44 protein-coding genes are annotated in these 47,696 nt (G+C 33.0%); 20 read left to right on the top strand and 24 right to left on the bottom strand.

The window, feature by feature from the left end; all coding sequences use genetic code 11:
* Positions 1–533: 533 nt before the first annotated feature.
* From rplI to rpsF, 3 genes are read right to left on the bottom strand one after another with little or no spacing between them, the layout of a single operon-like run.
* Positions 534–986: a 50S ribosomal protein L9 gene (gene rplI, locus NBRC110019_RS14255; protein WP_281755968.1), complete on the bottom strand. Its 453-nt coding sequence runs from the start codon at positions 984–986 to the stop codon at positions 534–536.
* Between the two features lie 16 nt (positions 987–1,002).
* Positions 1,003–1,302, bottom strand: a complete 300-nt coding sequence (gene rpsR / locus NBRC110019_RS14250; RefSeq protein WP_281755972.1) for a 30S ribosomal protein S18 — start codon at positions 1,300–1,302, stop codon at positions 1,003–1,005.
* A 2-nt stretch (positions 1,303–1,304) separates the two neighbouring features.
* Positions 1,305–1,643, bottom strand: a complete 339-nt coding sequence (rpsF, locus tag NBRC110019_RS14245) for a 30S ribosomal protein S6 (RefSeq protein ID WP_281755966.1) — start codon at positions 1,641–1,643, stop codon at positions 1,305–1,307.
* Between the two features lie 180 nt (positions 1,644–1,823).
* Between rpsF and NBRC110019_RS14240 the strand changes: the two genes are divergently transcribed.
* Complete coding sequence (locus NBRC110019_RS14240) at positions 1,824–2,528, top strand: LytR/AlgR family response regulator transcription factor (RefSeq protein WP_281755964.1); 705 nt, start codon at positions 1,824–1,826, stop codon at positions 2,526–2,528.
* On the opposite strand, the gene priA is transcribed toward NBRC110019_RS14240, so the two are convergent.
* From priA to nadC, 4 genes are read right to left on the bottom strand one after another with little or no spacing between them, the layout of a single operon-like run.
* Positions 2,525–4,981: a replication restart helicase PriA gene (priA, locus tag NBRC110019_RS14235; protein ID WP_281755962.1), complete on the bottom strand. Its 2,457-nt coding sequence runs from the start codon at positions 4,979–4,981 to the stop codon at positions 2,525–2,527. The genes NBRC110019_RS14240 and priA overlap by 4 nt on opposite strands.
* A gap of 16 nt (positions 4,982–4,997) precedes the next feature.
* On the bottom strand, positions 4,998–5,429 hold the full coding sequence (locus NBRC110019_RS14230; protein WP_281755959.1) for a DUF2147 domain-containing protein: 432 nt from the start codon (positions 5,427–5,429) through the stop codon (positions 4,998–5,000).
* A 3-nt stretch (positions 5,430–5,432) separates the two neighbouring features.
* Positions 5,433–6,365: a YihY/virulence factor BrkB family protein gene (locus NBRC110019_RS14225; RefSeq protein WP_281755957.1), complete on the bottom strand. Its 933-nt coding sequence runs from the start codon at positions 6,363–6,365 to the stop codon at positions 5,433–5,435.
* 2 nt (positions 6,366–6,367) lie between these two features.
* Positions 6,368–7,225: a carboxylating nicotinate-nucleotide diphosphorylase gene (gene nadC, locus NBRC110019_RS14220; protein ID WP_281755955.1), complete on the bottom strand. Its 858-nt coding sequence runs from the start codon at positions 7,223–7,225 to the stop codon at positions 6,368–6,370.
* Between the two features lie 86 nt (positions 7,226–7,311).
* On the opposite strand from nadC, the gene rlmH reads away from it, so the two are divergent.
* From rlmH to NBRC110019_RS14195, 5 genes are all read left to right on the top strand, one after another.
* Positions 7,312–7,785: a 23S rRNA (pseudouridine(1915)-N(3))-methyltransferase RlmH gene (rlmH, locus tag NBRC110019_RS14215; protein WP_281755954.1), complete on the top strand. Its 474-nt coding sequence runs from the start codon at positions 7,312–7,314 to the stop codon at positions 7,783–7,785.
* Between the two features lie 9 nt (positions 7,786–7,794).
* A complete protein-coding gene (locus NBRC110019_RS14210; RefSeq protein ID WP_281755951.1) occupies positions 7,795–8,373 on the top strand; it encodes a non-canonical purine NTP diphosphatase in 579 nt (192 codons plus the stop codon).
* 119 nt (positions 8,374–8,492) lie between these two features.
* Positions 8,493–10,262: a DEAD/DEAH box helicase gene (locus NBRC110019_RS14205; RefSeq protein WP_281755949.1), complete on the top strand. Its 1,770-nt coding sequence runs from the start codon at positions 8,493–8,495 to the stop codon at positions 10,260–10,262.
* 93 nt (positions 10,263–10,355) lie between these two features.
* On the top strand, positions 10,356–11,129 hold the full coding sequence (locus NBRC110019_RS14200) for a carboxypeptidase-like regulatory domain-containing protein (protein WP_281755947.1): 774 nt from the start codon (positions 10,356–10,358) through the stop codon (positions 11,127–11,129).
* 88 nt (positions 11,130–11,217) lie between these two features.
* On the top strand, positions 11,218–12,834 hold the full coding sequence (locus tag NBRC110019_RS14195; protein ID WP_281755945.1) for an alpha-amylase family glycosyl hydrolase: 1,617 nt from the start codon (positions 11,218–11,220) through the stop codon (positions 12,832–12,834).
* On the opposite strand, the gene NBRC110019_RS14190 is transcribed toward NBRC110019_RS14195, so the two are convergent.
* Positions 12,831–13,364 carry an SRPBCC family protein gene (locus tag NBRC110019_RS14190; RefSeq protein WP_281755943.1) on the bottom strand — a complete coding sequence of 178 codons (534 nt, stop codon included), beginning with the start codon at positions 13,362–13,364 and terminating at the stop codon, positions 12,831–12,833. The genes NBRC110019_RS14195 and NBRC110019_RS14190 overlap by 4 nt on opposite strands.
* Positions 13,365–13,523: 159 nt before the next feature.
* Between NBRC110019_RS14190 and NBRC110019_RS14185 the strand changes: the two genes are divergently transcribed.
* Positions 13,524–14,642, top strand: coding sequence for a tetratricopeptide repeat protein (locus tag NBRC110019_RS14185; protein WP_281755941.1), 1,119 nt, complete (start codon positions 13,524–13,526; stop codon positions 14,640–14,642).
* Between the two features lie 269 nt (positions 14,643–14,911).
* The gene (locus tag NBRC110019_RS14180) at positions 14,912–15,610 is read left to right on the top strand and encodes an SIR2 family NAD-dependent protein deacylase (RefSeq protein ID WP_373877004.1); all 699 of its coding nucleotides are present in this window, start codon (positions 14,912–14,914) and stop codon (positions 15,608–15,610) included.
* A gap of 34 nt (positions 15,611–15,644) precedes the next feature.
* Here NBRC110019_RS14180 and NBRC110019_RS14175 read toward each other — a convergent pair whose 3' ends face one another.
* Positions 15,645–16,880, bottom strand: coding sequence for a glycosyltransferase (locus NBRC110019_RS14175; RefSeq protein ID WP_281755936.1), 1,236 nt, complete (start codon positions 16,878–16,880; stop codon positions 15,645–15,647).
* 5 nt (positions 16,881–16,885) lie between these two features.
* Entirely contained in the window at positions 16,886–17,356 is a 471-nt protein-coding gene (locus NBRC110019_RS14170; RefSeq protein WP_281755934.1) for a heme-binding domain-containing protein, read from the bottom strand.
* Between the two features lie 108 nt (positions 17,357–17,464).
* Here NBRC110019_RS14170 and NBRC110019_RS14165 point away from each other — a divergent pair, with 108 nt between their 5' ends.
* Genes NBRC110019_RS14165 through purB form a run of 3 tightly spaced genes read left to right on the top strand, consistent with a single transcriptional unit; the run spans position 17,465 to position 19,964 of the window.
* On the top strand, positions 17,465–18,013 hold the full coding sequence (locus NBRC110019_RS14165; protein ID WP_281755932.1) for a HEAT-like fold family protein: 549 nt from the start codon (positions 17,465–17,467) through the stop codon (positions 18,011–18,013).
* Positions 18,010–18,573 carry an NUDIX domain-containing protein gene (locus NBRC110019_RS14160; protein WP_281755930.1) on the top strand — a complete coding sequence of 188 codons (564 nt, stop codon included), beginning with the start codon at positions 18,010–18,012 and terminating at the stop codon, positions 18,571–18,573. Before NBRC110019_RS14165 ends, NBRC110019_RS14160 begins: the two co-directional genes overlap by 4 nt.
* Before the next feature lie 56 nt (positions 18,574–18,629).
* Positions 18,630–19,964, top strand: a complete 1,335-nt coding sequence (purB, locus tag NBRC110019_RS14155) for an adenylosuccinate lyase (RefSeq protein WP_281755927.1) — start codon at positions 18,630–18,632, stop codon at positions 19,962–19,964.
* A 264-nt stretch (positions 19,965–20,228) separates the two neighbouring features.
* On the opposite strand, the gene NBRC110019_RS14150 is transcribed toward purB, so the two are convergent.
* Both NBRC110019_RS14150 and NBRC110019_RS14145 read right to left on the bottom strand, forming a co-directional pair.
* Complete coding sequence (locus NBRC110019_RS14150) at positions 20,229–21,986, bottom strand: TonB-dependent receptor (RefSeq protein WP_281755925.1); 1,758 nt, start codon at positions 21,984–21,986, stop codon at positions 20,229–20,231.
* A gap of 23 nt (positions 21,987–22,009) precedes the next feature.
* A complete protein-coding gene (locus NBRC110019_RS14145) occupies positions 22,010–25,057 on the bottom strand; it encodes a tetratricopeptide repeat protein (protein WP_281755923.1) in 3,048 nt (1,015 codons plus the stop codon).
* A 217-nt stretch (positions 25,058–25,274) separates the two neighbouring features.
* Here NBRC110019_RS14145 and NBRC110019_RS14140 point away from each other — a divergent pair, with 217 nt between their 5' ends.
* Genes NBRC110019_RS14140 through NBRC110019_RS14130 form a run of 3 tightly spaced genes read left to right on the top strand, consistent with a single transcriptional unit; the run spans position 25,275 to position 27,961 of the window.
* Entirely contained in the window at positions 25,275–25,958 is a 684-nt protein-coding gene (locus NBRC110019_RS14140) for a cell division ATP-binding protein FtsE (RefSeq protein ID WP_281755921.1), read from the top strand.
* 38 nt (positions 25,959–25,996) lie between these two features.
* Entirely contained in the window at positions 25,997–26,992 is a 996-nt protein-coding gene (locus NBRC110019_RS14135) for a glycosyltransferase family 2 protein (protein WP_281755919.1), read from the top strand.
* Between the two features lie 18 nt (positions 26,993–27,010).
* On the top strand, positions 27,011–27,961 hold the full coding sequence (locus NBRC110019_RS14130; RefSeq protein ID WP_281755917.1) for a glycosyltransferase family 2 protein: 951 nt from the start codon (positions 27,011–27,013) through the stop codon (positions 27,959–27,961).
* Here NBRC110019_RS14130 and NBRC110019_RS14125 read toward each other — a convergent pair.
* The gene (locus NBRC110019_RS14125) at positions 27,958–28,368 is read right to left on the bottom strand and encodes a sugar 3,4-ketoisomerase (RefSeq protein ID WP_281755915.1); all 411 of its coding nucleotides are present in this window, start codon (positions 28,366–28,368) and stop codon (positions 27,958–27,960) included. The two genes, NBRC110019_RS14130 and NBRC110019_RS14125, sit on opposite strands and share 4 nt — an antisense overlap.
* Complete coding sequence (locus tag NBRC110019_RS14120) at positions 28,369–29,451, bottom strand: glycosyltransferase (protein WP_281755913.1); 1,083 nt, start codon at positions 29,449–29,451, stop codon at positions 28,369–28,371.
* A 41-nt stretch (positions 29,452–29,492) separates the two neighbouring features.
* On the opposite strand from NBRC110019_RS14120, the gene NBRC110019_RS14115 reads away from it, so the two are divergent.
* Genes NBRC110019_RS14115 through NBRC110019_RS14105 form a run of 3 tightly spaced genes read left to right on the top strand, consistent with a single transcriptional unit; the run spans position 29,493 to position 32,827 of the window.
* Complete coding sequence (locus tag NBRC110019_RS14115) at positions 29,493–30,641, top strand: glycosyltransferase (RefSeq protein WP_281755911.1); 1,149 nt, start codon at positions 29,493–29,495, stop codon at positions 30,639–30,641.
* A gap of 5 nt (positions 30,642–30,646) precedes the next feature.
* Positions 30,647–31,579, top strand: coding sequence for a sulfotransferase domain-containing protein (locus tag NBRC110019_RS14110; RefSeq protein WP_281755909.1), 933 nt, complete (start codon positions 30,647–30,649; stop codon positions 31,577–31,579).
* Complete coding sequence (locus tag NBRC110019_RS14105) at positions 31,580–32,827, top strand: O-antigen translocase (RefSeq protein WP_281755907.1); 1,248 nt, start codon at positions 31,580–31,582, stop codon at positions 32,825–32,827. It begins immediately after the preceding gene.
* On the opposite strand, the gene NBRC110019_RS14100 is transcribed toward NBRC110019_RS14105, so the two are convergent.
* The 3 genes from NBRC110019_RS14100 to kynU form a co-directional block, all read right to left on the bottom strand.
* On the bottom strand, positions 32,824–33,924 hold the full coding sequence (locus tag NBRC110019_RS14100; protein WP_281755905.1) for a DegT/DnrJ/EryC1/StrS family aminotransferase: 1,101 nt from the start codon (positions 33,922–33,924) through the stop codon (positions 32,824–32,826). The genes NBRC110019_RS14105 and NBRC110019_RS14100 overlap by 4 nt on opposite strands.
* The gene (locus tag NBRC110019_RS14095; protein ID WP_281755904.1) at positions 33,921–34,877 is read right to left on the bottom strand and encodes a FemAB family protein; all 957 of its coding nucleotides are present in this window, start codon (positions 34,875–34,877) and stop codon (positions 33,921–33,923) included. Before NBRC110019_RS14095 ends, NBRC110019_RS14100 begins: the two co-directional genes overlap by 4 nt.
* A gap of 103 nt (positions 34,878–34,980) precedes the next feature.
* The gene (gene kynU / locus NBRC110019_RS14090) at positions 34,981–36,261 is read right to left on the bottom strand and encodes a kynureninase (protein WP_281755970.1); all 1,281 of its coding nucleotides are present in this window, start codon (positions 36,259–36,261) and stop codon (positions 34,981–34,983) included.
* A gap of 186 nt (positions 36,262–36,447) precedes the next feature.
* Here kynU and NBRC110019_RS14085 point away from each other — a divergent pair, with 186 nt between their 5' ends.
* Complete coding sequence (locus tag NBRC110019_RS14085; protein WP_281755903.1) at positions 36,448–37,089, top strand: O-methyltransferase; 642 nt, start codon at positions 36,448–36,450, stop codon at positions 37,087–37,089.
* A 6-nt stretch (positions 37,090–37,095) separates the two neighbouring features.
* Complete coding sequence (locus NBRC110019_RS14080; RefSeq protein WP_281755902.1) at positions 37,096–38,004, top strand: LB_356 family protein; 909 nt, start codon at positions 37,096–37,098, stop codon at positions 38,002–38,004.
* Here NBRC110019_RS14080 and NBRC110019_RS14075 read toward each other — a convergent pair whose 3' ends face one another.
* From NBRC110019_RS14075 to NBRC110019_RS14045, 7 genes are all read right to left on the bottom strand, one after another.
* On the bottom strand, positions 38,005–38,580 hold the full coding sequence (locus NBRC110019_RS14075) for a phosphatase PAP2 family protein (protein WP_281755901.1): 576 nt from the start codon (positions 38,578–38,580) through the stop codon (positions 38,005–38,007).
* Positions 38,580–38,864, bottom strand: coding sequence for a Sec-independent protein translocase subunit TatA/TatB (locus NBRC110019_RS14070; protein ID WP_281755899.1), 285 nt, complete (start codon positions 38,862–38,864; stop codon positions 38,580–38,582). Before NBRC110019_RS14070 ends, NBRC110019_RS14075 begins: the two co-directional genes overlap by 1 nt.
* Positions 38,865–39,013: 149 nt before the next feature.
* Positions 39,014–39,577, bottom strand: a complete 564-nt coding sequence (locus tag NBRC110019_RS14065) for a TlpA family protein disulfide reductase (protein WP_281755897.1) — start codon at positions 39,575–39,577, stop codon at positions 39,014–39,016.
* A gap of 5 nt (positions 39,578–39,582) precedes the next feature.
* The gene (gpmI, locus tag NBRC110019_RS14060) at positions 39,583–41,103 is read right to left on the bottom strand and encodes a 2,3-bisphosphoglycerate-independent phosphoglycerate mutase (RefSeq protein ID WP_281755895.1); all 1,521 of its coding nucleotides are present in this window, start codon (positions 41,101–41,103) and stop codon (positions 39,583–39,585) included.
* Between the two features lie 102 nt (positions 41,104–41,205).
* Complete coding sequence (locus NBRC110019_RS14055; protein WP_281755893.1) at positions 41,206–41,640, bottom strand: GNAT family N-acetyltransferase; 435 nt, start codon at positions 41,638–41,640, stop codon at positions 41,206–41,208.
* 427 nt (positions 41,641–42,067) lie between these two features.
* Positions 42,068–44,077: a sialate O-acetylesterase gene (locus tag NBRC110019_RS14050; RefSeq protein WP_281755891.1), complete on the bottom strand. Its 2,010-nt coding sequence runs from the start codon at positions 44,075–44,077 to the stop codon at positions 42,068–42,070.
* Positions 44,078–44,279: 202 nt separating this feature from the next.
* A complete protein-coding gene (locus NBRC110019_RS14045; protein WP_281755889.1) occupies positions 44,280–46,466 on the bottom strand; it encodes a glutamine synthetase III family protein in 2,187 nt (728 codons plus the stop codon).
* Between the two features lie 198 nt (positions 46,467–46,664).
* Here NBRC110019_RS14045 and NBRC110019_RS14040 point away from each other — a divergent pair, with 198 nt between their 5' ends.
* Positions 46,665–47,672: a glutamine synthetase beta-grasp domain-containing protein gene (locus NBRC110019_RS14040; RefSeq protein ID WP_281755888.1), complete on the top strand. Its 1,008-nt coding sequence runs from the start codon at positions 46,665–46,667 to the stop codon at positions 47,670–47,672.
* The last annotated feature ends 24 nt before the right edge of the window (positions 47,673–47,696 follow it).

Here is a 47,696-nt window from a genome sequence, read left to right as displayed (position 1 = left end):
TTTTACTCTTAAAAGATAAATTAACTACTCGCTAATCGAGATGAAATACTTCGTGGGCTTACCCCGAAAAGCATATTAAAAAAATAGAAAAGCCGTTAAGATATTATTACTTAACGGCTTTTTTATTTTACACTTAAATATAAGAAGCACTCTTATAACCTAAAACTCAAGCTATATAATTCAACTTCAAAACTTCTACATCAATTGCTCGTACTAGCATCATAAAGTCTAATAACAACTTTTTCCTTAATTCACTTAAAATATCCTCCCTCATTAGAGCAATATCTAAATTCCTAGTAGCTTAAAAACCTGCAATAAGATCACCAGTACCTCACACACCACTAACTAAACGCATCATTACTTTATTTCTTAATAGAATTGTAGAACTTGTTAACACCAAATACTTGAAGACATAAAATACAGCCATAACAATTAACACTGAAAAATCACTATAAATAACATAAGTGCTATCATATTTAACAAAAAAAGGCTTTCCTATCGGAAAGCCTTTAAAGTATATTTTTCTTCGTAAATTAATTTGCCTCAGCAACAACTTCGAAATTAAAATCTACTACAACATCTCTATGTAATCTTACTGCTGCAGTATATTTACCGGTTCTTTTAATAGTTCCACCAGCAACATTGATAAATTTCTTTTCAATGGTGTGACCTTCTTTAGCAAAAATATCAGCTAAATTAGCATTCGATATAGATCCAAAAAGTTTATCAGTTCCTCCTGTTTTAGCAGGAATCTTAACTTCTAAAGCTTTAAGTGCTTCAGCAACTTCTTTAGCTTCAGCAACAATCTTTTGCTCTTTAAATGCTCTTTGTTTTAAGTTTTCTGCTAAAACTTTTTTAGCTGACGGTGTAGCTAAAACAGCAAACCCTTGAGGAATTAAATAATTACGTCCGTAACCATTTTTAACTGTTACAACATCATCTTTAAAACCTAAATTCTGTACGTCTTGTTTTAATATAATTTCCATTTCGTCTGCTCCTTTATTATTTTAACAAATCACCAACATAAGGCATTAACGCTAAGTGACGAGCTCTTTTAACAGCAGTAGCCACTTTTCTTTGATACTTTAAAGAAGTACCTGTTAAACGACGAGGTAAAATTTTACCTTGCTCATTTACAAACTTCATTAAGAAATCAGGATCTTTATAATCTATGTATTTAATACCAGATTTTTTGAAACGACAATACTTTTTAGTTTTGTTAGTTTCTATGTTAAGAGGAGTTAAATATCTAATTTCTCCGTCTTTTTTCCCTTTCGCTTGTTGTTCTATAGATGACATAATTCTTAAGCTTTAGCGTTTAATTTAGTTCTTCTCTTTTCTGCCCATGCAACAGCATGTTTATCTAACTTCACAGTTAAATAACGCATAATGCGCTCGTCTCTTCTAAACTCTAATTCAAAATTATCAATTGCTTCTCCAGCAACTTTAAACTCAAATAAGTGATAAAAACCACTTTTTTTGTTTTGAATTGGATACGCTAATTTTTTAAGTCCCCAATCTTCTTTAGATACAAACTCTGCACCTTTCTCAATTAAGAAATCCTCAAACTTCTTAACTGTTTCCTTTATCTGTGTATCAGATAAAACGGGATTCAAAATGAAAACAGTTTCGTAATGATTCATAATATGTAAAATATAATTTATTTTTAAGATTGCAAAAGTAAGACATTATACTGAATTAGCAAATTAATATCCACTTTTAGTAAAAAAAAGCGTTAGCAGATACTTTTGATTGTTTTTGTAATCTTTTTTTAGTAAAATTGTTATTAAAATAAAAGCTAAACATCACCCGTAATTATATATATGAATCTAGATTGTATCATAGTTGATGATTCCGCTATTCAGCGTATCGCTATATCTAAATTAGTCTCGAGCCATCCCTCGCTAAATTTGTTAGCCGAATACTCTAATGCGATGGACGCTAAAAACGCTTTGAAGAATCAGAAAACTGACCTTATTTTTCTGGATATTGAAATGCCTATAATTAGTGGATTTGATTTATTAGAGTCTTTAAAAGAACCTCCTCAAATTATTTTAATTACAGGAAAGGCAGAGTATGCTCTGAAAGCTTTTGAATACGACGTAACAGACTATTTACACAAACCTGTTAAAAAAGAACGTTTTGATTTAGCTGTTAAAAAAGCTATTGCCCAATACGAACTCAAAAACAACAAAGGCTTTACAGATGACGATGAACACATATTTGTAAAAAGTAATCTAAAGAAAAGAAAAGTGTACCTCGGTACTATTAAATGGGTAGAAGCATTAGGTGATTATATAAAACTAGTTACAGACGAAGCAAACATTGTGGTACTATCTACAATGAAATCATTTGATGACGAATTACCTAAAGATCGTTTCTTGAGAATACACAAATCGTATATTGTAAATTTGGAAAGAGTTCAAAATTTTAATAGTAAGAATGTAGAAATAGAAGGCTCTCAGCTTCCATTAAGTAGAAATAAAAAAGTTGCTTTAACACAAGCTCTCGAAGACCTTCAAAATTAATAAGGATCTATATTCAAAATTACACGCACGCTTTTAAACTCGGCTATAGCTTCAAAACTAGTTTGTATCTTACCAATAACTCCTTTTGTTTTTTGCAAAGAATATTGGGGTGGTATTTTTAACAACACATGCTTCAGGTATTGATTTCTTATTCTGGAAACAGGTGGAAATTCAGGACCTAAAACATGTTGTTTGAAGCTATTTTTAAGTGACGTAGCAAACCAGTCTGACGCCTTGTTTACCTTGTTATAATCTTTATCCTTAAAAGTAATTTTAATGAGCTTATAAAATGGAGGATACTTAAACGTATAACGTTCATTCAACTGCTCTTTACTCATCCCCTCGTAATCATTTACAGTTACCTGCTGCAATATTTGATGATACGGATTATACGTTTGTATTAAAACCTTACCCCTCTTTTGAGTTCTACCTGCCCTACCCGATACTTGTTGCAATAACTGAAAACTTCTCTCATGTGATCTAAAATCAGGGAAATTAATTAAATTATCAGCATTCATAACTCCAACTAAGGTAATATTTCTAAAATCAAGACCTTTGGCTACCATTTGGGTGCCTACAAGAATATCTATTTCTTGCTGCTCAAAAGCTGTAATAATCTTTTCATAGGCATGCTTACCTCTAGTTGCATCTAAATCCATACGAGCAACGGCTGCTTTTGGAAACAACTCTTTAAGCTCCTCTTCTATTTGTTCGGTACCAAATCCTTTTGTATCTAACTCACTACTGCCACACGATAAACATTTTAACTGCATAGCCATATGATAACCACAATAATGACATCGTAACTGGTTCTTATATTGATGATAAGTTAAACTTACATCACAATTAGGACATTGTGGTGAATATCCGCATGTATTACATTCTAAAATAGGCGCATAACCTCTACGATTCTGAAATAATATAATTTGCTCCTTTTCTTCTAGAGTAGCCTCTATTTCCTTTATGAGTCGTTCAGAAAAATGCCCTTTCATTCTTCTTTTCCTATGCGCTTCTTTTATATCTACCAATTCCATATCTGGCATCAACACATCTCCAAACCTCCTGGTTAATGATACATACCCGAATTTTTGCTGAGTAGCATTATAATATGTTTCTAAACTTGGAGTTGCCGATCCTAACAACACTTTAGATTTATGCAATGATGCTAAAACTATAGCAGCATCTCTAGCCTGATACCTAGGTGCAGGATCATATTGCTTAAACGTTACCTCGTGCTCCTCATCTACCACAACCAACCCTAAATTATTAAAAGGTAAAAACATTGCAGAACGGGCTCCAATAACAATTTTAGCTTTTGGCTTATCATTCAACACATTATTCCAAACCTCTACACGTTCATTTACAGAATACTTAGAATGAAATACACTTACTTGCTCACCAAAATAACTTTGAAGCCTATAAATTAACTGCGTTGTTAGCGCTATTTCCGGCAATAAATAAAGTACTTGCTTACCACTAGCAATAACTTCTTCTATCAATTTTACGTATACTTCGGTTTTTCCTGAAGAAGTAACTCCATGTAAAAGCGTAACCATATGTTTATTGAAAGATTCCTTTATTTCGGATAATGCAGTTTCTTGATAAGAATTTAAAGTACTAGACTTCAAATCTTCAGTCCCTCCCTTATAAATAACCCTATCTTGCTGTAAATGAAATTCTTCTAAAATATTTTTGGAAACCAACGACTTCACAACGGCGGAACTAGCTCCTGATTTAGCAGTAAGTTCTGAAACCTTGACAGATTTCTTAGTTGCTGCACTTAATGTAAATAAAGCCAACACTACTTCTCGCTGTTTTGGCGCCCTTGAAAGACTACCTAGCAACTCATGCAACGCTTCCTCTGTAGTATATTGAGAATGCAGTTTCACAAATCTAACCAACTTAGGTTTATACTGTTCCTGAATCTCTTCTTTTAATGTTATGATTCCTTGCCCAAGCAACCTTTTAATGATTGGTAATATTGTTTTTTTGTCGGTTATAGAAATTATATCCTGTATAGTTAGTACCGACTGGTATTGAAGAGCCTCATAAACCAAAAAATCATCATCTTTTAACACATGCTCATCTACTTCTACCTCTCGATTTAAACATATGGTAGTTTCACTTTCTAACAACAATGCTGAAGGCACAGCTGCCCTATACACTTCTCCTATAGCACACATATAATACGATGCTATCCATTGCCATAATTGTAATTGAACTTCATTTACAATAGGCTCATCGTCTAGTATTTGATGTATCTCTTTAGCTTCATAATGTAATGGAGGATTTTGATGAACCTTATATGCTATGGCCGTATATATTTTTGATTTACCAAACGGAACCGCAATTCGCATTCCTTGTTTTATAAAATCTGCTTCTACTTTCGTAATGGTATACGTAAAAAATCGTTCAACAGGTATAGGTACTATTACATCTACAAAATAAGGCATTCACATAAAATTTACATCAGTTTAAACGATACCAGGTTTGTGTTCTATAAAAAAAGGCTAAATACCCTCTAACATATAACTTGTTAGTATCGTTTTTATCTAACCAAAGTTTACAACGATACAAACTTCCTGAATCCGGATTTAATATTTTACCTCCGGTATAAGAATCACCCTGCTTTTCCATATTCTCTATAACAACCATACCCTCTACCTTTTCCCCCTCTCTATAGTCATCACATTCACTACATATAGCATTTTGCTTTTCAGGATCTAGCAGCTCCACTATTCTACCGTAAACCTTATCATTCTTTTCATAAATCTTCACTACGCATCGCTCTTTACCATTCTTATCATCTACCATTTTCCAGGTACCAATAACCGTTTGAGCATAAGTACTACCAACCATTAATATGGCAAGCACTACAAATACCATATTTTTTAAAACCATAAATTACTGTTTGTTTTTCAGGCTTTTCAGCGAAGCATTCAGCTCATACCCTAGCAGTAAAAGATTAGAGTTTAACCAGATATACAGCATAAAAATTAATAACGCACCTATAGATCCGTACAACTCATTATAATTGTTAAAGTTTTCTATGTAAATACCAAATAAATATGTAGTAACAACAATTAAAATAGTTGTAAATAATGCCCCTGGCGAAAAAAACCTAGATTCTTTTCCGTCAACAGTACCAAAATAATACAAAATGGACATAGATAGATAGGTTATAACAATAAATAACAAAACTTTCACAATTGTCACACCAATCTCATCACTACTCACATAACCATAATCAGTAAGGTTTTGTACTACATAAGTTTCCAAATCAACTTCAAAATATATAAAGACAGCTACAAAACTTAAAAACAAAAACGACAACATTAACGCAACCATTACCGCCATTAAATATTGTCTAAAATAGTTTCGTTTTTCTTTTAAATGATATGAGTTTTCGAATCCTCCAAAAATAGCATTAATCCCATTGGCCATTAAAAATATAGATAGCACGAAAACCGAAGAAAGCAACCCTCCTCTTTTTCTATTTGCAATATCTTCAAAAACCGGATCGAAAAAATTAGCAGTTTTAGGTGGTAGTAAACTTTCTATGAACGCTAAAAAATTGTGCTGAAAATCTTCTACAGGCACATAAGGTATCAGGTTCATTAAAAAAAGTAAAAATGGAAAAATAGCAATAAAAAAACTATACGAAATAGCTGCTGCTCTATAAGAAAGTGCTCCCTTTGCAATGCCAAGAATATACATTTCAAGAACATCATATAATGATATTCCTTCTAACGCCTTTATTTTAACCTTTTTTAAAAGACTAACTATAGTTCTAAGAACAGGAATCTTTTGAAGTTTACTTTCTACAGCTTCAGACATGATTATATTGCTTTTAAGCTTAAATCCATATTATAAATTGAATGCGTTATGGCTCCTGAAGAAATAAAATCTACTCCACATTCTGCATATTGTCTAATTGTATCTTCATTAATATTACCAGAAGATTCGGTTAAGCATTTATCCCCAATAAGGCTAACTGCCGTTTTAGTATCTTCAAAAGTGAAATTATCTAATAAAATCCTATAGACTCCATCACTTTTTAAAATTTCTTCAACCTCTTGCAAATTACGTGCTTCTACAATAATTTTCAAATCTTTATGAATATCATCTAAGTAACTTTGCGTTTTAGCAATAGCCTCTGTAATTCCTCCTGCAAAATCAATATGATTATCTTTTAGCATTATCATATCGTATAACGCAAATCTATGATTTACACCTCCTCCTATTTTTACTGCCCATTTTTCAAGCGCTCTAATACCCGGAGTAGTTTTTCTGGTATCTAAAAGTTTTGTATTTGTACCATCCAATAAGTCTACAAAAAACTTCGTTTTGGTAGCAATGGCACTCATACGTTGCATTGCATTTAAAAGCAAACGCTCTGCTTTTAATATAGATTGAGATGAACCTGAAACATAAAACACAATATCACCACGACTCACTTTCTGTCCGTCATGTATAAAGGTTTCTGTTTCTAGTAAAGGATCTACATAACTCAACACCATTTTAGCAAACTCAACTCCAGCAATAATACCTTCGTCTTTTACTAATAATTTTGCTTTTCCGGAAGCACTAGAAGGAATACAAGCTAACGAACTATGATCGCCTTCTCCTACGTCTTCTCTCATGGCATTTGAAATAATTATGGATAACTCATCATGAAATTGAGTCTCTGAAATCATGCTTTTAGTATTTACAGCTAAAGTAAAAAAATTCTTGTTTATAAAAAGCCTAAAGACACTATTAAAAGCTTCCGTATATTTGCATTATGAATATTAAGATTTTAGCCATTGGAAAAACCGACAGTCGCGAGCTACAAGAGTTGATTGATATATACACCAAACGACTCAACTTTTATGTAAAATTTCAAATAGACATTATTCCAGACATTAAGAATAGTAAAAACCTTAGTGAAGCACAGCAGAAAGAAAAAGAAGGTGACGAAATTTTAAAACGACTTCAACCGACAGATTTACTGGTTTTACTCGACGAAAAAGGAAAAAACTTCACTTCAGTTCAATTTGCTGACTATTTACAAAAGAAAATGAATGCCGGAACCAAACAGTTAGTTTTTGTTATTGGTGGCCCCTACGGCTTTTCTGAACAAGTATACAAGCAAGCACAAGGGAAAATATCATTGTCTTTAATGACATTTTCACACCAAATGGTCAGACTTTTTATTACCGAACAAATTTACAGAGGCTTCACTATTTTACGTAATGAACCTTATCATCACCAATAATTTTTTGATATGAAAATAGTTTTTGCTACCCATAACGAAAACAAAGCAATTGAAATTAGAGCAATGCTCCCTGAAACTATTGAGATATTAACCCTCAATGACATTGGATGTACCGAAGAAATACCGGAAACCGAAGATACTATAGAAGGGAATGCAATTTTAAAAGCGAACTATGTAAAAAACAACTATGGCTATAATTGCTTTGCTGATGATACAGGTTTAGAGGTAGATGCCCTAAACGGTGCTCCGGGTGTATATTCAGCAAGGTATGCCAGTGAAGCAAAAGACGCTAATGCTAATATTAAAAAGCTTTTACAAGAAATGGCTACAGCCACCAATAGAAAAGCGAACTTTAAAACTGTTATTGCTTTAAATTTAGGCAACAGCACCCTAACTTTTGAAGGCATTGTAAACGGAGTTATTACCACAGAAAAACATGGTAACCAAGGTTTTGGTTACGACCCTGTGTTTTTACCAGATGGCTACAAAAACACTTTTGCAGAGATAAGTTTAGATAAAAAAAACAAAATTAGCCATAGAGCTTTAGCGGTTAAAAAGCTAATATCGTATTTAATAGATAATGCATAAATAACGAATACTGCATAAATATTTGATTATCAACAAGGTCTAAAATAAATTTATTTCTTCATAAATTATTCATTACCAATAATTAAATATACCTTTGCAGCCAATTTTTTAATACTTATATGAACAAATTTGAACAATTAGGACTGAACGAACAGCTATTAAATGCCATTACTGATATGGGCTTTGAAACTCCTTCGGAAGTACAGGAGAAAGCTATTCCGGTCCTTTTAGAGCAACATTCAGACATGGTTGCACTAGCACAGACGGGAACGGGGAAAACAGCTGCTTTCGGCTTTCCTTTAATTCAAAAAATAAACCAATTTAGTAAAACCACTCAAGGTCTTATTTTATCACCTACCAGAGAATTATGCTTGCAGATTGCTCAGGAATTAAAAAACTACTCAAAATACATTAACGAACTTAGAGTAGTTGCTATTTACGGGGGTGCAAGCATTACTGAACAAGCTAGAGAAGTACGTAAAGGAGCCCAAATAATTGTGGCTACACCAGGGAGAATGCAGGATATGATTAACCGTAATATGGTTGACATTTCTGAAATTAATGTATGTGTACTTGATGAGGCAGATGAAATGCTTAACATGGGATTCTATGAAGATATTTCTGCTATCTTATCACATACTCCTAAAACCAAAGCAACTTGGTTGTTTTCGGCTACCATGCCAAAAGAAGTAGCTACTATTGCTAAAAAGTTCATGAAAACGCCTCTTGAAATTACAGTAGGTACTAAAAATGCTTCTTCTAAAAACGTACGACATGAGTACTACATGGTAAGCGGAAGAGATCGTTATATTGCACTTAAAAGATTAGCAGATGCAAACCCTGATATTTTTTCAGTAATTTTCTGTCGTACCAAAAGAGACACTCAAAATGTTGCTGAGAAATTAATAGAAGATGGTTATAGCGCAGCAGCATTACACGGAGACTTAAGTCAGAACCAGAGAGATTTGGTTATGAAATCGTTCCGTACCAGACAAATACAAATGCTTGTTGCTACAGATGTTGCTGCACGAGGTATTGATGTAGATGATATAACACACGTAATTAACTACCAATTACCAGATGAAATTGAGACCTATACACACCGTAGTGGTCGTACTGGTAGAGCTGGTAAATCGGGGGTTTCTATGGTTATCATCACCCGTAGCGAAATACGTAAAATAAGTGGTATTGAGCGTATTATTAAAACAAAATTTGAAGCTAAAAAGATTCCAAACTCGGAAGAAATTTGTGAAATTCAATTATACCACTTAGCAAGTAAAATTAAGGATACAGAAATTAATCAAGAGGTAGAAAACTTCTTGCCGGCTATTCAAGACGTTTTAGAAGGTATAGACAGAGAAAACCTTATTAAGAAAATGGTTTCGGTAGAATTTAGTCGCTTTGCTAATTATTATAAAAGCGCAAAAGACTTAAATGCTCATTCTGGTAATGAAAGAAGAGACCGAAATAACAACCATGGTGATATGCCATCAGAAGGTGATGTAAGATACTTCATTAATGTTGGTGAAAAAGATGGATACGACTGGAAAACGCTTAAAGATTTCCTTAAAGAAACGATGAGCCTAGATAGAGATGATATCTTTAAAGTTGACGTTAAAGAAAGTTTCTCATTCTTCAACACAGAGGCTAGTCATACGGAGGCAATCCTTCAAATGTTTAGTGAATTTAAAATGGATGGAAGATTCATTAACGTTGAAATCTCTAAAAACATAGGAAGAAGAGAAGGTGGCGGAAACCGAAGAAGTGATGGTAGACGTGGTGGCGGAGATGGCCGAAGAAACGATAACAGACGCGGTGATGGTAGACGTAGTGAAGGAAGGGGAAATTTTGGAAATAAAAACAAAGGTCGTAGATCTAATAAAAGATAATAAGCTTATCTTGTTAAAGAATATTTAAAAAAAGGGTGTTACCCTTTTTTTTTTTGCAGCTTTTATTACTTTTATTACCTATTGATTTAACAAATGAAATATATCTTTTTAAGCATATTGCTAATGCTCTCATTAGCTTCTTATTCACAGACAGAAAAATCTGCTGATTCATTGGTTATTGGTAACGTGAAAAACGCTGAAGACGATTCTTCTATTGCCAATGTACATGTATTAAACTTAAACACTGTAAAAGGTACCTTAACTAATAGTAAAGGGCATTTTTCGATACGGGCTTCAGTAAATGATACTTTATTTTTCTCTTATTTAGGTTTTAAATCCATTAAGATTAAAGTAACCAATGACATGCTTAACATACCGGGCACCGTTATTGAGCTAACCGAATTAGCCTTTGCTTTAGAAGATGTTGTTGTACAGCCGTACAACTTAACAGGATACCTTGAAATAGATGCTAAAAATGCTCCTGTAAATGACAACCAAAGATATAGTATCTCAGGACTAGATTTAGGCTACGAAGGCGGTAAAAGTAACCGAGGGGCTGTAAGCAAGGTACTGGGTGCTATTTTTAATCCGGCCGATTTCTTATACAATATGTTTGGTAAAAGACCAAAACAAATGCGTAAGCTACGTCAGATGAAAGAAGACGAATCTATAAGAAGCATGCTCGCTACTAAGTTTAATAGAGAAACGCTTATTGTTTTATTACAGATAAATGAAAATGAACTGGAGGATATTTTAACACATTGTAATTATTCTAAAACATTTATTAAAACAGCTAACGACCTTCAGATACTAGATGCTATTAGCGGTTGTTATGAAGAATATAGAATTTTAAATAGCAAGAATTAATTTACCTTTATCCGATAATTTACTTATTTTTTATATAACTTTAAAATCTAGCTTCGGCTAGATTTTTTTTTAACTCATACCACAACCTATGGCTTTTGAAAACTCTAAAGAAAAAGTAAATACCGCTCCTTTCGTATGGGAATCTGCAAATGTATATTTCTTAATAACAGATAGATTTTGCAATGGAGAAACTGACAATGATGTGAATTTTGAAAGGAATGTGCCTACCGGAAATTTAAGAGGTTTTATGGGAGGTGACTTAAAGGGAATTACACGTAAAATAAGAGAAGGCTATTTTACAAATTTGGGTATTAATGCCATTTGGTTTACGCCTATTGTAGAACAAATTCATGGTTGTGTAGATGAAGGAGATGGCAACACGTATGGGTATCATGGATACTGGGCAAAAGATTGGAGCCAGATTGACCCTAATTTTGGAACACTGGACGACTTAAAAGAATTGGTAGCTGTAGCACATGATCATGGGATTAGACTTTTAATGGATATTGTGATAAACCATACCGGCCCCATTACAGAAAACGATCCTGTTTGGCCTGATGAATGGGTACGTACTGGGCGTGTTTGTAATTATAGCAACTACGAAAACACCACAGACTGCATGCTTGTTGCTAATTTACCTGACGTTAAAACTGAAAGCAACGAAGATGTTGAGCTACCTCAAACGTTAATAGACAAATGGACAACTGAAGGAAGATTGGAGCAAGAAGTTAAAGAACTTGATGATTTTTTTGAACGAACCAAGTATCCAAGGTCACCCAAGCATCATATTGTAAAATGGCTTACAGATTATGTTAGAGAATGTGGTATAGATGGATTTAGAGTGGATACGGTGAAACATGTTGAAGAAGATGTTTGGAGTATTCTAAGAACAGAAGCCGATTATGCTTTTGATCTTTGGAAAAAAGAGAATACTGAAAAGGCACTAGACGATACTAATTTCTTTATAGTTGGTGAAGTTTATGGCTATGGAGTAATGAATGGACAATGGTATGACTTTGGCGATAAAAAGGTAAACTACTTTGAACACGGTTTTAATGCCTTAATAAACTTTAATTTTAAGAATGATGCACGTGGTAGCTATGAAGACGTATTTAGTAAAACCAATTATCATTTACAAAATGAGCTGAAAGACTATAGCACCATGAATTATGCTACCTCGCATGACGATAGTGATCCGTTCGACAGAAACAGAGAACGACCTTTCAACGCTGCAACCAAATTACTTTTATCTCCTGGTATTTCGCAAATCTATTACGGAGATGAAACTGCAAGACCACTTTGGGTAGATGGTGTAAAAGGAGATGCTAACCTACGCTCTTTTATGAATTGGGGTGATATTACAGGCAACCCGTTAATTAAAAACTTATTTAGACATTATAGCAGATTAGGACAGTTTAGAATTAAACACCCTGCTGTAGGCGCCGGTGAACATAAAATGATTAGTAAATACCCGTATGTTTTTAGTAGACATTATGAAAAAGGAGCTTACTCAGATACCGTACTTATAGCTATTGATGTACCTGAAGGTGAAAAAACGCTCTATGTGGGTGATACTTTTAGAGATGACACGTTATTACTAGAATTTTACAGCCATATCCCAGTAGTTGTAAAAAATAAAAAAACACGCTTTAGAACACCTTTTTCGGTAGTTCTGTTAGCAAAAGAATCACCAGAAAATATTTAGTTTTCTGGTTTTTCTAAAATATCCTTTAGATTCTGCAACCCCTCTTCAAAGTCTTTACCTACAGCCTTATCCATATTCATAAATAGCATAAAAATGCTAAACGGAAACGGGTTTTTTCCTGCAAACCCCCAAGTTACCTTAGCCCCAATCGCTACTTCCTCTACTCGTAAGTAAGCATCAGACTCCGATTTCCAAGGCTTAAAAAAACGTAGTTTACTTTGCACAAAAGAGCCTTCTACAAAATTAGTAAGCTCTTGTTCACCAGCCCCAACATCTTTATTTCCTTCCCAGGCACTTATAAATCCAATTTCTCCATCAGTACCGGTAAAGGTTTTTTTCATGTTTGGATCTTTTTTATTCCAAGGCGACCATGAATCTTGGTTTTTTAAATATTTTAAAAAATTATAAACCTCAGCAGCAGGTCTTTCTACAATAACACTTCTACTTACATTATAGGTTTTTGGCGCTACAAACGCAAGAAACAAAACCAACGTCACCAATATTAATAGGATATAAATAAGGGTCATCATTTATTACAATTTTATGTAAACCTTTTAAATATAGTAAAGATTTAGAATTAGTACGCTATATTTTTTTAAATAATTAAATAATAATCCCTATTTTTAGAAAAATCAATTATATTATTAAGCTTACTAATTACTGGTAATTAACCAACAACTATTGTGTCTATGAAGCTAAACATGTTCACTTTACTTTTTTTTTGTTTTAGCACAATTTCAGGTTTGTTTGCTCAAGAAGAAAACACAAAGCAAAAAGATACGTTATCCTTATTTTTAAATTATGTTGAAAAATTAAGCAATGCTTTTGATGAAAACGATCAGGATTTTTTTATCAATAGCTTTAGCAAAAAAACTATTGATAGTATTATCCCTGATAATACTGACCAAAAATATGTAGACGTATACCGAAAAGCTGTTAAAACCGGTCTAAAAACCTTTGTAGCGAAGTTATACATGGATATGGGAAATGGTAGCTACTATGACTTTATAAATTATTCGAGAACCGAAGAAGAAAATTCTTATCACGCAATGTTTCGTTTGTATAATGAAGATACCGGCATTAACTATCACCAATATCGTATTTCCCTTAAAGACTCCACGTTTATTATCAATGATATTTTTACATTACTTGACGGTGATTTTTTAAGTGAATCTTTAAAAACCACCTTAAATAACTCTTATAAAAGAGATAGTGATAAAGATGCTGATTTGTATAAAAAATTTCTTGTTTTAAAAAATATGGGGCTTGATAGTAAAGCCTATAGTGTGGCTAAAAAAATTAAAGACACTACATTTCTAAATAAAATATTTTTGATTTTAAAAGCACAAGCAGCCTCAGAAGTAAGCACCAACGAGTATATTAAATGCTTAAAGGATATTCTTAAAAAATATCCCTCGGATCCTAGTCTTACACTACTTTCTATAGATTATTATTATTTAAGCAACGACTTTAACAATCTATTTAGAGCCCTAGAACATTTAGAACGCTATACAAATGATGATTTTATAAAATATATGGTAGGTAACTATGCTTATGAAATAGAAGACTTTCATTTAGCCCAAGAGTCCTACGAGTACATTGTTAAAAACTACCCCACGTTTTTATCTGCAGAATTAATGCTATTACACACTTACAATAAACTAAACAGCAACAAAGAAGCTATCAAGGTTTTAGACAACTTACTACAAAACGGCTATACTAAAAAACAATTAATAAATTTCGTAAAAACAGATATTAATGATTTTTACAAAACTAAAGATTTTAAAAGTTGGAAGCGACATCATTAATTAAATTGATGAAATTATTACGAGCCAGAATGAACTAGTATCAGTATTAAACTACTTCGTGGCAAGTACACGAAGCAGTTAATCTCAATTATTGAGTAAAAAAGAAACTATTGTAAAAGTGTTTAGGATGGTCATTTTATTATGCTAGCAACAACAAGCAATCTCATCATACTACTAAAACAGTAACTTTATGAAAAAAAGTTGCCAGAACATATGAAGAAAGCTTTTTTGCAATATATATGAGCACAACATTGGGGTGGATTAAAAAAATGAAAAAAATGAAAATTATTGTTTTAACAGGTGCTGGTATTAGTGCGGAAAGTGGATTAAAAACTTTTAGAGACGCCGATGGACTATGGGAAGGACATGACATTATGGAAGTCGCTTCTCCAGAAGGTTTTACTAAAAATCCTGCATTGGTACTTGATTTTTACAACCAAAGAAGAAGACAACTATTAGAAGTTACACCTAATGAAGCACATACTCAAATAGCCAAGTTAGAAACCAAAAACGAGGTGGTTATTATTACTCAAAACGTAGATGATTTACATGAGCGTGCAGGAAGCAGTAACGTATTACACCTACATGGTGAATTACTTAAAGTAAGAAGTACTCAAAATGAGTACAATATAAAATACTGGGATAAAGACATTGTACTTGGAGACACCTGTGAAGACGGACATCAATTACGCCCGCATATCGTATGGTTTGGGGAAGCTGTACCCATGTTTGAAAAGGCAGTTTTAGAAATTTCAAATGCCGATGCTGTTATTATTGTTGGCACCTCTATGCAAGTATATCCTGCTGCAGGCTTGGTGCATTATGCTCCTAAAAATACCCCTATTTATTTTGTAGACCCAAAACCAAATATAAGCCAATCATTTATAGATAACTTAACCATCTATGCTGAAAAAGCATCTACAGGCGTTAAAAAAGTAGTAGACGTTCTACTCGATAATCAAGATTAGACATTTTTAAATTTACTAGATACCTTAAAGCAACTTATTGCAAACTGTTCTTAGCCTCAATCCATTTACTCATGTACATTGTACTGCGCATAGTATGGTGGGCTAGCATACTTCCTGTAAAATTCTCTAATCGGTGAGCTGAAAGTTCTTTTCCTAATGTTTCTATACTACTTAAAAACTCGTCTGCGAATAGATGGTAATCAAATCTTTTTCGAAGTACTTCTTCACCATGTTGCACACTATCATTCCAAATACCTTCATTTAAATATAGAGATGTTGCCTTTTCTACAAATTTATTTACATCATCGGCTATAAAACCATTAGGCGGTAATGCTGCAAATATTCCTTCTGAAGCAATGCTTGTCATTACACAAGGAGTTCTATACTGCATCGCATCCATTAACTTTCCTTTTAATCCGGCTCCGAACCTTAAAGAAGCCAAACAAACTCTTGCGTTTTGCATTACCTCTCCAGCGTCTTCCGCAAAGCCTTTTATATAAAAACGCTCCGCTTTATTAGTTAACTGAGTAACCTTTTGACTTTCGTAAGATCCATAAATATATAAAGACGCATTGGGTACTTGTTTTCGTAAAAGCGGCCAAATATGTTTTTTTAAATACAATACAGCATCATAGTTGGGTTCATGTAGAAAGCTTCCAATAGTTACAAAATCTTTTCTATCAGAATACATTGGTAAAGCCTGCATTTGCTTTTTATCAACAAAAACTAAAAAAGGTAAGTAATACAATAACATCGCAGGAACTTTAAATGTGTCTTGCAAAAGCTCCATTTCATATTCTGAAATTATTAAGGTAATATCGCATCTATAAATAGAGGCTATTTCTCTTTTTGCTACGTCATTAAACAAATGTTTTTTAGAAAACACCTCATTTGTTTTCAGCGCCTCTCCCCTACCTTTCCGTAAACAATGTAGATCTTCGGTATCTAAAATCCGTATCGCACTAGGTACTATTTCAGCAACTCGCCAACCATATTGTTCTTCCATCATAAACCGATCAAAAACTACAATATCAGGTTGTAACTCCTTTATAAAGGCATCAAAACTGCTATTATTAAGTTCTACAGTAGTAGTTTTAATATGGAGCTCTTCAAGATTAACGGCATTTTCGGTTTTCACACAACTACTAACAAAAGTAATTGAAAAACCACCCTTTTGAAAAACCGACAATAATTGTAGCATCCTACTACCGGCAGCAGAACTTTTAGGTTCGGGCCATACACTACCTATTACAAGTACTTTTTTTTGCATTAATACTATTGAACCGGTTCATTATAAAGTTTGGTCATACTTAAACTTGTATCAATCCAATCTATTATTGTTTTAATCTCATCATTCGTCATAGCTGCCTCTTCATGCATGTTTATATAAGAAGTTAAAGGCATATGACGTTCTTCTACCTCTTCTCTTATTTCCTCTAAAATATGCTCTTTTTGACGTTGATTATAGGTGCCCCATCTTGAAAAATCTAAATGTTTTTTCCCATCATTTACATGATTTGCTAAAATATAGGATACAGGTGCCACACTACCATACCAAGGGTAATTGGTATTATTTGAATGACAATCATAGCAGGACGTTTTAAGTATAGTGGCTACCTCAGATGGAGGTGTATTCATCACTATAAAATCGGTTCTAGGTATTTCATTAGATGTATTTTTAGCTGGTTGAATAAATTGCATTACAATAAACACTACAACAATTCCAATTAGTATCTTTTTTCCCATGATTTCTGTTTTGATTGCTAAAATTATGAAAACCTTTCAAATTAAATCCTTAAGAAATAATTAAAAAAAGTGTTTAAGTTTACAAAAGCCCTTTGTAATTTTAGCCTAATGAATTTACAGGAACAATTAGAACAAGTTACAGCAGCAAGAGTAAGTAGATACAATAATGCATTGTATATTCTTAAGCACCCCGAGCTTTTTGAGGAGCTATCAATCCTATGTTTTTCATCCGATAAAAAAATGGCTACTAAAGCCAGCTGGGTTTTTGAATTTGTATGTAAAGAAAAAATAGCGCTTTTAGAGCCGTATTGCGATTATTATATTGAGCATTTGCCCAGGGTAACACACGATAGTATAAAACGTCCTTTAAGTCGTATTTTGTTGGTATTACTAGAGAAATTAAAAAAAGATAATAGCATTACAAAGTACTTAAATAAATCGCAAGAGCAACAAATAATAGAAATGAGTTTTGATTGGTTAATTGGAGATGAGAAAGTAGCTATTAAGTGCTATTGCATGCGTATTCTATTCTTACTTGGTAAAAACTACGATTGGGTACATCCCGAGCTTAAATTAATATTAGAACAAAATATTGCTGCACACAGCCCTGCATATAAGGCTGCAGCCAAAGACATACTTAAAAAAATGCACCTATGAGCTACAAAATTGTAAAAGAAGAAAATGTTTACAAAGACTATTTAAAAATTAGAAAAGCCAGTATAGAACGATCATCTTACAATAAAGATACAGTAACATTTACTAGAGAGACATTAGCTCATGGTGATGCTATAGCTATTTTAATTTATGAAAAAGACTCTAACTCTTTTCTTCTTACGAAACAATTTAGATACCCTACTTCCATTAACGGAGATTCTTGGATGACTGAAATACCGGCAGGCATGGTAGATAAAGGCGAAAAACCAGAAGATACTGCTAAAAGAGAAACCATGGAAGAATTAGGATATGAAATTAAAGAAGTAACCCAAATAGGTACTTATTACTCTTCTCCAGGAAGTTCTACCGAAAGAGTTTATATGTACTTTGCAGAGGTGACATCCAATGATAAAATTGCCACAGGAGGTGGCCTTGATACAGAACATGAAGATATTGAGCTTATAAAAGTTCCTGTTAGTGAAGCGAAAGAATTTATGAGAACCGTCAATGATTTTAAAACGATGATAGGCTTTCAGTGGTATTTCCTAAACAAAGAAGTATAATCCCTTTTATATTAGTATAGATAAAGTATCTTTGCACCTTTAAAAAACTAAACACCATGTCATTACAAGCTATTTCTCCTATAGATGGGCGTTATTACAGTAAAACCAAAGCCTTAAGTGCTTATTTTTCAGAAGAAGCTCTAATCAAGTACCGAGTACAGGTAGAAATTGAGTATTTCATTGCTTTATGTGAAATACCTTTACCGCAATTGGCTGATGTTCCTACCACATTATTCGACTCATTACGCAAAATATATCTAGATTTTTCTAGTGCAGACGCAGAAGCTGTTAAAGAGATAGAAAGTGTAACCAACCACGACGTTAAAGCGGTTGAATATTTTATTAAAAAAGAATTTGACAAATTAGGTCTTCAAGCCTATAAAGAATTTATACATTTTGGTTTAACATCTCAGGATATAAATAACACAGCTATTCCATTATCTGTAATGGAGGCTTTTGAAACAGTTTATATCCCAGAACTTAAAAGTGTTACCAATAAATTAGAAGAATTGGCTTCTGATTGGAAAGAAATTCCTATGCTCGCTAAAACCCATGGGCAACCAGCTTCCCCTACTCGTTTAGGAAAAGAAATTGAGGTTTTTATAAAGCGTATTGAAGAACAATATAACTTTTTGATGCAAATACCTTTTGCAGCAAAATTTGGTGGTGCTACGGGTAATTACAATGCGCATAAAGTAGCCTATCCTGCAATTGACTGGAAAGCCTTTGGTTCTGAATTTGTAGAAAAGAAATTAGGTTTATACCACTCATTCCCTACAACCCAAATAGAACATTATGATCATATTGCTGCTTTATTTGATGCCTTAAAAAGAATAAACACAATTCTCATTGACTTAGATAGAGATATCTGGACATATGTATCTATGGATTACTTTAAGCAAAAAATTAAAGCAGGAGAAGTTGGTTCTTCGGCTATGCCGCATAAAGTAAATCCGATTGATTTTGAAAACTCGGAAGGGAACTTAGGAATTGCAAATGCCATTTTTGAATTCTTAGCAGGTAAATTACCAATATCAAGATTGCAACGCGACTTAACAGATAGTACTGTTTTAAGAAATGTTGGTGTTCCATTTGGTCATACACTTATCGGCTTACAATCTACCTTAAAAGGTTTAAATAAATTACTACTAAACGAAGCTAAATTAGCTGAAGATTTAGAAAAAAATTGGGCAGTAGTAGCCGAAGCTATTCAAACCATTTTAAGACGTGAAGCGTATCCTAATCCATACGAAGCACTTAAAGGGTTAACTCGTACTAATGAAAAAATCACTCAAAAATCAATTGCTGATTTTATCGACACATTAGAGGTTAGCGATGCTATTAAGGCTGAATTAAAAGCTATTACCCCTTTAAACTACACAGGTATTTAAAATAAAGAATATTATACATAATAAAAATGGCTACCTAAACCAGTAGCCATTTTTTGTATCATTCCTAAAGATATGTATCTCCATTTTAGTACTTGATGCATTCTTTTAGTAAACTATTTCGACACAAGTCTCGGAGCATTTAAACTCAATTATTGAGTAAATAGTGTATACAAGAAAAAGTTACACTTTCTAAACATAAGATACATACATAAACAAAAAATGCCCTGTTAAAACCGGGCATTCTATAGTTAATCAATTTGTTTCTTAAAAATCGAACTTATAGCTAGCTCCAAGTACCACCTGGAATCCTTGTACTTTATAATTAGCCCAACGCTGATAATCGTTATTAGCTATATTATTAAGTTTTGCAAAAGCAGATAGCTTATCGGTAAACTTATACCCCAAATTAAAGTTGATATCAAAATAGCTATCAAGGGTTACTTCTTCAACTGTCAAATCTGTAGAAGAAACATACCTACTTAATAAATCTTTACGCTCACCTACAAAGTAAACAGAAGCACCACCAAACCATTTATCGCCTATAGTAAAATCTGAAAACAAGGTTCCTTTAATAGAAGGTAAATTGTACGCCTCATCTAAATTTTCTGGTGAATAATTAAAATATGCTGCATTTGCACCAATAGAAAACTTATTAGAAACCTCAACATTTACCTCTCCACTCACAGCTATGGTATTTAATTTATCATAGGTTACTCCAAAAGAGTTACCATACATATACCCTTCAATATCAGAAAAAGTTTCCATATTGGTATTAGAAGTAAAGAACGCATAGTCGTCTGTACTATTAAAAGATCCTTTTAAATCATAACTAACTGTTGGTAAAAACTTTCCTTTTAAACCAGCGTAAATATCAAACTGCTGACTAGAAGGAGTTATTAGCAATGTAGGAGAAACAAAAGGATTATCTGCAACAAAATCATGATATGTATTTTGTATTAGCTTACCCTCTGCACCTGCATATGCAGTTACAAACTCATCTAATATTCTATAGCTTGCTTTTACATTAGGATACACATAAAACTTGCTTTCGCTATTTTCAGTATCCATCATATAAGCTAAAGTAGCCCCTGCTTCAATAGCTATATCCTCATTAACCATTAAATTAATACTTGGGTTTATACCAAACTGCACATTTGCATATTTAAGCTCTTCTTCTGTTAAATAATTTCTATCATATTTCCCAGATAAATAATTGATAGACACATTTGTTGTAATAACTTCATCTCTAAACGGAAACACAAATGATGGTTTTAATACTACATTAGTTTCCCCTGACGATAAACCATCGCTAAAATTCCTTATAAGTACATCTCCACCTTTTACATACCCTTCATTAAACGCTACATTACCTCCCAACTCAAAATCAAGATAGGATTGTTTTTCATCAATCGCTGCTATTTGATCATCTGTAAATAATTCATTATTTATACCATACCAATTATATAGTTGATGCTGAGCAGCAAAATTAGCTCCCCAACTCATATACTTATCTCTTTTATAATAAACAGCATTTAACTTGGTATTAAAAAATTTATCATCAAGCTCTACATCATTAATACCACCTTGAGATGAATGATGATTAAACCCAATATCTAACGTTTCGTTTCTACTTAATGCTCTACTGGTATAAAAGTCAGCCAATACATTTATATAATTCCCTAAACCTAAAGAAGCGTATGAATTATATAGTTTCTCAGGTGTTGTTTTTTCTATACCACTAGCCTTCCCTTTTGCAGGTGTAAAAGTAGACGCCACCGGAACCGAGAAAATAGTATACTGAATAATTTTCTTCGCATTTGTAACCGAATCATCTAATGAAGGATTCCCCTTAATTTTAAATGCATCAGATACCGAAGGGTCATATGCTTGTACTACATGGACCGTTTGCGTACCTAAAACAGAATCTTTTTCTTTTTCCTGTACTTTATCCTTGTCTTGTGCCAGTACACTGGTAACAGACAAAATAGTTATTGCTATACTATATATAATGTGCTTTCGCATACGTTTAAATCTTATATTATTTTTTATTTACCTTGTTCTGTGTTAGTTGGCTGTTCTTTTACTTCTACTGAAGCATTTGTCTTAGCCTCCTCAGTTTTTATTTGAGATAATAACACTTGCGCTTCAGAAACTATATTCGGATACGCCTCATACTTTTCTATAACATGATTTAGCATGTAAGTAGCATTAAAAGAATCTTTCTCTGCATAATAATTCTTAGCTTCAACAATAAGAACTTTACCGGTAAACTCTTTATATCCACCATAGTTTTTAGCAAAATTTTTAAATGCCTCATGAGATGCTACATAATCTCCTTCTTTATTTTTAAAGTATACATCATAATAATTAGCTTCGGCGGCTAAAGCTCCCGTAGCAATTTTTTGTACATCTGCATACGCTTGTTTTGCTCTTGCTTCATCTCCTGTTTTCATCGCAGAGCGTGCAATCATTATCTTGGCATCACTTGTAATACGATCGTCAATCTTAGGATTAGCTAACACTTTTTCTGCATACGCAATTGTAGCCTCATAATCGTTTAGCTCGTAATATGCCTTCATTAAATTAGATTGTGCATAACTAACATTTTGTGGATAATCTGCCTCTGTTTCTAAACGTTTAAGTACCGGTATAGCAGCGTCATAATTTTTATTTTCAAGATAAATAGAAGACAATCTGCTTAGTGCTTGTTCCGTAAACTCATTTCGTTCCATTCCTATTACAGCTTCATAATGTGGTTTAGCTCCTACTTTATCGTCTTTACCATATAACAATTGTGCTAAATAAAAATGTGCATTCGTTACATGAAGTCCATTAGGGAATTTATTCAAATACTCTTCAAAGCCTTTAATTGCTTTTTCATTCTTATTTTGTACAAACTGAGTTTCGGCGTACTCATACGTAGCATTATCAAGATCAGCATTAGTTACCTGAATAAAATCATATTGTTGCACCCACGCTGCATAGGCGTCAATTTGTCCTTGTTCACTATATAATTGCTTAATAGTACCTGCAGCCTCTATAGACTCTTGCGTCTTAGGAAAATCTGAAACTACTTTTTTAAGTTTTATCATTGCCAACTCATTCTGATTAGAATTGTATAATGCCAATCCCTCTCTCAATAAAGCTTTAGGTGCGTATGAACTATTTTTATGTTCGGTTACTAGTTTATCATACGCCTTAATTCCTTTCTGATTTTTCCCTTGTTCTATATAAACTTTACCTAATTCAAAAAGGGCATCATCTGTATAAGCTGAATTTTTAAAAGTGGCAACAAATTTTTCAAGGTCTTCAATCTTGCGTTCACTTCTATCTACAAAACCATAACTAATTGCTTTCTGAAAAGCAGCATAATCAGCATCTACTCCGTTTAAGGTAATCGCTTTATTATAGGTTTCCATGGCAGGCCAGTACTTTCTGGTTACAAAGTAACTATCTCCCAATCTTAAATAGGCATCATTTAAATAATGATTATCTGAAGTACTATTTATAAATTTCTGATAGTAGTTTATCGCTTGATCATATTTCTTTTGCTTAAAATATGTATACGCTATATTGTAATCTATATTGGCGTTCTCTCTTAAACCAGCAGTATTATACGTTTCAAACCGTTTAAATCCTATAAGAGCATCTTCGTAATTACTTAACAAATAATTACACTCTGCTTTCCAATAGGTAGCACGGGCATTATATACCGCATTCTGAGGTTGTTTTAGCGATTTATCAAAGTAAGCCATTGCATTCTTATAATCTCCTTCATTAAAAATTTCAACTCCTCTATAAAACGCTACTTTTTGGTAGGTTTCCTTACTACTATAATTTCTATTTTTTTCTAATAACTGAAGTGCTGCATCATAATTTTTAGAGGTTATATAAGAATCTACCAATAAAGATTCTATTTCTTCTTTATGTCCGGCATCAGGGTATGTATCTAAATATGATAACAAAACTGCAGGAACACTCTCGTATGGATTCCCTACATCATAACTAAGTTTAGCATAGTTAAACATTGCATCTTGACGAATTTCATCATCAAACTCCATTTGATATGCATTTCTAAATGCATTTAAAGCCTGCAATTTTTTATCGGTACTTAAATAACATTGTGCTAAATGATAATAAGCATTTTGAGCAACTTTATTTTTACCATCAACAATTTTATTAAACTGCCCAATAGCACTTTCATAGTCTTGCTTCTGGTAATACGCATACCCTAACATATAATAATCGGTATTATTCCATTTACCCTTTTTTCCTTTATAAGCAGATAAATGTGGTATTGCCTCTTCATATCGCTTAAGATTAAACAAACTCTCGCCGGCTATCTTATGTAATTCAGAAACCTCTTCTCTGTCTCTTGTTTTTTCTAATTGCTCTAAGGCCTGTTTTAATGCCAATTCAAACTTACCAAGCTTAAAATTCATATCAGCTTTGTAATAAGCAAGTTTTTCATCTAATTGTTTACTACCTTCAATCTGGTTAAAAACATCCATTGCCTGATTGTAGTCATCTCCCTCATAGGCCATATAACCAATGTAATATTTTGCCTGAGAGCCATAGGTTTCAGAATCAGAAACTTTCTCAAAAAACCCTCTTGCTTTATCGTACCTTTTAGCAGTAAAAAATGCATATCCTGAATAGAAGTAGTAACGTTCTTTCTCTGCATAACTCAAATTAGAAACATCTACTTTTTCGTACCATTTTAACGCATAAGCATATTTTCCCTGTTCAAAATAATAATCTGCAACATCTTTATATGCCGAATTTCTTTTAGTAGACATCGGATATTGAGTTACAAAATCCTCCATAAGAGCATCTGCTCCCAATTGATTTAAGCGAACAGCACAATTAGCTATGTAATACGTACAATTGGCTTCTACCTCATTATTATCGGTAGTCTTTTTAACTTGTTGAAAAATACTTTGAGCGGCTTGGTATTGCTTGTTATTATACAAATACACCGCATCTCTATATTCCTTAAGGTCATTGACATACACAGCAGATTGTTGTGCATTAACAAAACAAGGCATTACAGAACCGCATAAAAGCAGAAAAATGACACAATATTTATTCATTTAAAATGTATTTTTGATAGGATTCGTACAAAGATAAATATATCCATATGCATAGAACGAAATAAAGTTGTAATAATTATGTTAATACTTCCCTAAAAAAAATTGATTTTTTAACATGATTTATACAATATGTCATAATTACTTACGTTCATCTTTTAATTAATTAACTAAGTTAGTACCTTTACAGAATATTATATCCATTACTCCAACCTTAAGCATGAGTGAATTGATTGTAGAACTCAACAATGTTTCCATTTTCCAAAAGGAAAGTCTTGTACTTTCTGATATTAATTTAGCAATTAATAAAGGCGAATTTGTCTATTTAATTGGTAAAACTGGAAGTGGAAAAAGTAGTTTCATGAAAACTTTATACGGTGACCTTCCCCTCACACAAGGTTCCGGCTCAATAGTTGGTTTCGATTTAAGAACCCTTAAGGAAAAAGAAATACCTTTTCTTAGAAGAAAGATTGGTATCGTTTTCCAGGATTTCAAACTGCTCCCCGATCGAACCATTCAAGATAACTTATTTTTCGTATTAAAAGCTACCGGTTGGAAAGACAAAAACGAAATTTCTAAACGTATTGATGAAGTTTTAGAAAAAGTAGATATGAAAACTAAAGGTTTTAAATTTCCACATCAAATTTCAGGTGGTGAACAACAAAGGGTGGCTATTGCAAGAGCTTTATTAAACGACCCTGAGTTAATACTTGCCGATGAACCAACAGGAAATTTAGATCCTCAAACAAGTGTAGAAGTTATGAAAGTTTTACGAGATATTAATGCCAATGGACAAAGCATACTTATGGCTACACATGATTATGCCTTATTACTTAAGTATCCGTCTAAAACCCTTAAATGTGACGGAAGCAAGGTTTTTGAAGTAGTTCAAAAAAGTGCATAATAACTCTAAAACTATCAGATTAACTAAATCAAAAAGCAATGATTTTAGCCAACCAACAGACTGTAATACAAAAAGGTGGAGCAAGAGAATCTAAAGTAATTCCTCTTAAAATAACAGAACCTTTTGTAAGCATTTCAATTTTAATACCTATATATAACCACAATGCATATGATTTAATTAAAACATTGCATCAATATCATTTAGATGAGCGCATTGATGTAGAAATTATATGCTGTGAGGATGGTTCTTCTATGTACCTTGATAAAAACAAACGAATAGAAGATATTCCTAATTGTATCTATTACAAATCTAAAAAGAATAAAGGACGTTCTCAGACCATAAACTACATGGCTCAAAAAGCCAGTAAAGATTACCTGCTTATTCTTGACTGTGATGTATTGCCAAAAAATGTAAGCTTTTTCCAGAGATACTTGAACTCCATTCAAGAAGGTAACGAAGTTATTTTTGGTGGCTGGGAGTATATGCCAACCATTACAAAAGACCAGAATCTTCGTTGGTTATTCGGTATTTATCGTGAAGCATTTACACTTGAACAACGTTTAAAAGATCCGTACGCTACTACGTTTACCTCAAATATTTTAATCAAGAAAAGCATTTTCAATTATATTCAATTTGAATCTTCTTTAACACAATATGGCTACGAAGATTACCTATTTATAAGAAACTTAAAACAAAAAGGAATTAAAATCCACCATATTTCAAACGAGATCTATCATTTAAACGAAGATTACTCTGTAGACTATTTAGATAAGACTAAAAGGGCTATGAAAAACTTAGTTTACTTGCATAAATCTGACTTTATGGATATTAAAGAGAGTAGATTGGGTAACGTGTATGCTAAACTAAGGCTTTTAAAAGTAAGTTTTTTAATGGACATTTTTCATTCCATGTTTAAAAATTCTATGGAAAAGAACCTTACTTCTAAGAAACCATCTCTATTTATTTTTGATATTTATAAAACAAGTTATTTTTGTTATCAGATGAATAAGTCTAACAAACTAAACAAAGGTTAGGCATAAAGTTGTTTTTTAATGCAGCAGCAGCCATTATTTTCCATTATTATCCCCCTATATAATAAAGAGAAATATATTCTTAAAACATTGCAATCTGTTTTGCAACAAGATTATACTAATTTTGAGATTGTTTTAGTTAATGACTGCTGTACAGACAACAGTTTGCAACAAGTTGCTACAGTTAACGACGATCGTATTGTACTAATACACCACCCCCATAACAAAGGACTTGCAGCGAGCAGAAATACAGGTATTACAAATGCTAAAGGTGCCATTATTTGCCTATTAGATGCAGATGATTTGTACGAACCTAATTTTCTTTCTACCATCTATAACTTACAAGCTTCATTTCCTGAAGCCGATTTTTACGGAACTGACTATTACGAACAGTATTCTTTTGGTAAATTACGAACCAATAAAACGGTTGATACTACTAAGGAAAACACCTCTTTTTTAGTTGAAGATTTTTTCAAATACAATTTAGGTCAACCTATAATTTGCCAAAGTAGTTTAACCTTTAAAAAATCTGTTTTAGATACTACTGAAGATTTATTTGATACCAATATAAATTATGCAGAAGATGTTGATTTTTATATAAAGGCCTTTTCTACATATAAATTAGCCTATTGCTTTAAACCATTAGCTACCTACCGAAACGATATCCCCAATCAAATGGTATATTCTAAAATAAGTGGTAAAAATTATCCTGATTTTAGTAGCTACGATAAGTATTCTAAAGACAACACTTCTCTGCAAAAATATCTAGACTTTCAACGGTATAGTTTTGCCTCTAACTTACGCCTTGAAGGAAACAAACATGAAGCTAATAAACTAATAGCACAAATTAACTTCAGTAACATAAATTCTAAACAACGCCTATTAGTAAGAAGCCCGTTATTTGTAGTAAAAATGATAAAAGCTACAAAACGCTTTTTAATGAAACAGAATATAAAAGTAAGTACGTATTAATAGGCCTTATAACTTTTAAAATCATGAAAGTCTCTAATATAATCTTCTTCTTTATATACATCAGAAGCCAATACCAAACATACAGATCCTGAAGAGAAATCTTCTAACTCTCTCCATATAGCATTAGGTATTAACAAGCCTTTATTAGGTTTATTAAGAGTTATCCTAATCTCATTTACCCCATCGTTTAAGAGCACATCAAAACTACCACTTAACGCTATTAGGCATTGATATAAATTTTTATGCGCATGCCCTCCTCTAACAGCTCCACTAGGCACATCATATAAATAATAAACCCTTTTTATATCATAAGGTAAGACGTCGTTTTCTATAACAGAAATATTCCCTCTATGATCAATTATTTTTGGTATATCTATAAACTTTAAATCGTCTATTGTTGTTTTCATTTATTGTAAAATTTCAAGCCACTTTTGTAGTACTACTTCTTTAGAAAAAGCACTTAAAGTTATATCTGTATTTGCTTTACATTTAAGGTATAAATTAGTGTCTTCTACCATTAAATCTATAGCATTCCTGAGTTCGTCAAAATCCTGATTTTGAACTAACAATCCGTTTTCTTTATCAATAATCATTTCCGAAGGTCCCGATACACAATCAAAAGAAACTACCGGAGTCCCTAATGATAAAGATTCCAGAATAACATTAGGAAACCCTTCTAACGCACTACTCAAGACTAAAAAACGAGCACGCTTTACATAACCTTCAATCTGTTCTTTACGTCCCAAAAGCAGCACCTTCTCTTTTAAGTTTAAGTCAGCTATTTGCTGCTGTAAGCTCTCGTAGTCTTCACCTTCTCCTAAAACCACCAAGGCAATTTCTTTTTCAGGTAATTTACTATCTGCATATATGTCAAGAAGCTTGTCAAATTGTTTTATGTTGTTTCGTAAGCTACCAACGGCTAGTATATACTCTTCAGGAACATCACTTGGTCTATCAAAGGTAGTATTTTGAGACTTTTTAAAAAAATTGGGGATATAAGAAACATTAGAAAAGCCCAAGGTTGTTTTTAAAGCACCTTCTATACTTTTAGATACAGCTACTACATTACTCTTACTATAGACTTTCTTAAAAAAGCTTCCTTTAGGTATATGCCAATCTACCTTAGCGCTATTAATACGGTAAATCATCACATAGTTTCTAAATATAAATTGATACAACAAAAACTCTCGTACCAAATTATTTCGCATCCTAAAGTCTATAATACAATCCGGCGTTTGTTTTTTAAGAATACTACTTAATCTAGCCCCCTTTGCTATATTGCGAATAACTTTATTACCCCCCCTTTTTTTTCCTAAATTAATGAGTGTTCCCTTATAATTATAATTAACCTCATCTAATAAAGAGATTATTATAACCTGAAAACCTAAGTTGTAAAATTCAATAGAAAGATTTGCAGCGGTTCTTTCTGCTCCACCTGTAGCCAAACAATCTACCAATAAACATATTCTATTATTTATATTTTGCTGCATTAGGCGAAACAATTATCTTCACACAAATATACAGTTATCTTATGAAGATTTTACTTCTTGGGGAGTATAGTGGTTTTTTTAATTCGTTAAAAGAAGGATTAACAACTATAGGTCATGATGTTATTTTAGCTGGTAGAAAAGATGGTTTTAAAAATTATTCGGTTGACATATCTTTTGAACCTGAATTTTCTTCCAAAGGTTTTCCATTTCTATTAAGAAAAGCTATCCACAAATTTACTAAAATAGACATGGGCGTTTGGGAGGTTTTTTATTTATTCAAAAAAGCATCTAATCGTCTTAAGAATTTTGATGTCGTTTTTTTAATTAACGAACAACCACTAACCAAACATTATTATACCGAGAAGCGTATATTAGACTTTATTTTTAAACATAATAAAAATGTGTTTCTTTCCGCCTGCGGAGATGATTATACGTATATAAACTATCTTTTAAAAAATGACCTATCACATCATGTATTAAGTGCATATCTTAAAAATCCGAAAGCGTTAAAAACTAATTACAGTCACTCTTTACTCTATACAACTAAGAACTCTAAAAAATTGCATGAATTTGTGATACAACATGTAAAAGGAATCATCCCCGGAGATTATGATTATGTAATGGCGTATGAGGGACTTCCTAAAGTTGAACTTTTAATTCCATTTCCTGTAAGATTACAATTGTTTGATTATACACCTCCAATAATAGATAACAAGATTATTATTTTTCATGGTATCAATAAATTGAATATTCACAAAAAAGGGAATAACTACTTTATAAAGGCATTAGAACTCATTGCTAAAAAGTATAAAGACAAGGTAGAAATTATAACTGCTGTAAGCTTACCCTATAACGAGTATATTACCAAATACAACAGTTGTCATATTTTATTAGATCAGGCGAATGCCTATGATCAAGGATACAATGCTTTAGAAGCCATGGCTAAGGGTAAAGTTGTTTTTACAGGAGCTTCTAAGCAATGGCAAGATCACTATAAATTACAAGAAGACACCATTGCTGTGCATGCTGTCCCAAATGAAGAACTAATGGCTAAAAAACTATCCTTTCTTATTGAGAACCCTGATAAAATTCTAGAGATATCAAAAAACGCACGTGCGTTTATTGAGCAAGAACATGACTGTGTTAAAGTCGCAGAGAAGTATATAAACACCTGGGAAAATAGTAATTAAGCAATATGAAAATAGAAAGAAATACAGACCTAAAGTATTTTGTACCAGATGTGTTTGTTCCAGGAGTTGCGAAATGTGGAACGTCTTCTTTACACGATTTACTAAACAAGCATCCCAATATTTGTATGTCAACCAGAAAAGAGCCACACTTTTGGACAGACACCAATTTCAATGCTTTTAAACAAGAGAATATTGATGCTTACAAGTCATATTTCGATAATAAGACAACAAAAATAAAAGGTGAATCATCTACCGGTAGCTTATTTTTCCCTGAATTATTTATCCCTAGAATTAAGAGCATTGCTAAAACTTCTCCTAAATTTATTATTATTCTAAGAAACCCAATTGACAGAAGTTATTCCCACTACTGGTGGTGTAAAGGTTCGGGTAGAGAACGTAGAAATTTTAGAAATGCTATTATTGAAGACAAAAACGCCTCTTTTGAAGCCTACCCAGATTGGCCGAAAAATTACTATCAGTTCAGCATCTACTCTCAATGGATTGATATCTTTATTAAAGAATTTGGTAAAGAAAACATCCTTTTTATAACTTTAGAATCTCTAAAAACAAATCCTTTAGAAACGATAAATTCTTGTTTTAAATTTTTAAATCTTGAACCTTTAGAAATAATTGAACCTGTAAATAACAATGAAACGGTTATAGTAAAACATTCTGGTATCTATAATATTTCTCGTAAAATTTCCAAGGGTGATTATAAATTCACCAAATTTGCTAAATATATGTTGCCGGTAGCTGTTATAAATAAAATACGATACTTATTAAATGAGAAAGTATTTAACCTATTAAAGACAGATAAAAAATACCAACCTATATCTCCTGAAGAAAAACAATGGCTAAAAAAATTATATCGTAACGAGGTGACTACATTAGAAAAGATGCTTAACAGAACTTTTACCGAATGGAAAGATTTTCATTAAATGAACTTTATTAAAACATCTTACATATCTGCTTTTACAAATGCCATTGTAATTTTGGTAAAACTTGTAGTAAATAAAGCTGCCGCTATTATTGGCCCGGCCAATTTTGCTATTTATGGTCAGTTTAAAGATTTTCTGGGGCTAATTACTACTATTAGTCAATTAGGGGTAGAAAACGGAATTATAAAATATACCTCACAATATCAGGATGATTTAGAATCATATAAAAAACTGCTTGGCACTGCCCTATTTTTGCATATTGCTGGTAGCATACTATCAGGATTAACCGTTTTAATTTTAAAAAACTATATCAATACACTACTATTTGAACATAAAGATTATAGTTATCTACTAGTTATCACAACATTATCTATTATTTTTTTAGCTCTTTACAATCTTGCACTTAACATCCTCAATGGGTTAAAACAAATTAAAGTTTACACTATTATCTCTTTAATTGCTACAGTAATTTCGGGAGGAGTTTCTATTTATATGGTTCGCCTATACGGACTAAACGGATTAGTTATAGGGATTGCTATAAACAACCTTATATTTTTTATATTAAGTCTTATAGCAATTAAAAAATATGGCCTTATAAGTATTTCATTAATACACTTAAAACCAGATAAAGCCATTATAAAAAAATTAGTTGGCTTTTCATCAATGTCACTTTCTGGAATTCTTTCTATGAGCCTATCCCTTTTGTTCTTAAGAACACTCATTATAAACGATATAGGTGATTTTGAAGCTGGTATATGGGATAGCCTTTGGCGAATGTCTACTATCTATTATACCTTTCTTATATCTTCCTTTAAATTCTACATTTTACCAACATTTACAACCCTTGAAGGTAGTGCCATTAGAAAAGAACTTTTTAAGGTTTGGAAAATTATCTTACCCACCATTTTAGCTGTGACAGTAAGTATTTATCTATTCAAAGGTTTTATTATAGTAACTCTTTTTTCAAAAGAATTTTTACTAATCAACTCTATTATTATTTACCAATTATTTGGGGATATTATTAGGATTCATGGCTGGGTGATAGGAAATATTTTAATTGCTAAAGCCAAAACAAAAATTTTTGTAACACTTCAAATTGTATGGGGACTAACTTTCTGTTTATCTACCTATATATGTATCAACCTATACGGATTAATAGGTGCAACCATGGGGTATTTTATAACATGCACCCTACATTTTATTTGGCTCAATTTATCTGAAAGAAAACTTATTTGGAAACGATTCTAAAATTTGTTCACAGCAGCAATAACAGCTCGTACCTCATCATTAGTCATTACAGGGCTTATAGGTAAGCTCAAAACCGTATCATGTAGTTTTTCAGCTATAGGTAAACTCAAGCTATTCAACTCTTTATAAGCCGCTTGTTTATGCGGTGCAATTGGATAGTGTATTAAGGTTTGAACTCCATGTGTTTCCAAATACTTTTGCAACGCATCTCGCTCTTTGCATTGAATCACAAACAAATGAAACACATGATCTAGTAAACCTGAATAATAGGGCAACGTAATTTTCGAATTTGATATTTCTTGTAAGTACGTTTTAGCTATTTCTTGTCTGCGTTTATTATCTGCATCTAACTTAGCCAACTTAATCGTTAAAAAAGCCGCTTGTATTTCATCTAAACGTACATTTAATCCTTTGTATTGATTGGTATATTTTGCAGATGTACCGTAATTTCTCAATTTAGCTATTATAGTAGCAAGCGCTGTATTATTAGTAGTTACCGCTCCCCCATCACCTAAAGCTCCAAGGTTCTTCGCCGGATAAAAACTAAACGCCGCAGCATCTCCTATACTTCCTGCTTTTTTACCATGATTATTTACAGCTCCATGCGCCTGTGCTGCATCTTCTATTAGCAATAGATTATAATCGTCTGCTAAATCTTTTAAAGCAGTCATATCCGTCAATTGTCCGTAAAGATGTACTGGTAATAACACTCTTGTTTTCGGAGTTATAGCCTCCATCACTTTGGCTATAGTTAAATTATAGGTAGCTATATCTGGCTCTACCAAAACAGGCACTAATCCAGTTTCTGAAATAGCCAACAAACTAGCAATAAATGTATTGGCAGGCACTATTACCTCATCTCCGTCATTCAATACTCCCAAATGCTTATATCCCTCTAAAATAAGTCTAATAGCATCTAACCCAGTACTTACCCCTACACAACAATCAACTCCACAATAATTGGCAAATGCTGTTTCAAACTCATCAACCTTATTGCCAAGTATATAATAGCCGCTATCCAAAAAGTCTTTAAACGCTTTTTGAAAATCCATTTCAAAGCGTTCGTTTATTTTATGTAGATCAAGAAATTTTATCATAACGTATAACTGTAAATATGTTGTAAGTAAATACTACAACCTAGTTCTTCCTTTTGTTTTACCAATCCCGGATTGTATCCTAATTCATTAGATTCTGTTGCCGTACCTTGAGAAAAGTATTTCTTTTTGTCTTTATAGGAGTTAATTACATACAAAAATAAGTAATCAAATGCCCTAATACGTTCTCCTGCTTCTGTTGTTGCTCCATATTGTGATTTTACCACCTGATCGGTTTCAAAAATGGTAATACCGGCAAGCAGCTCCTCTTCTAAATAAATATTGTATTGATAAATATTTTCAGGAAATTTATATTGTAACAAGGTGATCTCTGCAAGGGTATGCACTGGAGAAGCATTGTGTTTATATTGTAATCTAGGAACCAATACGTCGTTCCAAAACGCATCAAAAACCTGTTCTTTTTTAATTACAAAGCCTTGCTGTACTCCTTGTCTAAAATACTTTTGCTTAGTTTTATGAATACGTAAAGGCGTACTATAGTCTACTGCAAACACCATTTGAGTATCTAACACACTTCCTTTACTAAGCAAATAATACAACTCATTAGAAGGCTTTTTTTGATAGATTTCGGGTAGTTGCTTTACTCTTAGCTCTACAATACCGGTAGCCTTTAAAAACTCCTTTATAGCGTCAAAAATATCATTGATATAGCCAAACCCCAATTTCTCTTCAACAACCAATCCGCCATAGGTTAACCCCTGATGTGAATACACTACCCTATCTTTTATGTTCGCAGGTAAAACAGCCATTAACTTCTCTTCCTTAAAAACTAAAAGTGAAAAATCAGTAAACCTATCACTATGATACTCCATAAAATCTCTATGAAATAAAAAAGTAGCATTTTTAGCTTTGGTTATAAAAGCATTCCAAATCTCTTTATGCTTGGGTGTGTATGTAACAACAGTATAAATAGCCGTAGAATTTAGTAGTAACAAATATATTTAAAAAGCAATAGATACAAATTGTTTAAAGGGTATAAAACAAAAAACACTTTGGAGAATACCCCAAAGTGTTTGTATACACAGTTAACTATTAGTGTTAATTTTTCTTTTGAATACCTGCTTTAAGTAATTGTCCAAAATTGTACATATCCTCAAATGAACAATACAATGGTACAGGTGCTAAACGAATTACATTGGGTTCTCTCCAATCGGTTATTACTCCACTTTCCATCAGGTAATCAAATAAGGCTCTTCCTTCTCCATGTAAAAACACCGATAATTGACAAGCTCTTTCTTTTGGATTAGAAGGTGTAATAATTTCAAAAGAACTATCTACTTCTTTCGCTATTTCACCCAACACAAATTCTAAATAAGAAGTAATTAGGTTACGTTTAGCAATTAACTTCTCCATCCCTATTTCATCAAACATTTCTAACGACGCCAAATAAGGTGCCATTGCAATTACTGCAGCATTGCTTAAATGCCAAGCCTCTGCATTTGCCATAGGAATAAACTCAGGCTCCATTAAAAAACGACGTTCTTTATCGTGGCCCCACCACCCTTCAAACCTTGGTATGTCTTTCTTATTTAAATGCTTCTGATTAATAAATACACCAGATACATTACCAGGTCCACTATTCATATATTTATAACTACACCAAGCAGCAAAATCTACATCCCAATCATGTAACTTCAACTCAATATTACCAGCTCCATGTGCTAAATCCCAACCTACATTAGCACCAATGTCTTTAGCCGCTTTGGTAATAGTTTCCATATCAAATACCTGACCGTTATAATAATTAACACCGCCCATTAATACAAGTGCTAACTCATCGCCCGTTTCTTCTATAGTTTTAAGTACATCTTCGGTTCTCCAATAGTTTTCTCCATCTCGCTTCTTAACTTCAACCAAAACTTCCTTAGGGTCTAACCCATGAAAACGCACCTGACTTGCCAACATATATTGATCTGATGGAAATGCCTTTTCTTCACATATAATTTTGAAACGTTTTTCAGTAGGACGGTAAAAAGAGACCATTAACAGGTGAAGATTTACCGTTAAAGTATTCATTACAGTAACTTCCTCAGGCAATGCTCCTACAATTTTAGACAAAGGTTTAGCAAAACGCTCATGATAATCCCACCATGGCTTTTCTGCATAGAAATGACCTTCTACAGCCAACTCTTTCCAATCTTTCATTATGTCATCTACAAACTTCTGAGCACTTTTAGGTTGCAACCCTAAAGAGTTCCCTGTAAAATAAATAACGTCTTTACCATTTACCTTCGGAAAATGAAACTCATTTCTATACTTACTTAATTCGTCTTGTTGATCTAACTCTCTTGCAAAAGCCAGTGTATTTTGAAATTGTATCATACCATTTTTAAAATTCTTTCCAAAAATAAGTTTTATAATTCAATTAGGTAAGTCTACCAGATATTTAGTTTTTATCGCTATACCAATAATACAAGCATAAAAAACCAATATAGTATCTATACGATGCTACTTTTAAAATATCGATTATCGAGTAATTATGTACTTTTGCAAAAATATTTTTCTATGCATTTTTTACCGGAGTCTTTAGAGCAGTATGTTACCGATCATTCAGAAAACGAACCCGAGGTACTACAAGAACTTGTACGAGAAACTCATTTAAAGGTATTACAACCTAGAATGTTAAGTGGCCATTTTCAGGGTAGATTATTGAGTATTCTATCTAAAATGATAAACCCTAAACATATCTTAGAAATAGGCACCTATACTGGTTATTCTGCTATATGTCTTACTGAGGGGTTACAAAGTGACGGAATTTTACATACCATAGATGTAAACGAAGAACTCGAGGAGATACAACAAAAGTACTTCGAAAAGTCTGGTAATAACAACCGTATTGTACAACATATAGGCGATGCTAAAGATATTATACCTACCTTACCTGTAAAGTTTGATTTGGTATTTATTGATGCCGATAAAAAGAACTATCCTGAGTATTTTGAAATTATTATACCTAAAATGAACAAGGGAGGAGTGCTACTTTCAGACAATGTTTTATGGAGTGGTAAAATAGTAGAAGAAGTAAAAAGCAACGATAAACAAACCTATGCGTTACTTACTTACAACAAATTATTAAAAGAAGACCCAAGAGTAGAAACTGTTCTACTACCTATTAGAGATGGACTAACCATTAGTCGAGTGGTGTAATTACTTATGAAAAAATTTATATACAAAGCGCTGATATTTATTTTTAGTGGCCTGGTATTTGCCGCACTACCCGCATTGCTTTGTAGCTCTAAAGCTAATTTTCATTTTGAAAAAGAGGGGCAACTTTTAATTTTAGGGCATTCTCATTCGGCATGCGCTTATAATGATTCTTTAATTGAAAACACTATCAATTTCTCCAGATCAGGAGAGTCTTATTTTTACACTTTTGCCAAGCTAAAAAAAACACTGGAGCAAAACCCTAACATACATACTGTATTTATAGAATTTGGTAATAACAATATTGAGCCATACATGGATACCTTATGGACTACCGATACTCAGTACATTCTTGAAAAATTTCCAGGCTACGCTCCTTTTATGAAAAAGGAAACTATTGGTTATTTATATGATAAAAATAAAAGTGCTGTAACAAAAAGTATACTACCGTTTTTTCAAACAGGAATTACTATGCTTATTAAAAAATATAACTATACGAAAGTTCTAGGGGGGTACGAAAAAGTGGAGGGTACAAACTTAGATTCAGATACAATTAATAAAAAACAAATTTCTAATACTATAGCGACAGAAAACCTTCTGTATTTAAGAAAAATAATACGCTACATCAAAGGTCTTAACAAAGAGGTGTATCTTATACGTACTCCTGTACATAAGTATTATCCATGGTTAGCTAACGAAGACCATTTTAAAACGGTAAGAAATGAAATGTTCTCAGATTTACCATTCTTAGATTTTTCAACTGTTCCGTTACAAGATAATGCCTTTGCAGATTCAGGTCATCTTAATTATAAAGGATCCAAAAAACTATCTATTTGGTTAAACCACTTGCTTAACAAAGAACTTTTAAACAAACAAAATAAAAAGGAATTTATAGAAAATGAGTTGAGGTATTTCTAATTAGGCTTTAATAGAGCTTTTATTGTAACGTAAGAAGAGTTTTTTATATAACATATAAAAACTCAATGCTAATGTAGTACCAACTAAAGCCCCAACCAATACATCAGACGGAAAATGAACGGCAAAATAAATACGACTGTAACTAAAAAGTACCGGCCATAAAAAAAACAACCATGCATTCTTTACACGCTTACGAACAAACAAATAGAAAAGTGCAGTAATAGCAAAACTGTTACAAGCATGTCCTGAAAAAAAACTGTAATCTATAGGCTGTATATTTACCCTTAACAAATTAAAAATACCTTCATTATTTACAGGTCTGTCTCTTAACACATATTCCTTTACATAATAGGTTAAGCTAAGAGCAACGGTAATAAGAGCTATAAATGTATATAAAATTCGTAGAGCTTCTCTTTTACTAAAACGCTTTACAACAATGTAGACAAATAAAAGATATAAAGGAATCCAAAAAACAATTTTAGTAATGTAGTACCAAAAGACATCTTGACTACTCGTTCCTAAATTATTCAGGTATATTAAAAGTTGTGTATCTAACTCCAGTAACCTTTTATACATTAACGTCTTCTTTTTACAGGGCCAGTGATACTATCTATTTCATCTTCAATACTCCCCTTAACGTCATTAATTTCTTTTGATATATCCTCGGCAATTTTAGTGTCAATACCACTATTTTCGGCGCTTTTGGTAATTTCTTGTTTTATATCATTAGTAGCGTCTTTCAACTGTCTCATACCCTTACCAAGACCTCTTGCAATTTCCGGAACCTTATCGGCTCCAAAAATCAACACCACCACCAACAACGCAATCATTACCTCAGGAGTACTAATAAATAAAAACATAGTTCAATAGAATTATTACAATACAAATATAAAGAGTTTCAGTTTAGAATTACAAAGAGACTCTAACTCTTTATATTAGCTACAACGTTAAATTTTATAAAAAATAGGGCTTTACAACCTTCCATCTTTTATAATTCTTTTTCCATACTTTATTCCGCATACGGATTCTTATAATCAGTAGTTGTAAAAATAGCTAGCATATCTTTCTCTAGCGTATCCCATGGAAATTCAACCATTCTATTTATTTCCTGACCATCTTTCAAAAAGATAAAAGTAGGCACATTTATAACGTCATATAACTTTTCTGTACCCTGAGGAGTTGTTTTTGATTCATCTACTCCTATAATTTCAATATCATGAAAGTTAACGGCGTCCATTATTTTAAAGAAATGTGGTACCTCTCGTTGGCTATCACTACACCAAGTACCCATAAATAATTTCACCTGTACACCTTCTAAATAAGGTTTTACTTGACTCATTGTAGTAGTATCTACAACATATTCACCATAACCATCTCTAAACCAATTAAAGCTTTTGCTTAACTGAGATTTGGAAATAGCCCCTACCAATTCACCTAATTCAAATTCAACTTTGCTATCTGTATAAAGTTGTGGCTTTTCGGGTTCACTTGCATTAGCAGCACTGTTTTTTGCTCCGCAAGAGCAAAAAACAGTCACTACCAACACCATATATATGTAACTTAAAACTTTCAAATTACTTAGTCTACTAATGATTTTTGTGTCATCGCTTCCGGTTGCTCAACACCTACTAATTTTAACACTGTTGGTGCAATATCTCCTAACACACCATCATGCACTTCTTTAATATCCTTATCTACTAAAATAACAGGTACTAAATTGGTAGTATGCGCCGTGTTTGGAGAACCATCAGGGTTCACCATAGTATCACAATTACCATGATCCGCTATTACAATACTTGTATACCCGTGAGCCAAAGCCGTTGTAATTACTTCATTTGCACATTCATCTACAGACTCACATGCCTTAACAGCTGCTTCCATAATACCGGTATGTCCAACCATATCAGGATTCGCAAAGTTTAAGCATACAAAATCTACCTCCTCTTTTTCTAACTCTGGTACAATAGCGTCTTTAATATCATACGCACTCATTTCTGGCTGCAAATCGTAGGTAGCAACTTTTGGAGATGGACATAAAATACGTTGTTCTCCTTCAAAAGGCTTTTCTCTACCTCCGTTAAAAAAGAAAGTCACGTGCGGATATTTTTCTGTTTCAGCAATACGGATTTGCTTTTTACCTGCTTTAGATAAAGTTTCTCCTAAAGTATCTTTGATATTATCTTTGTCATAAATAACATGAACGTTTTTGAAAGACTCATCGTAGTTTGTCATAGTAACATAATACAAGTCTAATTTTTTCATGTCAAAATCAGGAAAATCATGCTGCGTTAAAGCATCACTTAACTGACGACCTCTATCGGTTCTGAAGTTAAACATAATAGCAACATCACCTTCCTTAATAGTAGCTACAGGATGATTTTCAGCATCGTGCATACAGATAGGTTTGATAAACTCATCGGTTACACCTTCGTTATAATTTTCTTGAATTGCTTCTAATACATTGGTAGCTGGTTGCCCAACTCCATTAACCATTAAATCGTATGCTAATTTAACACGCTCCCAACGCTTATCTCTATCCATAGCATAGTATCTACCAATAACAGAAGCTAAACGAGCATTGCTTTTAGTACAATGTAATTGTACCTCTTCAATAAATCCTTTTCCACTTTTAGGATCCACATCTCTACCATCGGTAAAAGCGTGTACAAACACTTTTTCTAAATCCTCAGAATCAGCAGCGTCTAACAAGGCTTTTAAATGATTGATATGAGAGTGTACTCCACCATCACTTACCAATCCTAAAAAGTGAACCGCTTTATTATTTTCTTTTGCATACGCAAAAGCATCTTTTAATACTTTCTCATCTTTAAGAGTATCTTTTTCTACAGCAAGGTTTATTCTAGCAAAATCCTGATATACAATCCTACCAGCTCCTAAGTTCATGTGCCCTACTTCACTGTTACCCATTTGTCCGTCAGGTAAACCAACGTTCATTCCAAAGGTTTTCAGAGTTGCACTAGGATACTTAGTATATAAACTGTCAATAAAAGGAGTATTGGCTTTTTCGATTGCTGATACCTCAGGATTTGGAGATTTACCCCAACCATCAAGTATCATTAGAAGAACTTTCTTATCCATTAAATTAAATTTTCTAGTTGTTGTTTTACCGTCAAATATAGCAACATTTTACCGGTTAAACACTGCATTAAGTCATATAATACCGTTAAATTAAAAGTAATTTTAGATTTTTTTTAGCATGGTATAATGGGCGCCAACCTTAGGTATATCAAAAACGTCGCTAACTACTTCATAATTCAATCCTGCATAGAACGGAACCGCTTTAATTCGGGCATTCATCCAAATATAAGTGCCTTCTCTTTTCTTAACTTCCTCTTCTGCCTTAGCCACTAACTTTCCACCTACTCCTTTACCCTGTGCAATAGTTAAAACAGCCATTCCTCGTAATTGAAATCCTTCAGCAGGTGCTTCTGTATAGTTGTTTTTAAGTAAAGTAACTACCCCTAACAATTCGTCGTCTTCATAAAAACCAAGATGAAATGTTGTTGGTAATTCATCTCCCGGAAAAATACAAGAATCTATAGGTTTACCTTCCCTAAGTACCGGATGTCTTACAACAACTGTTTCATCTGGTGTAATAAATTTAATAATTCCCATTTTTCAAAGATAACACATAATTAAATGTATCATTAAGGTAGAAATCAGTATCATGATAAGCCTTTTTCTACTTAACTAATCAATTTATTTGTGCTAGAGAAAGCCATACCTATCAAATACCGTCTTCAGAAAATTTTCAGGCATTAGAATCTTATGAAGTTATTATTTTTAAAAGAAATGATATTGATAAACTACGAAGTTTGAAATAATTGCCCGAATTGCGGTAGAAACAGAACTCATTAATTACCAGCATTTAGTTAAATCATTTGTTACCCTTTCTCCTGAAGAACGATACACTGAACTATTAAAATCTAATCAACCACTATTTCAAAAAGTACCTCAGGAATTTAAAGAAGAAGTTATCCATAAAAAAAGCAGCAAATAACTACTTTGTTATTGCTGCTTTTTAAACGCTATATTTTTAAAATTAATTCAAATGATCTAATGTTATTCCTTTCCAACTATCTGTTTTAAAAGGGGAAGCTGGTAAACCGGCACCATTATATAAATTTACTTCAGGGTTGTCGGCCCATCCATAGCGCACCGATACCGGGTTTGGTACTTTAGATGAACTTACAACTACCTTACCTCCTTTTATTATAGCATCGGCCCAATAAAATTTCTTATCAGGACCTGCTATTTGAAAACCTTTTAATTCCTCACCATCCTTGACTATTAAACCTTCTGAATACTCAAAACTCACTACTATATTTTTCCCTAGTTTTTTATACCCATTAATCATAGGACCTGCATACGCTATATCTTCACCATACACATTTGCTAGAGCTATAAGCGCTAACCGTCGGCCTACTTCTTGCTTATTCTTAGGGTGAATATCTATAGCATCTCCTATATCTATGGCTACAGCCATTCCGGTATTAGATACTTTTTTAAGGGTGATAAACTGTGCATCTCTTAACTCTGCCCAAGCAGAAGGTGCTGGCTGTTCTTTTACACTTCTATAGTTTGCCAATTGCACAAAGTAAAAAGGCATTTTAGGATTATTAAATTGTTTTCTCCAATCTTTAATCAACAGTGGGAATAACTTTTTGTACTGTGCAGCACGTTGTGCATTGCTTTCTCCTTGATACCAGATAACCCCTTTAAAAGGAAATTTTAAAATTGGGTGTATCATTGCATTAAATAATACCGTAGGTCTATTTTGAAACATGGGAATATATGGGTATGGAGGTACCTTATCTAATGATACCCCTATCTTATATTTCCAATTTCCTCCTAATAATTTTTTAGTATCGTTACACTGTAAATAGAAATCTTCCGAATCACCATATACACCTCCTCCTCCAACTCCGTCAAACACTTTAATAGTAATCAGGTTAACTCCGGGTTTCAGTACCCCCGTTGGTATTTGGTATTTACGTTCTATTTGGTAGCCATCGGTTTCACCAATAAATTCACCATTAATCCAAACTTTATCAATATCATCAGCATAAAAATGTAATAAAGTTTGCGCACTCGCCTCTTCTCTTGTCAGGTTAATTTCTTTTTGAAACCATACCACTCCATCAAACTTAAATAACTCACTTGTATCGTCTAAATCAAAATATCCTGGCAATGCTATCGATTTCCAATCATTATGCATTTTTTGAGACCAAACCGGATTGTCATTTTCATACCCTTCATCTACTGCTGCTATTTGTTGATGCCAGTTCTCCAATTTAGTCGCATTTTCCTGATTATACACTTGAATTTCTGCTTCCGTAGCGTTTAAAGCAGTAATATCTCTATCAAAATCCTGAATGGTATGTAACGCCCCTGCACTTGTCCATGCCTCTATAACGGTACCTCCCCATGAGCTATGTATTACCCCAATAGGTATCTGTTTGGTTTTATATATTTCACGGGCGAAAAAATAAGCCGTACTAGAAAATTCAGGAATGGTTTTAGGACTACATTCTTGCCAACCTTCATTTGCCAAGGATAATGTATCTACAGGTGATACTGCATTTACTTGAGCTACCTGTAATAATCGTATTTCCGGATAATTAGCATTTGCTATTTCTTCCTCGTAATTCTGAACTTTTCCCCAGCCTTCAAGTGGCATTTCCATATTAGACTGCCCCGAACACAACCAAACCTCTCCTATAAGAATATTTTTTAAGGTAGTTACTTCATCGTGCTGCTGTATCGCTATTTCATACGGACCTCCATAATCAGGTGTATGCAGGGTTACCTCAAAAGTACCTTCTTTAGAAACTTTAGTTTTATAATTTTTAAAATCCCAAGAGGTCGTTATAGTAAGATTAACCCCTGGATCTGCTTCTCCAAAAAATGGCACCTCAGAATCCTTTTGAAGCACCATATTATCAGTAAAATAAGATGGTAATTTAATGTCTGAAACAGACGCCCGATTAGAAGTACATGAACTTATTATCAGACATAAAACAAAACACCAAACGGTGTACATGATTTTCATAGTTCCTGTTTTTTATTTCAACAATAGATGTGTTATCAAATGTAACGCATCTAGAAAGAAAAAACATACTTTTAGTGTTAAAAACAGTAAGTAGCTACTTCGTGACAAGACCACGAAGCATTAACAAGAATTCCATTTTTATTTCGGCACAAAACTCTGAGATTTAATCTCGATTATGGAATTAATTATTTTTAAAATCGCACTACCTACTATAAAGTAACTCCCTAAATTTAAGAAGAGGCCACATATCATCAGCTATTAACACTTCTAAATTATCACATAGCTCGCGAATTTGTTTGGTATACTCTCTTACTCGGTACCCATATGCCTCTGCTCTTTTCTTTGCATCGCTAATTTTAGAAGCTTTTTCAGCTTCCATAGTCATAAGGTGTAATTTTTTTCTGATTTCTTTAATAGAATTAGCTAATTGCTCTATCATATTCAATTGTTCCGCTCCTAAATCTCTATAACTAGCTCCAAAAACCTCCTTAAGTCCCTGAACATTTTCAATAAGTAAATTCTGAAAACGAATCGCTGCTGGTATCACAGTGTTATGAGCCATATCAAAAAGTATTTTACTTTCTATATGTATTTTTTTTGCATAATCCGCCAGTTCTATCTCATATCTAGCATATATCTCTTCTTCATTAAGCACCTTCATTTCTTTAAAAAGTGCTATTGTCTTTTTACTTAACAACACCTTTAAAGCATCAGGTACTGTTTTATGATGACTTAATCCTCTGCGTTTCGCTTCCTTTTCCCAATCAATACTATAACCATCTCCTTCAAACCTAATTTTTTTAGAAGCCTTAATATATTCTCTAAGAATATTAAATATTGCTTCATCTTTTTTCAACCCTTTTTTCTCAATTAAACTATCAACCTCCTTTTTAAAGTCACTTAGTTGCTTAGCCACTATGGTATTAAGCACCATCATAGGTGTACCACAATTAAACTTGGCTCCCACAGCCCTAAACTCAAATTTACTTCCGGTAAAAGCAAAAGCAGAAGTTCGGTTGCTATCTGTATTATCCAATAATACATCAGGAATTTTACCAATTACATTTAACTTTAACTCTGTTTTTTCCTGCGGAGATAATTTTCCCTTAGAAACCCCTTCCAATTCATCTAATACTTTAGTTAATTGATCACCAATAAAAACTGAAATAATTGCAGGTGGAGCCTCATTTGCACCCAATCGTAAATCGTTCCCTGCAGAAGCCACAGAAGACCTCATCAATTCTTCGTAATCATGTACAGCTTTAATGGTATTTATAAAAAAGGTTAAAAATTGTAAATTCTTCATAGGTGTAGACCCCGGACTTAATAAATTAACTCCTCCATCGGTAGTTAACGACCAGTTATTGTGTTTTCCTGATCCATTTATTCCTTCGAAAGGTTTTTCATGGAAAAGTACTTTAAACTGGTGTTTATTCGCAATCTTATCCATCACATCCATGATTAATGAATTATGATCAACTGCTTTATTAGCTTCTTCATGTATAGGCGCTAACTCAAACTGATTGGGAGCCACTTCATTATGTCTGGTTTTAACAGGAATACCTAAGCGCATACACTCAATTTCCAATTCCCTCATAAAACCAATAACCCTATCTGGTATACTACCAAAATAATGATCATCTAACTGTTGTCCTTTAACCGCCACATGTCCCAATAATGTTCTGCCCGACAATAACAAATCAGGTCTAGCATTCACCAATAATTTATCTAGTAAAAAGAACTCCTGCTCCCATCCTAAAGTAGCATTAACACTATTTACATTCTTATCAAAATACCTTGCCACTTCCGTTGCTGCTTCATCCATTGCATTTAAAGCTTTTAATAAAGGAGTTTTGGTATCTAAAGCCTCTCCTGTATACGAAACAAAAATGGTAGGAATGCACAAGGTACTACCAAACACAAATGCAGGTGAAGTAGGATCCCAAGCCGTATAGCCTCTTGCCTCAAATGTATTACGCAAACCACCACTAGGGAAACTAGAAGCATCTGGTTCTTGTTGTACCAATTGCGCTCCATCAAACTTATCTACAGGAACCTGATCATCCGCTATATTAAAAAAAGCATCATGTTTCTCAGCTGTAGTTCCTGTTAATGGTTGAAACCAGTGAGTATAATGTGTAGCTCCTTTAGAAATTGCCCAGTTTTTCATTCCTGTTGCAATATGGTCTGCCTGCTTCCTATCTATTTTTCTACCAAACTCTATGGCATATTTAATAGTTTGATATGCTCCTTCACTAACATATTGACGCATAGCAGCATCATTAAACACATTTTCTCCAAAAATTTTAGACCTTCTTTCAATTTTATCTACAAAAATGGGTTTTTTGTTATAAATTTCTCTTAATATCTCAAATCTAACTGACGACATGCTATCAAATATTTAAGTTCATTTACAAAAATATAAATTGTAAACGTTATTTTTTAAAAAAAATCATCACACCCCTTATTTTGATACACTAAATGTAAAAATTAATATTTTTTTAATATTTACCCCCTATAAATAAGGAGGGATGTTAAAAAAAATTTATTTTTACAGCAAAATAAGTTCAATCAATACTAATTAACTATGAGCAAAGCAAAGCTAGAGTATATTTGGTTAGACGGTTACCAACCAACAGCAAGCCTTAGAAGTAAAACAAAAATTGAAGAAGATTTTAGCGGTAAATTAGAAGACTGTCCGATGTGGTCTTTTGATGGAAGTTCTACAGAACAGGCAGAAGGAAACTCCTCTGACTGTTTATTAAAACCGGTTGCCATTTTCCCTGATCCAGCTAGAAAAGACGGGTATTTAGTAATGACTGAGGTTTTAAACTCTGACGGAACTCCGCACTCATCAAACGGTAGAGCTACTATTGATGACGATGATGATGATTTTTGGTTCGGTTTTGAGCAAGAGTATTTTTTATGGGATGTTGAAACAAACCTTCCTTTAGGTTTCCCAAGAGATCAAACTCCTCAAGGTCAATTCTATTGTTCTGTTGGAGCTAAAAACGCTTTCGGTAGAGAAATTATAGAAAGACATTTAGACCTATGTATTGAGGCAGGTATCAATGTTGAAGGTATCAATGCTGAGGTTGCTGCAGGACAGTGGGAATTCCAATGTTTTGCTAAAGGTGCTCAAAAAGCAGGTGACGAAATTTGGGTAGCACGTTATTTATTAGAAAGATTAGGTGAAGAATATGGTATTGCTATTGTATGGCATCCAAAACCACTTGGTGATACTGACTGGAACGGATCTGGTATGCACGCTAACTTCTCTAACACTACTCTTAGAACTTGTGGTTCTCAAGAAATTTATGAGAAAATTTGTGAAGCGTTCAGACCTGTTGTTAAAGAACACATTGATGTTTACGGAGCTTATAACGATCAACGTTTAACTGGTAAGCACGAAACTCAATCTATCCACGAATTCTCTTTCGGAGTTTCTGATAGAGGTGCTTCTATCCGTATTCCTATTATGACTGTTCAAAAAGGATGGAAAGGTTGGTTAGAAGACAGAAGACCTTCTTCTAATGGTGATCCATACAAAATTGCAGCAAGAATTATTAAGACTGTAAAATCTGCTGATGTTTAATATTTAGCAGTTAAAATAATAAAT

This window comes from Neptunitalea chrysea, assembly GCF_027924145.1.
GTDB lineage: Bacteria > Bacteroidota > Bacteroidia > Flavobacteriales > Flavobacteriaceae > Neptunitalea > Neptunitalea chrysea.
This window is presented reverse-complemented; position numbering and strand designations above follow the sequence as displayed.

Coding starts and splice junctions, on each gene's coding strand:
- NBRC110019_RS14160 (WP_281755930.1), top strand. CDS start 18,010: ATGAGCTACAAAATTGTAAAAGAAGAAAATGTTTACAAAGACTATTTA.
- rplI (WP_281755968.1), bottom strand. CDS start 986: ATGGAAATTATATTAAAACAAGACGTACAGAATTTAGGTTTTAAAGAT.
- NBRC110019_RS14180 (WP_373877004.1), top strand. CDS start 14,912: ATGAAAAAAATGAAAATTATTGTTTTAACAGGTGCTGGTATTAGTGCG.
- NBRC110019_RS14165 (WP_281755932.1), top strand. CDS start 17,465: ATGAATTTACAGGAACAATTAGAACAAGTTACAGCAGCAAGAGTAAGT.
- gpmI (WP_281755895.1), bottom strand. CDS start 41,103: ATGGATAAGAAAGTTCTTCTAATGATACTTGATGGTTGGGGTAAATCT.
- rpsF (WP_281755966.1), bottom strand. CDS start 1,643: ATGAATCATTACGAAACTGTTTTCATTTTGAATCCCGTTTTATCTGAT.
- NBRC110019_RS14105 (WP_281755907.1), top strand. CDS start 31,580: ATGAACTTTATTAAAACATCTTACATATCTGCTTTTACAAATGCCATT.
- NBRC110019_RS14170 (WP_281755934.1), bottom strand. CDS start 17,356: ATGGGAAAAAAGATACTAATTGGAATTGTTGTAGTGTTTATTGTAATG.
- rlmH (WP_281755954.1), top strand. CDS start 7,312: ATGAATATTAAGATTTTAGCCATTGGAAAAACCGACAGTCGCGAGCTA.
- NBRC110019_RS14050 (WP_281755891.1), bottom strand. CDS start 44,077: ATGAAAATCATGTACACCGTTTGGTGTTTTGTTTTATGTCTGATAATA.
- NBRC110019_RS14200 (WP_281755947.1), top strand. CDS start 10,356: ATGAAATATATCTTTTTAAGCATATTGCTAATGCTCTCATTAGCTTCT.
- NBRC110019_RS14125 (WP_281755915.1), bottom strand. CDS start 28,368: ATGAAAACAACAATAGACGATTTAAAGTTTATAGATATACCAAAAATA.
- nadC (WP_281755955.1), bottom strand. CDS start 7,225: ATGATTTCAGAGACTCAATTTCATGATGAGTTATCCATAATTATTTCA.
- NBRC110019_RS14135 (WP_281755919.1), top strand. CDS start 25,997: ATGATTTTAGCCAACCAACAGACTGTAATACAAAAAGGTGGAGCAAGA.
- NBRC110019_RS14045 (WP_281755889.1), bottom strand. CDS start 46,466: ATGTCGTCAGTTAGATTTGAGATATTAAGAGAAATTTATAACAAAAAA.
- NBRC110019_RS14110 (WP_281755909.1), top strand. CDS start 30,647: ATGAAAATAGAAAGAAATACAGACCTAAAGTATTTTGTACCAGATGTG.
- NBRC110019_RS14055 (WP_281755893.1), bottom strand. CDS start 41,640: ATGGGAATTATTAAATTTATTACACCAGATGAAACAGTTGTTGTAAGA.
- NBRC110019_RS14210 (WP_281755951.1), top strand. CDS start 7,795: ATGAAAATAGTTTTTGCTACCCATAACGAAAACAAAGCAATTGAAATT.
- NBRC110019_RS14140 (WP_281755921.1), top strand. CDS start 25,275: ATGAGTGAATTGATTGTAGAACTCAACAATGTTTCCATTTTCCAAAAG.
- NBRC110019_RS14195 (WP_281755945.1), top strand. CDS start 11,218: ATGGCTTTTGAAAACTCTAAAGAAAAAGTAAATACCGCTCCTTTCGTA.
- NBRC110019_RS14080 (WP_281755902.1), top strand. CDS start 37,096: ATGAAAAAATTTATATACAAAGCGCTGATATTTATTTTTAGTGGCCTG.
- NBRC110019_RS14115 (WP_281755911.1), top strand. CDS start 29,493: ATGAAGATTTTACTTCTTGGGGAGTATAGTGGTTTTTTTAATTCGTTA.
- NBRC110019_RS14075 (WP_281755901.1), bottom strand. CDS start 38,580: ATGTATAAAAGGTTACTGGAGTTAGATACACAACTTTTAATATACCTG.
- NBRC110019_RS14120 (WP_281755913.1), bottom strand. CDS start 29,451: ATGCAGCAAAATATAAATAATAGAATATGTTTATTGGTAGATTGTTTG.
- NBRC110019_RS14230 (WP_281755959.1), bottom strand. CDS start 5,429: ATGGTTTTAAAAAATATGGTATTTGTAGTGCTTGCCATATTAATGGTT.
- NBRC110019_RS14070 (WP_281755899.1), bottom strand. CDS start 38,864: ATGTTTTTATTTATTAGTACTCCTGAGGTAATGATTGCGTTGTTGGTG.
- priA (WP_281755962.1), bottom strand. CDS start 4,981: ATGCCTTATTTTGTAGATGTAATAGTACCTATACCTGTTGAACGATTT.
- NBRC110019_RS14185 (WP_281755941.1), top strand. CDS start 13,524: ATGAAGCTAAACATGTTCACTTTACTTTTTTTTTGTTTTAGCACAATT.
- NBRC110019_RS14150 (WP_281755925.1), bottom strand. CDS start 21,986: ATGCGAAAGCACATTATATATAGTATAGCAATAACTATTTTGTCTGTT.
- purB (WP_281755927.1), top strand. CDS start 18,630: ATGTCATTACAAGCTATTTCTCCTATAGATGGGCGTTATTACAGTAAA.
- NBRC110019_RS14145 (WP_281755923.1), bottom strand. CDS start 25,057: ATGAATAAATATTGTGTCATTTTTCTGCTTTTATGCGGTTCTGTAATG.
- NBRC110019_RS14130 (WP_281755917.1), top strand. CDS start 27,011: ATGCAGCAGCAGCCATTATTTTCCATTATTATCCCCCTATATAATAAA.
- NBRC110019_RS14225 (WP_281755957.1), bottom strand. CDS start 6,365: ATGTCTGAAGCTGTAGAAAGTAAACTTCAAAAGATTCCTGTTCTTAGA.
- NBRC110019_RS14175 (WP_281755936.1), bottom strand. CDS start 16,880: ATGCAAAAAAAAGTACTTGTAATAGGTAGTGTATGGCCCGAACCTAAA.
- NBRC110019_RS14085 (WP_281755903.1), top strand. CDS start 36,448: ATGCATTTTTTACCGGAGTCTTTAGAGCAGTATGTTACCGATCATTCA.
- NBRC110019_RS14100 (WP_281755905.1), bottom strand. CDS start 33,924: ATGATAAAATTTCTTGATCTACATAAAATAAACGAACGCTTTGAAATG.
- NBRC110019_RS14205 (WP_281755949.1), top strand. CDS start 8,493: ATGAACAAATTTGAACAATTAGGACTGAACGAACAGCTATTAAATGCC.
- NBRC110019_RS14240 (WP_281755964.1), top strand. CDS start 1,824: ATGAATCTAGATTGTATCATAGTTGATGATTCCGCTATTCAGCGTATC.
- NBRC110019_RS14190 (WP_281755943.1), bottom strand. CDS start 13,364: ATGATGACCCTTATTTATATCCTATTAATATTGGTGACGTTGGTTTTG.
- NBRC110019_RS14040 (WP_281755888.1), top strand. CDS start 46,665: ATGAGCAAAGCAAAGCTAGAGTATATTTGGTTAGACGGTTACCAACCA.